Below are 56,064 nucleotides of genomic sequence, written 5' to 3'. Positions count from 1 at the left end.
CCGTTCGTTGGATCAGCGTGGGATACTGACAATCGCCCAGGCGCTGCAATCGGTGAAGACGTCGAAAACCCTTCGCAGGCGCAAGGGCAAGAGCCTGGTCACCGACGGCCCGTTCGCCGAAACCAAGGAGCAATTGCTCGGCTTCGTCATGATCGAGGCCGACAATCTTGACCAGGCGCTGGAGATCGCCGCCGAGATTCCACTGGCCGAAATCGGCACTATCGAGGTGCGCGCGATCTACGATGTGCCGGGATCGTAGGGGCGATTCCTTCGTCGCCCGTCGTCTGGAGGGGTGGTTTCGTCGGAAGCGCCTGACGGGGGGACCGAGTTCTTCGCCCGGCGCAACTCTTGCATGTTGAAGCACCGCAAGAGTTCTCCTATCGTTGACGGGATTTTGGGGGGTGTCGGCATGCCGTTCTTAATTGCTGTCCTTGGCGTGCTGGGCGCGGCGGCGTTCTGGTGGTACCGGATGAAGGCCATGAACGAGGCTGCGCGTGACGTTGCCGATGTCATCGGCCGGGTCCAGGGTTCGGTGCGCCGCAAGAAGCTGCGCAAGCAGGCGGCCCTGTCGCCACTGACCGCGATTGACGATCCGGTGGTGGCCGCCGCGACGCTGATCACCGCCATCGTCTCCGAGGAAGGGCCGGTCCTGCCGCGACGCGAGGCTGTCATTCGCTTGGTGATCTCCGAGATCGCCGACAAGAAGAAGACGGACGAAGCGGTGATCTACGCCAAATGGGCGGCAGCACAGATCGACGACACCACTGTTGTCATCGACAAGCTGGCGCCGTTCCTGCGCGAACGCCTCGATGTCGCCGAGCGCAACGACCTGCTGCAGATGGTCAACCGCGCCGCCCAAGGCGGCGAGAAACGCCTCGAGATATCCGACCAGCGCATACTGCGGCTGCGGCAGAAGCTGGGTTTCGAAGTCAATTGAGCGACAGCGTTCAGATCGCCTCGCCCTTCAACAATCGAGGCGTGCTAGCGGACAGTCCCGACGCCTGGCGGATGAAGAACTCCTTCAGGCGCGGCATGCGTTCGACCAAGCCGAGGCCGATGTCGCGGACGGCGCGCAGCGGGCCGATGTCGTTGGAAAACAGCCGGTTCAGCACATCCGTCGTGATGCCCATCTGCACCGTGTCGAAGCGGCGCCATTGCTGGTAGCGTTCGAGCACGTCGAGCGCGCCGATATCCTGGCCGATCCGGTCGGCCTCGACGATCACCTCGGCAAGTGCGGCGACATCCTTGAAGCCGAGATTGAGGCCCTGTCCGGCGATCGGATGGATGCCGTGGGCGGCGTCGCCGGCGAGCGCGATGCGCGGAGCGACGAAGGCGCGGGCGATGGTGAGGCCGAGCGGCCAGGCGCGCGGCTTGTCGGCAACGCGGATTTCGCCGAGCTTCAGACTAAAGCGCTGTTCGAGTTCATGCTCGAAGACGAGGTCGTCGCCGGCCACCAGCTTCTCGGCATCCTGCGTGCGCTCGACCCAGACGATCGACGAGCGATTGGTGCCGTCCTCGCTGGGCTTGAGCGGCAACGTCGCGAAAGGGCCGGCCGGCAGGAAATGTTCTTCGGCGCGGCCATTGTGCGGGCGTTCATGCGCGACCGTGCAGACGATGCCGGACTGGCCATATTCCCACTTCACCGTCTTGATGCCGGCCATGTCGCGCAGCTTGGAGTTGACGCCGTCGGCGGCGACCAGCAGCCGCGCCTTCAGTGTCGCACCGTCGGCGAGATGCACGGTGATGCCACCGCCGTTGGTCTCGAAACCCTGCACCGCCACGCCTTCGATGATGTCGATGCCGAGTTTCTCGGCGCGGGCCCGCAAGGCGCCGTTCAGCACTTTGTTGGCGACCATTTGTGCGAACGGCTCGCCCGGCGCCACTTCGCCGTCGAAGGTCAGGAAGACCGGACGCACCGGATCGGAAGTGCGCGAATCGGTGATGATCATCTCGGTGATCGCCTGGGCCTGCGGCGCCATTTCGGCCCACACGCCGAGCTGGTCGAGCATCCGGCAGGCGGCGGCGGCAATGGCCGAAGCGCGGCCATCCCTTTGCCAGACACCGGCCGGCGCGGCATCGACGAGAGCGACGGCAAGGCCCGGACGGGCCTGTTTCAGCGATACGGCGCTGGCCAGGCCGACATAACCGGCGCCGGCGACCAGAACATCGAGTCTAGGCTTGGTTTTCGTGTCCACCTTGCGTTGCATCAACTTCGCTCCTTGCGCGCCAGCCGCGTCTTGCGCCCTTGACTGCCTGTCCGTCCTGTCGGAAACCGCCATAACACTTCTGCTGCGAGGGCGCGAAAGATGACGGCAGCCATGGACGAGCTTCTCGGCATTCTCGACCTCGAGAAGCTGGAACACAATCTGTATCGTGGTCGCAGTCCCTTGCTCGACTGGCAGCGCGTCTTCGGCGGCCAGACCATCGCCCAGGCGCTGGTCGCGGCGCAGCGAACCGTCGACCCTGATCGTCACGTGCATTCGCTGCATGGCTATTTCATGCGGCCCGGCGACACCAAGGTGCCGATCGTCTACGAGGTCGACCGCATCCGCGACGGCGGCTCCTTCACCACGCGGCGCGTGGTGGCGATCCAGCACGGCCAGGCGATCTTTTCGCTGGAGGCCTCGTTCCAGCAGGATGAGGTCGGTCTCGAACACCAGGTGCCGATGCCGCGGGACGTTGCCGGACCCGACACGTTGCTGTCGCAGCGCGAGTTGCTGGGCAAGTTCGGCGAGGCGGTGCCCGAAGGCATCAAACGCTATTGGGAGCGCGACCGGCCGATCGAGATGAAGCCGGTGATGCTGAAGCATTACACGAGCCGCGAAAAGCTGGAGCCGAAGCAGAATATCTGGATCCGCACCACCGGTCCGGTTCCGGCGGATCGCGCCATCCAGGCGGCGGTGCTCGCCTATCTCTCCGACATGACGCTGCTCGACACCTCGACCTTTGCGCACGGCCGCGCCATTTTCGACCGCGATATCCAGGCGGCGAGCCTCGACCATGCCATGTGGTTCCACCGCAGCCATGCGCTCGACGATTGGATGCTCTACACGCAGGACAGCCCGTCGACCCAGGGCTCGCGCGGCTTCACGCGCGGGTCGCTGTTTGCCCGCGACGGCACGTTGATTGCCTCGGTTGCGCAAGAAGGGCTGATCCGGCTCAAGCGACCGCCTACAGAGTAGGCATTTTTCGAAAATTGCATAGTTTTTAAGCAGATGCTTTGCCGTTGTTGCGGGCACCTCACGGCTTTGGCCGCCTTCATTCCTTTGTTTACAACGGGTTAACACCCTGCTTCGGCACTTGGCACGGAGCTTGAATCCACGTGGGCACTCTCCGGCTCTTTAGGATCGGTGAAGTCGTGCAAACGCGGGGGACCGCAACAGCAAAGGGTGCAACCTTATGAAAATCGTGATGGCAATCATCAAGCCGTTCAAGCTCGACGAGGTCCGCGAAGCGCTTACCGCCGTCGGCATCCAGGGCCTGACCGTCACCGAAGTCAAAGGCTACGGGCGTCAGAAAGGGCACACGGAAATCTATCGCGGGGCGGAATACGCGGTCAGCTTCCTGCCGAAGATCAAGATCGAAGTCGCGGTCAGTGCCGACATGGTCGACAAGGCCGTCGAAGCCATCACCTCAGCCGCCAAGACCGGCCAGATCGGCGACGGCAAGATCTTCGTTTTCGGCATCGATCAGGCGGTGCGCATCCGCACCGGCGAAACAGACACCGACGCGCTCTGAGCGGCGATCACGTATTCCAATGGAGAGTTCAATGAATATTCCTTCTACCTTGAAGACGACGGGACGGGCCGCCCTTTTGGGTTCGCTCGCTCTCGCAGCATTGGGCACGGTCGCCGCCTTCGCGCAGGAAGCGGCTCCTGCCGCGGCAGCGGCTGCACCGGCTGCCCCAACCCCGGTGCTCGACACCGGCAATACCGCCTGGATGCTGACCTCGACGGCGCTCGTGCTGATGATGACCATCCCGGGTCTGGCGCTGTTTTACGGCGGCATGGTGCGCAAGAAGAACGTGCTCGCCACCATCATGCAGAGCTTTGCCATCACCTGCCTGGTGACGGTGCTGTGGTTCATGTTCGGCTATTCGCTGGCCTTTTCCGACGGCGGCGGCATGAACAGCTATCTCGGCGGCACCTCGAAATTCTTCCATCACGGCATCACCACTGCCTCGCTGTGGCTGCCGGGCGTCGCGAATATTCCTGAATTCGTGTTCTCGATGTTCCAGATGACCTTCGCCATCATCACTCCGGCGCTGATTGCCGGCGCCTTCGCCGAACGCTTCAAGTTCTCGGCGCTGCTGATCTTCATGGCGCTGTGGCTGCTGGTCATCTACGTGCCGATCGCGCATTGGGTCTGGGGTGGCGGCTTCCTCGGCACGGCCGGCGTGCTCGACTTTGCCGGCGGCACGGTCGTCCACATCAACGCCGGTGTCGCGGGTCTCGTCTGCGCGCTGGTTCTCGGCAAGCGTGAAGGCTACGGCGCCACCAACATGGCGCCGCACAACTTGGTCTATTCGGTGATCGGCGCTTCGCTGCTGTGGGTCGGCTGGTTCGGCTTCAACGCCGGTTCGGAACTGGCCGCCGACGGCCTCGCCGGCGCTGCCATGCTCAACACCCAGGTTGCGACCGCAGCCGCGGCACTCGCCTGGATGTTCGCCGAATGGATCGTCGCCAAGAAGCCTTCGGTGCTCGGCATTATCTCCGGCGCCGTCGCCGGCCTGGTCGCGGTGACACCTGCCTCCGGCTTCGTCAACCCGACCGGCGCCTTCATCGTCGGCATCGTTGCGGGCGTCGTCTGCTACCTCTCGGCGGTCAAGGTCAAGCACATGTTCGGCTATGACGACTCGCTTGATGCCTTCGGCGTGCATGGCGTCGGCGGTGTCATCGGCGCTCTGCTCACCGGTGTTCTCGCCGATCCGGCGATCAACAGCCTCGGTGCAGGCGCTTCGCTCGGCAAGCAGATCTACGGCGTCGCCGTCACCATCGTGTGGACGGGGATTGCAACCTTCGTGATCCTCTACATCGTCAAGGCGCTGGTCGGCCTGCGTCCGACGACCCAGGAAGAGGTCGAAGGCCTCGACATCTCCCAGCATGGCGAAGTGGTGCCGTAAGGCCAGCTCCGCCTCACGGGGCCGGTGGAACCTCCTCCCGCCGGCCCCCCAAACCATCCCGTCGTGACACTCTCGAAAGGAGTTCACGCATTGAGGCCCGGATAATTTCCGGGCCTCTTTTTTGCCAGGATGCGGCGATGAGCAAGCCGCACGCCGAATTCTGCGCAAACCTGCAGGCGCTCGGTGGCGCCAACTGACCTGCCGGGCCCCAGCCCGATCTTTTGTTGCCAAAAACGGACAATGGCGGGCACGCAGGCCCGCTATTGTCTCGTTCCGCGGCAGGTCTATCTGCCAGCTCCGTCGTCCATCATGGTGTTTGCCAGCGCCTCAAAGGCACTGCTGCATGCATTCCAAGCGGCTCAACCGGTGGTAACGAGGTTTGATCACCTCAACCCCTTATAGTTAATGCGCCTTTAACCTTCCCACCGATAGTCTGAGACCCGAATCTGCCGGAGTGCGCCACGCACCTGGCGAGTCCATGACAGACGGGGAAGAGCATGCGTTCAGGGGCCTCAGCACCGCTCGCGCTGGCCGATACGGGGCACGGCATCCAAGCCTTCGCGCGGCGTCAGGTCGGGCGGATGGTCGGCGCTGGGCTGTTCGCGCTCACCGCCTTTGGCGTCGCCAGCCTTGCCACCTGGAACGTCGCCGATCCGAGCTTCTCCCACGCGACGAACAACACCGTCACCAACGCCATGGGCTATGCGGGTGCCGTGTTCTCCGATCTGGCCATGCAGTTCTTCGGCCTCGCCGCCGTCGCAGCGCTGGTTCCGACGGTGATCTGGGGGTTCCTGCTGTTTTCCGCGCGCGGCATCGACAGGCTGCCCAAGCGCGGGCTGTCCTGGTTCGGCTTCGCGCTGTTGGCCGCGGCAATGGCCGGTTGTGTGGTGCCGCCCAAGACCTGGCCGCTCCCTACCGGCCTCGGCGGCGTGTTTGGCGACATGGTGCTGAAGATCCCCAGCGTCGTCATCGGCGGCTATCCGACCGGGCTTATCGCCAGCATCATCGCCATCCTGCTGGCCGCACCCGCGCTGTGGCTCTTTGCCCATGGGTCGGCGCTGATCGGACGCAAGAACGGCTTTGCGGTCATGGAGGACGAGCCCGCTACAGATCCGCGCGAGGACGACCTTTTGTTCGACAATGATGAGGACGAAGGCGACGAGGGTATCCTGGCGCTCGGGGCAATTACTCATTGGTGGCTCTCGTTCCGCGCGTGGATGCACCGCCGCGCCGCGCGCCGAAGGCAGGAGCGTGACGAGTACGAGCCGGAGATGGAACAGCGCTCCACCGCCTGGCGGCGCGCCGCCGAACGGGTCGAATCGGCTGAGTTCGCTGAAACGCGGATGAGCCAGGATGGCCGCGCCCGCGTCGAGCCCGAATTCTTCGCCGCCATGGTCAATGACCGTAGCGTCTCGCTCGACCCCGACGATGCCGATATTTTCGAAGCCGACGACGATCTGGATTTCGAGCCGGAACAGGAGCCCGTCAGGCGCGGCACCGCCAAGGTCCAACCGTTCCGCTCCGATGCCGCCACCCGCGTCGAGGCACCGGCACCGCGTCCGGCTCCCGGCGCCCGTGTCCAGCGTGAGGCGCAGACATCGCTGATCGGCTCGGAAAAATTCGAAATGCCATCGCTGCACTTCCTGTCGGAACCGAAGAACGTGGTGCGCGACGCTAGCCTTTCCAAGGACGCGCTGGAGCAGAATGCGCGCCTGCTCGAAGGCGTGCTGGAGGATTTCGGCGTCAAGGGCGAGATCATCGCCGTCCGTCCCGGTCCAGTGGTCACCCTCTATGAACTCGAACCGGCGCCTGGCATCAAATCGTCGCGGGTTATCGGCCTGTCCGACGACATCGCCCGCTCGATGAGCGCCATCGCCTGCCGCGTCGCCGTGGTGCCCGGCCGCAACGCCATCGGCATCGAACTGCCGAACGCCAAGCGCGAGACCGTCTATCTCAGGGAGATTCTAGCCAGCCGTGATTTCGAGACGACGAAAGCCAAGCTGGCGCTGGCGCTGGGCAAGACCATCAATGGCGAAGCGGTCATCGTCGACATCGCCAAGATGCCGCACGTGCTGGTCGCCGGCACCACCGGCTCTGGCAAATCGGTCGCCATCAACACCATGATCCTGTCGCTGCTCTACCGGCTGACGCCGCAGGATTGCCGGCTGATCATGATCGATCCGAAGATGCTGGAACTCTCGGTCTATGACGGCATCCCGCATCTTCTGACGCCGGTCGTCACCGATCCGAAAAAGGCTGTGGTGGCGCTGAAATGGACCGTGCGCGAGATGGAGGACCGCTACCGCAAGATGTCCAAGGTCGGCGTGCGCAACATCGACGGTTTCAATGCCCGCGTCAGCCAGGCGGACAAGAAGGGCGAAAAGATCTCGCGCACCGTGCAGACCGGCTTCGACCGCCAGACCGGCGAGGCGATCTACGAGACCGAGAATCTCGATCTCGAACCGATGCCCTATATCGTCGTCATCATCGACGAGATGGCCGACCTGATGATGGTCGCCGGCAAGGACATCGAGGGTGCCGTGCAGCGCCTGGCGCAGATGGCGCGCGCCGCGGGCATCCATGTCATCATGGCAACGCAGCGTCCGTCGGTCGACGTCATCACCGGCACCATCAAGGCCAATTTCCCGACCCGCATCTCCTTCCAGGTGACGTCGAAGATCGACAGCCGCACCATCCTGGGCGAACAAGGCGCCGAGCAACTGCTCGGCATGGGCGACATGCTCTACATGGCCGGCGGCGGCCGTATCCAGCGCGTGCACGGCCCGTTCGTCGCCGACGAAGAGGTCGAGAAGATCGTCGCGCATCTGAAGCTGCAGGGCGTGCCGGAATATCTCGACGCCATCACCGAGGACGACGGCGAGGACGACGACGAGCTGTCCGGCAAGGGTGGTTCAGGCGGTGGTGGCGGCAACGGCAATTTCGAGGATTCCGACGATCCTTACGATCAGGCGGTTTCCGTTGTGCTGCGCGACGGCAAGGCCTCGACCAGCTATATCCAGCGCCGGCTGGGCATCGGCTACAACCGCGCCGCCTCGATCATCGAGAAGATGGAGAAGGAGGGCATCGTCGGCCCGGCCAACCATGCCGGCAAGCGCGAGATCCTGGTGCCGACCGAAGACGACAAGTTCTGACGAGAAGGCCTGACCCTTGTCACAGCCGGTCCGGCAACCTTGAACGTTTCAAGGCGTTGAAGCGGCTGAGGGACGCCTGACCCGCCAAATTTCGGCCCAACTGGCGGTCCAAGCACAGAACAACTCAGGAATCAGATGAGAGTGACCGACATGAAAAATGATCCTTCAGTGCCCGGCAAAGTTGCTCCCTCACGGCGTCAGTTGCTAGGCCTCGGCCTGGCGATTGCAGGGGCGGCAGCCTTCAACGCGGTGCCCGGCTTCCAGGTGCTGGCCTCGGCGCAGGCGGCCGTGCCGGCCGCGGCACAGAAGATCGCCGACCATTTTTCCTCGGTCAAATCGATGAGCGGAGAATTCGTGCAGTTCGGCCCCAAGGGCGAGCAGACCGGCGGCAAGTTCTTCCTCGAACGGCCGGGCAAGATCCGCTTCAACTATGATGGCTCTTCAAACTTCCGGGTGATTTCAGACGGCAAGTCGGTGGTCATCCTGAACAAGAAGCTCAACACGTCAGATCTCTATCCGCTGTCGAAGACGCCTTTGAAGCTGCTGCTCGACGACAGGATCGACCTCTCCGGCGACCGGGTCAAAAGCGTCAAGCAGGAGGATGACCTCACCACCATCCAGCTCGCCGACAAATCGGTGTTCGGCAATTCGAAGATCACCATGATGTTCGATCCGAAAACCTTCGATTTGCGACAGTGGACGATCACCGACGCGCAGGGCAAGGATACGACGGTGATGATCTTCAACACCAAGGAAGGCGTCAGCTTCGCGCCTGACACTTTTGCCATCGACTACACGGCGAACCGCGAGCTCAACACCAACAGGCCGCGCTAAGCCTGTCGTTATAGCTGTGGAAAGCAGCGGGCCGCGCCTCGTCGGGCGTTGCCCGGCTTGTCTTTGCCGCCCGCGGCTGGCAATTTCCCGGGCTGACTCCGTCAAAAGGCGTCTTCCCCGCCGGGACCCTTCGGTTCTGGCCGGTTACACGCTGTCCTGGATTGCCAATGCCCTTCTCCATCGCCACCTGGAACATCAACTCCGTTCGGCTGCGCATGCCGATCGTCGAACGCCTGCTCGTCGAGCATGCGCCTGACGTGCTCTGCCTGCAGGAAACCAAGGTTCCGGACGAGCTGTTTCCCGAAAAAGCCTTCCGCAAGCTCGGCTACGAGCACATCGCCTTCCATGGCCAGAAGGGGTATCACGGCGTCGCGACGGTGGCGCGGCGGCCGATCGAGGTGGTCGAGAAGCGGCGTTTCTGCGAAATCGAGGACAGCCGGCACCTCTCGGTGACGGTGCGAGCCGGCGGAAAGGCGATCCTGCTGCACAATTTCTACGTTCCGGCCGGTGGCGACGAACCGGATCCCGTCATCAACAGGAAGTTCAAGCACAAACTCGATTTCGTCGCCGAGATGAATGCCATCCGGGCAGAACATGACGAGGTGTCCGGCTCGGTACTGGTCGGCGACCTCAACATAGCGCCGCTCGAACACGACGTCTGGTCGCACAAGCAACTGCTCAACGTCGTCAGCCACACGCCGGTCGAGACGGAAAATTTCGAAGCGATGCGCCTCGCCGGCAACTGGACCGACCTGATGCGGCTCAACGTGCCGCCTGAGCAGAAGCTCTACACTTGGTGGAGCTACCGAGCGCAGGATTGGGAAGCGTCTAACCGTGGCCGGCGGCTCGACCATGTCTGGTCGTCGCCAAATCTGGTGCCCAGCTTTTCCGGCTACGAGATCCTGCGCCTGGCGCGCGGCTGGGAGCGCCCGTCGGACCATGTGCCTGTCATCGCGCGGTTCGATCTGGATTAGGTGTGTCTATATTCAAGTGAGGCCGCCGGACTGCAAATGACGGCCTCCTGTACAACCGGTGCTTTCACTCGGAACCCGCCCTTTTCGACGCGGCCTGATCTGAATCTCAAACACACCCCAAAGCGCGCCAGACGGATTCAAACGACGCGCTTCAAGTCTTTGTCCTTGCGCGTGTCGTTGTCCCGAAATTGCGGCGCTGATACGCCTGCCGCGTGATCCAGCAGGTAGGGGTGGTCGCGGCGGCGCGTCGCCAGCATCCGCTGGGCCGCCTCGATGATTTTCGGCGCCGGGACATTGGCGACCAGGCCGGATGGACTCGCATGCCGAGACTCGATCACGTCCACGCAGTTGGAAAGCGGCCGCCAACGGGCCATGTTGGCGCCGCCACTGACGATGACCATCGGCGTCATCACCGTCGCCATGAGATGTGCCGTGCCGCCTTCGGCGCCAATGTAGAGATCGGCAAACTCTCCGAGCGCCAGCAGAACATCGCTGACATCGACACCCTCGACCGTGCCGGAATCGACAAGTTGCAGCTTCGGCACGCGTTGGGCCAGTTCTGTCACATCAGGGCCGTCCCCCGGGGTTTTCACATAGAGAAGATTTGCCCCGTCGGCGATCAAGCTGTCGGAGATAGCGACAACCTGATCCGCCGTCATGCGTTTGCCGCCGTCGCCATGCGCCGCGACAACGATCAAGGGAGCATGCTTACCCTCCGCCAGGCCCCTAGCCGCCGCCCGCGCGGCCGGGGTGGGCTCCAGCCGATGGTCGAAAGGCAACCGTTTCCCCGCAAGTCGCTCGATGAGGCGGTGGTAACGCCATGCATTGTGCTCGGGTCGTGCTTCCGACCTTTGGCCAGGGCGCCAGGAAAGAGCGAAACCCGGAAAGTTCGCTTCATAGGCGATCCCGCGGCCGAGCAGCGACGCCGAGGCCTGGAGCAGCCAACGCGCCGAGATGCGAAAATCGACAACGGCCAATCTCCCCGGACCCTTGCGGTGGCTGGCGACCAGATGCGCCAGAGGTGTCCGTACATTGATCGCATCGACCAAGTGGCCGGCATGGCGATCGAGGACATGTTCAAGGGACGACGAGCCGGTGGTTCCGTAGACGATAAAACTATCGGGGAACGCGGTTCTGGCGGCGCGCAAAGCCGGAATCCGGATCAATCCGTCGCCGAACGCGTCGTTGCGGGCATACAGGATGATCGTCTCATACCGAGCTGGCAGCATGCCTCGCTCCCCCAGGAGCCTGGTGGTGGCGGTGCCTGTTAGGCCGCCCGCCTTCGAGGGGTTCTGTAGGATTTCACCTGTTGCCTGTCAACGGAACCCTCAGGTCAGGGCGGCGGTACGGTCAGCCCGTATATCTGCGCTCCAACTCACCCGGTGAAGCGTGGCGCCAGCTCTTCGATGCGGCGGATCATCGCCTGGAAATCCTCCAGGATTCGCTGGTGCAACTGCACCGCGACCTCGGGGTATTCCTCCAGGATGCGGCGGAACATCTTGCGGCTGAGCCGGATCACTTCGGAATCGATTTCGGCCGATGCGCTGGTCAGCCGATTGGTGTCGGCGATCAAGGCCAGTTCGCTCAGGATCGTGCCGGGGCCGGCGGTGCCGATCGGGATGCGTTCGCCATCCTGCTCCCGATAGAGGACGATACGCCCGCTGACCACGATATAGGCCGAATCGGCCTCGTCGTCCTCGCGGTAAAGCTTGTGGTTGGCAAGCAGCCTGGTGTTCTCGGCGCCAAAGGCGAGCAGGCGCAATTGTTCCTGCGTGAAGCCCTCGAAGAGCCTCACGGCGGACAGGATGCGGATGTCGTCATCCAGCGCCATCTAGCTGTGTCCCCGAACGGTCAGTCCAATCCCTCCTTCACGAGTCGATCCTTGAATCCCCCTCCGACAGGATCGCACCCGACAGCAGTCCCGCCCAGACCGCTCATTGGATAATGAAATGTTTAAGGAACCAGCTTGTAGCCACCGCTTTCTGTCACAAGAATTTCCGCATTGGAAGGATCGCGCTCGATCTTCTGGCGTAGCCGGTAGACATGAGTTTCCAGCGTGTGCGTGGTGACGCCGGAATTGTAGCCCCACACTTCCTCGAGCAGCACGTCGCGCGTCACCACCTTCTGGTCGGCGCGATAGAGATATTTGATGATCGAAGCCTCTTTCTCCGTCAGCCGCACCTTGCCGCCGCGCGGGTCGATCAGCAGTTTCTGGCTGGGCTTGAAGGTGTAAGGCCCAACCGAGAAAGTGGCGTCCTCGCTCTGCTCATGCTGGCGCAATTGCGCGCGAATGCGCGCGAGCAGCACAGCGAAACGGAACGGCTTCGTCACATAGTCGTTGGCGCCGGCTTCGAGGCCAAGGATCGTGTCCGAATCGGTGTCGTGGCCGGTGAGCATGATGATGGGCGCCTTGTAGCCGCCCTTGCGCAGGATCTTTACCGCTTCGCGGCCATCCATGTCGGGCAGCCCGACATCCATGATGAGCAGATCGATGAGGCCGCCGCGGGCAGTTGCGACACCTTTTGCCGCAGTCGATTCCTGCAGCACGTCGAATTCCTCGTAAAGGGACAATTGCTCGACCAGGGTGCCGCGCAGGTCGTCATCGTCATCGACGATTAGAATGGTGCGTGAAGTCATGGATCAATCCGTTGTTTTGAAAAGAAAATTCAGTTGACCGCTGCCTGTTTATGCGGAAGCTGACCGGCACAACAGCCGATCACAGTGATTTGTTCCGTGGCACGATCATACAAGAAAAAACACGATCGCAATGCAGCCGGCGCAATTTTGCGAAAAGGGCTGCGCGTGCTGACCGTGCGGGCCAGGCCCGGCCATCCAAGCCAGGGCCTGCTGCAGGCTGGCAAAACGGTGTTTGCGTGCGCGCTGGGGGGCGGCGGTATCTCGGCCGACAAGCGCGAAGGCGACGGCGCCACGCCGCTGGCCTCGATGCGGATCCTGTCGGGATATTTCCGAGGAGATCAGTTCTCCAGCGGCCGCAAGACCCGTCTGACGATGACGCCGATCGGGCCTGATCTGGGCTGGTGCGAAGTGCCTGACGACCGCAATTACAACAGGCCGGTCAAGATCCCCTATGGTGCCAGCCACGAACGCATGCGGCGCGACGACCGGCTCTACGATGCCTGCCTGGTGCTCGACTGGAACGTGGCGCCACGCCGGCGCGGCCGCGGCAGCGCTATCTTCTTCCACCTGGCGCGCCCCGGCTTCACGCCGACGCAAGGCTGCGTGGCGGTGACGGCGCGAACCATGGCGCGGCTTTTGCCGCTGCTGTCGGATCGGACGGTGGTGAGGGTGGTGAGGTAGGGAGTAGGGAGTAGGGAGTAGGGAGTAGTATGCGCGTCGGCGCCGCTTTACTCCCCTATTCCTTACTGCCTGTTTGCTTATTCCTTTGCCAGCCGATGTCGAGAAGGCCGAGGCGGCCCATTTCGCGGTCCATGGCGCGTGCAACGTCCTTGCGCCTGGCGCCGACGTCGCGCAGCTGCCGATCCGACAGGTCTTCGACGTTCTGGTGCGGGAGATTGATCGCGACCCGGGCATGGCGCAGCCAGTCAAGGGCCTCCGTCAGCCAGGCCGGACGGCGTGTCGATGAATTCAAAGCGATGATGGACATAGGGTGATCCGTTCTCTCCGGACATCAAGTCCGGCTTGATAATGCTTCGATGGCTGGATCATGCCATATTGAAATTACTGTGAGAAACGAGTAGTTTTCTCTGGATCATCAAGTTTTCTTTGAGGATAGGATGACCCGTCTGCTGCCCGGAACTCGCGCCTTGAGGACGCTGGAAGCAGCGGCCCGGCACCTCAATTTCACCCGGGCCGCCGATGAGCTGGGCCTAACGCCAGCCGCCGTCAGCCACCAGATCAAGGAAATCGAGGATCAGCTCGGACTGGTGCTCTTTACACGCACCAGCCGCACCATCCGGCTAACCGAGGCGGGCGCTGTGCTGTTCGAGGCCTCCACCGACGCGCTCGACCTGCTAGGCCGGGCCATTTCGCGGGCGCACAAGCTGACGCGCGGCACGGCCCTTTTGAAGGTGACGCTCGACGCACAGTTCGCGTCAAAATGGCTGATGCGTCGCGTCGACGATTTTCGCAAGCTTCAGCCCCATATCGAGCTGAGATTCGACATCGCCTATGAACTGCGGGATTTCGAACTTGATGACATCGATGTCGGCATCCGCTTTGGTGCCGGCAAATACCCGGGACTTCGCGCCCACCGGCTGTTCGACAACATCCTCATTCCGGTGTGCAGCCCGAGCCTGTTGACCTCCGGTCCGCCGCTGCGCGAGCCGCGCGATCTCTTCAATCACACGCTTGCCCATATCGAATGGTCGCGACAAGGCGTGACATGGCCGAACTGGCGGATGTGGATGGCGGCCGCCGGTGTCAACGATTTCGACGACAGCCGAACCGTCGTGTTCAAAAACTCGACAGATGCCGTTCAGGCGGCGCTCGACGGCAATGCCGTCGCACTCGCCGATTTCGCCATGGTGGCGAACGACCTTTCCCAGGGAAGGCTGGTGCAACCTTTTGAACTCGGCCTGCGGGTAGCGCCCGAGTTCGCGTATTTCCTGGTCTATCCCGAGAGTACCGCCGACGATCCGCGTATCGTCGCCTTTCGCGATTGGATTCTCGAGGAAGTCGCCAAGGCGCGGACCTGAGATTGCGGCAGGCTGTCAAGCTGCCGCGGCGCCGAACCAGCCGATCACGGCGCCGATGATCAGCAGCACGCCGAGCCAATGGCCGCCGTCGATGAGGGTCAGATCCCAGCCGAAATTCTCGTAGCGATGGTTGACCGAGAGCGTTGTGGCGACAAAGCCCAGCCAAAGCACGAAGCCGAAGATCAGCCCGGCGAGCAATGTCGGCTCGCCGCCCGTTATCGCGCCGACGACAAGCGCCAATATGTACGCCATGACCAGTTCGGCGATGAAGCTGATCACGAAGGGCAGAGGCGATTTTTTCATAGTGGCCGGGTCAAGTTTGGCGGCTTTCAGCCATGGCTTGCTCAGGCCCATGTACCAGGCGGCGCCGAACAGCCATGCCACGATTGCGGCGGCGATCACCGCCAGCCAGTTCACTGCTGAAAAATCCATGAGTCCCCCTCCAGATGCGGATATGATGGAACGCCTGTTCGGCGATGGCGTCAAGCAAAGCGCCAGACCGTCGTGCGCTTGACCAGCGCATCCTCCAGAGCCCGTGTGACGGCCACTTCATAGACCGCCAAGGGTTCCAGCCCGGACTTCGGCATATACGACCGGCCGGGGTCGCCGACAAGAATCTCGGCGCCGCGCGCCACTAGGGTTGAGAACCACGGCATCAGCCGGTCGGCGAAGGACCTGTCGTAGAAAACGTCGCCGGCCAGGATCATGTCCCATCCCGCATCAGTGCCGATGCAATCCGTGCCGAGGAATTCGATTTTGACGTCGTTGGCCTCGGCATTGAGACAAATCGCGGTTGCACAGAACGGATCGATGTCGGCTGCGATCACCTTGGCAGCGCGGGCCTTGGCGGCGGCGATGGCGACAAGGCCGGAGCCGGAGGCGAAGTCGAGGACGCGCTTGCCCCGCACGGCGCCGGGATTGTCCAGGATATAGCGGGCAAGGCCTTGGCCGCCGGCCCAGGCAAAGGCCCAGAAGGGCGGCGGCAGGCCGATCTCGACCAACTCGTCCTCAGTCCGCTGCCACAATTCATGTGCTTCATCAGCAAGATGAAGCAGGATTTCCGGCGCGTGCGGCGGCGCCATCAGCGCCGTGTTGTCGAGAATGAATTGTTTGGCGCTGTTCGGCGTCAGCGCCGTCACGGAGCCGGAGTCAAGCCGCCCATGCGGCAGACTTCCTTCCATTCGGCCGGCGTCACCGGCTGCACGGAAAGCCGCCCGAGCCGCACCAGAGCCATGTCCGCAAGCTTTGGATTGGCCTTGATCTCTTCCAGCGTCGGCGGGTTCGGCACATCCCTGACGGCGCGGATGTCGACGCATTCCCAGCGCGGATCATCCGACGTGGTGTCGGGATGGGCCAGCGCGCAGACCTCGGCGATGCCGACCACGTTCAACCCATCGTTGGAATGATAGAAGAAGCCGAGATCGCCGATCTGCATCGCCTTCATGTTGTTGCGTGCGGCGTAGTTGCGCACGCCATCCCATTGCGTACCGGCCTTGCCCTTGGCCTTCAACGCCTCGAAGGAGAAGACCGAAGGTTCGGATTTGAACAGCCAGTAGTTCATGTCTTTTCTCCTCCTAGGGGTCGCTCGCCGGCGATCGGAATTAACTAGCCGCCGGCTTGTTGAACGTCCAGTTCCAGGGGCGAATTTCGACGCTCTCGAACAGGCCGGCCTTGGCGTAGGGGTCGGCGGCTGAAAGGGCCTGTGCACCCGCCATGTCGGGCGCTTCGATGGCGACGAGGCTGCCATTGGGCTTGCCTTCGGCGTCAAGGAACGGACCGGCAAAAGCCAGTTTCTTGTCGCCATTCAGGCCTTCCAGGAAGGCGATATGCTCGGGCCGCGTGTCAAGGCGCACCTGCAGACTTCCCGGCTTGTCCTTGCAAATCACAGCAAACAGCATGGTCTCTCTCCTGGTCGTTGGATCGATGTCGTGGGATCAATCGTTGGTTTCGGTCTTCAGCGGCCGGGTCATCAAGGCCGTCACAGCCTGCCGGATGGTGATAGCGCCGTCCAGTATGGCAGCGACCGCGGCAATGATCGGCGCGTCGATATTGTGCTCTATGGCGATGCGGGCAGCGATCGCCGCCGTCGGCACGCCTTCGGCCAGCGGCAATCCGGCAAGAGGCTTGCCTTGCCCGAGCGCCAGCCCATAGGCGAAATTGCGCGACTGGGTGGATGAGCAGGTGAGCAGCAGGTCGCCAAGGCCGGAAAGCCCCATCAAGGTTTCGGGCCTGGCGCCGAAGGCGGCGCCGATGCGGCGCAGTTCGACAAAGCCGCGCGTCACCATGGCGGCCTGGGCGCTGGCGCCGAGCCCGGCGCCGGTGACAGCACCCGCGGCGATGGCAAAGACGTTCTTCAAGGCGCCGCCGATTTCGACGCCGATCAAGTCGTCATTCGAATAACAGCGCAGGTTCTCGGCCGAAAAGCGGGCTGCGAGATCGGCGGCGAGAGCCTCGTCGCGGGCGGCGACGACCACGGCCGTCGGCAGGCCGCGGGCGACATCGGTGGCGAAGCTTGGGCCCGACAGGGCCGCGACCGGATTTTGCGGCAGGATTTCTTCGACGATTGCCGACAGCAAGGCGCCTGTATCGCCCTCGATGCCCTTGGCGCAGAGAACGAGCGGGATGCCGGCCGGCATATGGTCCTTCGCTGCCGCCAGCGTAGCCCGCAGCGACTGCGCCGGTGTCACCGCCAGCACGCAATCGGCGCCGTCGAGCGCGGCTTGGATGTTGCTCGTCGCCACGATGCCGGCCTGGAGCATAATGCCCGGCAGATAGCGTGGATTTTCGCCGCGGTCGATCGCGGCGACGGTCTCCGGGTCGCGCGCGTAAAGGCGGACGAAATGACCGGCGCGAAGCATGGCCAGCGCCAAGGCAGTGCCCCAAGCCCCGCCGCCGAGCACGGCAACGCGCCAGCCGGTTGGCGCTGTGTCGTTGCCGCTCATTGCCCCCTCGGTCATGCCTTGGCTCCGCGCCGGCCGGCGCCGACCATCGGCGTCGAGATGCTATCCAGTGGCCAGCGCGAGCGCGGCACGAAATCGAAGCCGTTCTCCTGCGCCATGTCTTGGCGCAGCCGCTCGATGCCGGCCCAGGCGATCATCGCCGCATTGTCGGTGCAAAGCTTTAGCGGCGGCGCAATGAAGGTGAAGCCGGATTCGGCGCAGAGCCGCTCAAGCATGACCTTGATCGTACGGTTGGCGGCGACGCCGCCGGCAACGACCAGCGCCGGAGTCTTGGTGGCGGGAAATGTTTCTCGAAAGCGGGCCAGCGCGCGAGAAACGCGGTCGGCCAGCGCATCGGCGACCGCCGCCTGGAACGAGGCACAGATGTCGGCGACATCCTGGTCGCTCAAGGGCTCAATCGCCGTCGCCGCCTGGCGCACGGCGGTCTTCAATCCGGAGAAGGAGAAATCGGGCTGTGCCGAGCCCTTCATCGGACGCGGAAAGACAAAGCGTGAGGCATTGCCGGTCTGTGCCGCCTTCTCGACATTCGGTCCGCCGGGATAGGGCAGGCCGAGCATCTTGGCCGTCTTGTCGAAGGCCTCGCCGAGCGCGTCGTCGATGGTGGTTGCCCAGCGCTGATAGTCACCGACGCCGCGCACGGCGAGAATCTGCGTATGGCCGCCGGAGACCAGCAGCAGCAGATAGGGAAAATCGAGCCCGTCGGTCAGCCGTGCCGTCAAGGCATGACCTTCGAGATGGTTGATGGCGATCAGCGGCTTGTTGGCCGCGGCGGCGATCGCCTTGGCCGTCATCAGCCCGACGATCAGCCCGCCGACCAGGCCAGGACCGGCGGTCGCGGCGATCGCATCGATGTCAGCGAGCGAGACGCCCGAATCGGCAAGCGCCGCCTCGATGATGCCGTCCAGCGCCTCGACATGGGCGCGAGCCGCGATCTCCGGCACCACGCCGCCGAATGCGGCATGTTCCTCGATCTGGCTAAGTACAATATTGGACAGGATTTTTGGCGCGGCGTCGCCGTCTACCGCCACGACGCTGGCTGCGGTTTCGTCGCAACTCGTCTCTATGCCAAGAATGCGGATCAATTCGTCGCTATCCCAAGAGATTGTCTGTCAGGCCTTTCCCCGCTAGGAGAAGGGCCTGAAAAGGCCTCGGTTACTTTAGCCGCATTTCTGCGACGCCAAGTGGCTTCACTTGGCTGCAAAATGCTCAGGCCGGGGGTATCACGGACCGCGCGCCATGCAAACAACCTTGAGAATCGGAACACGCGGCAGTCCGCTGGCGCTGGCACAGGCGCATGAAACGCAGGCGCGGCTGATGGCCGCGCACGGCATGCCGGCAGAGGCGTTCGAAATCGTCGTCATCTCGACCAGCGGCGACCGCATCCAGGATCGGCCGCTGTCGGAAGCCGGCGGCAAGGGCTTGTTCACCAAGGAGATCGAGGAGGCGCTGCTGGCGGGCCGGATCGACATCGCCGTGCACTCGTCGAAGGACATGCCGACTCAGCTGCCCGACGGTCTCGAATTGTCCGCCTTCCTGCCGCGCGAGGACGCGCGCGACGCCTTTGTCGGCAAGGCGGCGAAGACGATCGCCGAACTGCCGCAGGGAGCGAAAGTCGGCTCGTCGTCGCTGCGGCGGCAGGCGCTGATCCGCCGCATGCGGCCCGATCTCGACGTGGTGATGTTCCGCGGCAACGTGCAGACGCGGCTGCGCAAGCTCGACGAAGGCGTCGCCGCCGGCACCATCCTCGCCTATGCAGGGTTGAAGCGGCTTGGGCTCGAGCATGTCGTCACCGACCTGATACCGCTCGACATCTTCCCGCCGGCGCCGGGGCAAGGCGCGATCTGCATCGAGACCCGTATCGGCGACCGCGACGTCGAAAAGATGCTGGCGGCTATCCATGATGTGCCGACCGGTCAGGCGCTGGCCTGCGAACGCGCCTTCCTGGCGGCGCTCGACGGTTCCTGCCGCACGCCGATCGCTGGTTATGCGACGATCGAGGCCGGAAAACTGTCGTTCGCCGGACTGATCATCTCGCCCGACGGCGCGCAGTCGCACACGGTCGAGCTGCAGGGACCGGCGCAGGACGCCGCCCGCATCGGCGATGAAGCCGCGCGGACGGTGCGGGCCAAAGCCGGCGAAAAGTTCTTCGACGGCTGGCTCTGAAATGCGTCGCGTCCTGGTGACGAGACCGGAACCAGGCGCCTCGCGCACCGCGCGGCAACTTAAGGAGACAGGGTTCCAGCCAATCCTGTTGCCCTTGACCGAAACGGTGGCTTTGGCGGTCGATGGCGGAGTGGTTCCAGACGATGCCGTCGCCGTGGCCGTCACCAGCGCCAATGCCGTGCGCCATGCGCCGAAGGAAATCATCGCGGCGTTCGCCGCGTTGCCTTGCCATGCCGTCGGCAAAAGGACGGCGCAAGCCGCGCGCGAAGCGGGGTTTTTGTCTGTCAGTGAAGGCCCAGGTAATGCCGAAGGTCTCGCCGACAGACTTGCTGGCGACCACTCAGGCAAGACGATTGCCTATCTCTGCGGGCGCGTGCGCTTTCCGGCATTCGAACAGAGGCTGCAGACGGCGGGCGTTCAAGTCCACGCTGTCGAGACTTATGACACACCAGCGGTGGGTTACTCGGACGAAGCCATCCTTGAGCGTTTGTCTGGCCAACCTGTCGACGCGGTGCTGCTCTATTCAACCAAGGCGGCCGCCGCGATGCAGGTGCTGGCCAGGCAGCCCGCTCTGCAAGGGCTATTTGAAAAGACGTGGTTTTTTGCTCTTTCCGCCCGCATCGCGGCAGCGCTCGACGATGTCGCCGGCGAAAGAACGCGCGTTGCCGCGCAGCCTGACGAGGAAGCCCTGCTGGCTCTTTTGCAGGCGCGGCTCTGAGCCGCGTCATCACACCGCCCCTTTTCACCGCTTGGTGATGTGCTAGACCCCTTTTCTGAACCATCGTGCGCCGCAAGGCGTTGAGACGAAGCGAATTGTGCGGAGCCAGGCATGGTCAAGACGCCGAAGATGCGACACTCGAAAAGCCGCCGCGAGCCGGTGACCATCGATCTGGAGCCAGGCGCCGTTTCACGCGTCGTCGACGAGGATGCAGCCAGGGCTCAGACAGACGAGGCGAAGGCTGAGGAAGCAGAGAACGCTTCGCAGGCTGAGGGCCCCGATGAGCCGGTGCATGCCGACCAAACCGACCTCGAGCCTTGGGAGCATGCCGACGCCCACGCCGAATCGGAGCAGCCAGCGGCGGCGGGCAAGGGCAGTAGTGAGGCTGAGCTCCCCTATCCCGGATCATTCGACGGTCCCGAATCGTCCAACGATCCCGGATCGTCCGACGCGCCGGCCGGCAAAACCAAAGCCTTCGACTACAATTTCGAGGACGCATCGGCGAAGCGCACGCAGACCGACGGCAACAAAGCCAAAACCGAGGCGCGGGACGAGGAAATGGTACCGCCCCCGGCAAGGCGTGGCGGCTTCAACGGCATCGCTGCCGGTGTCATCGGCGGTGTCATTGCGCTGGTCGGCGCGGGCGGGCTGCAGTTTGCAGGCCTGCTCGGTGCGCCGGGCTCCAATGCCGGTGTCTCGCTCGAGGGCGTCAATGTCGAGATCGCTTCGCTGAAGAGCGAAATCGCCGGCTTGAAGGAAGCTGGCGGCAACAGCGATGCAGCAGCCAAGATAGTCGGGCTGTCTTCAGGCTTGGAGCAGGTCAGGGCCGATGTCGCGGCGCTGAAATCGGCGGTCGAATCCGGCGGAGCTGGCGACACTGCCGGGCTCGCCGCACTGGGCGACAGGATCAAGCAGATTGAATCGGAGGTCGCAGCACTTGGCAAGGCAGGCGGCACGGCGCCGGTCGATCTCGGCCCGCTCAACGAAAAACTGGCCGGCCTCGATACACTGGTGAAGTCGACAGGCGCGGCGATGACAGCGCAAGATGGCAGGCTCACCGCATTGGAGCAGTCGGTGTCGCAACTTTCCGGCAAGGTAGAAGCGACGGCCGGACAGCCGAAGATCGCGCTCGCCATCGCCGCGTCGGCATTGAAGGCGGCGCTCGAGCGTGGCGGGCCGTTTGCGGCCGAACTCGAAACCCTCGCCGCGATTTCACCGGACGCGCCGCAGCTTGCGACCTTGCGCCCCTATGCTGAAAAGGGCGTCTCCACCCGCACCGAGATCGCCTCGCAGACAGATGCCGCCGCCACTGCCATGGTCGCCGCGGCAACCCCTGTCGATGAGAATGCCGGCTTCCTGCAGAACCTTTTGTCGAGCGCCGAATCGCTGGTGAAGGTCAGGCCGATCGGCGCTGTCGAAGGTGCTGGTGCGCCCGAGATCGTCGCGCGGATGGAAGCGGCGGTCAAACAGGGCGACTACGCCAAGGCACTCAGTGAATATGACACGCTGCCGCAAGCCGCCAAGGCTGCCGGCGCCGACTTTGCCGGCAAACTGAAGGCACGCATCGAAGTCGAAACGCAGGTCGACGCACTGATCTCCGGCGCGATGAAGGCATGAGGGCAACAGAATGATCCGCCTGCTGGGCTTCCTCATCGTCGTTTTCGCGCTCGGACTGGGCTTTGCCTGGCTGGCCGACCGTCCGGGCGACATGGTCGTCACCTTCAGCGGCTATCAATACCAGGTCAGCCTGATGGTGGCGGCGGTGGCTGTCGTCGCGGTCGTCGCCGCGGTGATGATCCTGTGGTGGCTGCTCAAGTCGCTGTGGAACAGCCCCTACACCATCTCGCGCTATTTCCGCGTCCGCCGTCGCGATCGCGGCTATCAGGCGCTGTCGACCGGCATGATCGCCGCCGGCGCCGGTGACGGGGCGCTGGCCCGCAAGAAGACCAAGGAAGCGGCCAAGCTGATCCGTTCCGACCAGGAACCGCTGATCCATCTGCTGGAGGCGCAGGCGTCGCTGCTCGAAGGCGATCATGAAGGAGCGCGGCAGAAATTCGAGAGCATGCTCGACGATCCCGAAATGCGGCTGCTTGGCCTGCGCGGGCTCTATCTCGAAGCTGAACGGCTCGGCGACCGCAACGCCGCCAGACACTACGCCGGCCGCGCCGCGGCGGTGGCGCCGCAGCTGGCCTGGGCCGCCGAATCGACGCTGGAAGAGTTGACGGCGCGCGGCGACTGGGACGGTGCCTTGAAACTGGTCGACGCGCAGAAGGCGACACGGCAGATCGAGCGCGAAGCCGCCAATCGCCGCCGCGCCGTGCTGTTGACCGCCAAGGCGCAGGCGCTCGCCGACAGCGATCCCGCTGCCGCCAGAACCGCGGCGATCGAGGCCAACCGGCTTCGGCCGGACTTCGCGCCCGCCGCCGTTGCCGCCGCCGCGGCATTGTTCAAGCAGAACGACGTGCGCAAGGGCTCAAAGATCCTCGAGGCGGCGTGGAAGGCCGAGCCGCACCCTGAGGTCGCCGAGCTCTATACACATGCAAGGCCGGGTGACGCCGTGCTCGACCGCCTCAACCGGGCGAAGAAGCTGCAGGAGATGAAGAAGAACCACGCCGAATCGTCGATGACGGTGGCGCGCGCCGCACTCGACGCGCAGGACTTCTCGACCGCCCGCCGCGAGGCCGAGGCCGCGATCCGGATGGACCGCCGCGAGGGCGCCTATCTGCTGCTCGCGGACATCGAGGAGGCCGAGACCGGCGACCAGGGTAAGGTGCGGCAGCTGCTGTCGAGGGCGGTACGGGCGCCGCGCGATCCGGCCTGGGTCGCCGACGGCGTGGTGTCGGAACGCTGGGCGCCGGTATCGCCGATCACGGGTCGGCTAGATGCCTTCGAGTGGCGCGCCCCGATGGAGCGTCTCGGCCAGTTGATCGACAGCCATGACGATGCACCGGCCAGTGCGGCGCCGGTCGTTGAAGCACTGGCAAAGCCGACGAGCGAGAAGAGGCCGGTCGAGGTGATCGATGAAATCCGTCCGGCCGGGAGCGCGGATAAGGACACAGAGAGCCAAGAGGATCATGTCAGGCCGATCACGGCGGCGGCCTTCGCCGCGGTGCCGACCGATGCCGAGGGCGTCGAGCCGGCCGAGGAACATACGCGGCTGCCGGACGATCCCGGCGTCGATCCGGACGAGGAAGCGGAAAAATCGCCACGCCGGTTTCGGTTGTTTTGAATTGGGCCGGCCGCCAGGCCCCTCTGACTCAAGGAAAAAGAGCATGATGTCTGGACAAACGGGTCCCGTTTGTCCGAGAAAACCGCTTCACACTTTTCGGCATCATGCTCTGAGGAATGGATCTATGTTTGAACGCGTTCTGTCATTTCTCAGGGATTTGCCGTCCGGCGCTGGCGCGCATTCCAGTACGGACGATCCCCGCGTTGCGGCTTCGGCGCTGCTCTACCATGTGATGAACGCCGATGGCGTGCGCCAGGATGTCGAATGGGAGCGATTCAAGGCGGTGCTGGCGCAGAGCTACTCGATCAGCGGCGCCGAACTCGAAGCGCTTGTCGCCGCCGGCGAGCGGGCCGACAATGAGGCGATCGACCTCTATGCCTTCACCAGTGTCTTGAAGCGCCATCTCGATGCCGATGCGCGCAAGGCCTTCATCGGCCTGATGTGGGAGATCGTCTATGCCGATGGCGAGTTGCACGAGCTGGAGGACAACACTGTCTGGCGCGTCGCCGAGCTGATCGGCGTCGAACGCCGCGACCGTGTCGAGGCGCGCCGCAAGGCGGCCGCACTTGCACCTGGCGCCACCGGAACATCGAGCGACGAATAGGATTTTCGCCTTCCCATGCCGCGCCGGACGAGTTCGAAGCCGAAGATACTGATCGTGCTGCATCAGGAGAATTCGAGCCCCGGGCGCGTCGGCCATATGCTGCTGGAAGAGGGTTTCGATCTCGACGTCCGACGTCCGCCGCTGGGCGACATTTTGCCGGACACGCTGGACGGTCATGCCGGCACGGTGGTGTTCGGCGGTCCGATGAGTGCCAATGACGAAGATGAATTCGTCCGCCGCGAGACCAGTTGGCTGGAAATACCGCTGAGGGAGAACCGGCCGTGCCTCGGCATCTGCCTTGGCGCACAGATGCTGGTCAACCATCTCGGCGGCAAGGTCGAGGGTCACGGCGAAGGGCTGGTCGAGATCGGCTGGTATCCGCTGAAGGCGACCGAAGCCGGCAAGCAACTGATGCATTGGCCTGAGATGGCCTATCAGTTCCACCGCGAGGGCTTTTCGCTACCCAGGGACGCAACGCTGCTGGCGACGGCCGAGACCTATCCCAATCAGGCCTTCCGCTATGGTGACAATGCCTGGGGCATCCAGTTCCATGGCGAGCTGACCAGGGTGATGATGCAGCGCTGGGTGGTGCGCGGCGCGCATCGCTTCGAGCTGCCCGGCGCGCAGCCCGGCCGCGATCATCTCGGCGGCCGGCTGATCTGGGACATGCATCTCAAGCGATGGCTGGACGAGTTCCTGCGTCTGATCTTCGGCAAGCCGGCCGCTCGATAGAGCGCGTCAATTGCGCCCGCTGAGATGGCGCACCCTGCGTAGTTGAGGGAACAACACCACCCACAATCCGGCGACGACGATCGCGCCGACGCCGCCGACCACGACGGCCGGCACCGTGCCGATCAACGCTGCCATCGTACCGGCCCGGAATTCGCCGACCTCGTTGGAAGCTCCGACGAAGACCTGGTTGACGGCGTTGACGCGGCCGCGCACCTCATCGGGCGTCCACAGCTGGATCAGGGTTTCCCTGATATAGACGCTGAACATGTCGGTGGCGCCAAGGAAGGCAAGGGCTGCGATCGACAGCCAGGTGATGGTCGAAAGGCCGAACAGCACGGTGAAGGCGCCGAATGACGCGGCGGAAGCCAGCATGATCATGCCGGCGTGGTTGCGGAGCGGATGCCCGGCCAGCCAGATAGCGACGCAGATGGCGCCGACGCTTGGCGCCGAGCGCAGCAGGCCGAGCCCCCAAGGACCGAGCTGGAGGATGTCGCGCGCGTAGACCGGCAGCAGCGCCGAGGCGCCGGACAGGAGCACCGCGAACAGATCGAGCGAGATGGCGCCCAGCACGATCTTCTCGCTCCAGATATAGCTGAACCCGCCGAACAGATGCTCCATCGTCGGCTTTTCCGTCTCGGTGCGCTGCGACGGTTTCGGGATGGTGAAGATCAGCAGCCCGGACACAAGCATCAGGACAGCGGCGGTGCCGTAGGCCACTTCCGGCGACACGCCGTAGAGCAGGCCGCCAGCGACCGGACCGACGATGGTCGCCGTCTGCCAGGCCGACGAATTCCAGGCGATGGCGTTGGCGAAATCCTCAGGCGGCACCAGATTGGCGAACAGCGAGGCGGAGGCCGGGCCGAAGAAGGCGCGGGCGACGCCGAACATGGCGAGCACGGCGAAGATCGGCAGTGGTCCGCTGATGCCGCGCAACGTCAGAAGCAGCAGCGTCAGCGCGCAGCCCGCCTCCACCACCACCGCCAGCGCCATGATCAGCCGACGCCCGAAGCGGTCGGCGACGACACCGGTGACCAGCACCAGAAGCAGCGACGGCAGGAACTGGACGATGCCGACTAGGCCGAGGTCGAGCGGGTCGCGGGTCAAATCGTACATCTGCCAGCCGACCGCCACAGACACGATCATGGTGGCGAATGTGGTGAGGAAACGCGCCGCCCAATAGCTCAGGAAGGAGCGATGGCGGAACGCGGCGTAGCGCTGGTCCGGCGATATCTGTTCGGCTGTCATGGATTTAAGAGGCCCCGTTGTGATGGCATCAGCTGGCGGGGCACTTCCACGTTGGGCGCTGGTCCGGCTGGCGGAACTTTTAGCTCAGTTCGCAGCGGCATGTGCGCCAAAAACGGTTCCGGATCAAGAAAATTTCGGCCTAGTCGATCGGCCGCATGGGAAATTTACCGCCGCAGCGCGACGGAGATGGCGTCGAGGCCACCCTTCAATTCGGCTTCCGTCGGCCAGCCGAAGCCGACGCGGAAGAAGCGCTTCTCCATCTCGAACCAGTGGCCGGGTCCGACATAGGTGCCGTGGTTCTCCAGCAGGTTCACATAGAACCGGTCGAGGTCGAAACCGGGACCGACATTCAGGCGCGGGAAGCCGACGACGCCACCTTCCGGCCGCACCCAGTCGACCAGCGGCTCGCGGTCGATCCAAGCCTGGACGATGTCGCGGCGCTTCGCCATTTCAGGTAGCAGCGTCGCCAGGAAGGCATCGCGGCGCTCGAGCATGCCGCGCGCAATGCCTTCGTCGATGACGCTGCCGCAAATGCCGATCTGTTCCTTGGCGGCGAGGAATTTTTCCTGAAGCTCCGCATCCTTGGTGATCAGCCAACCGATACGGATGCCGGGGATGCCGAAGGCCTTTGACAGCGACGAGACGCTGATCGCCTTCGGGCTCAGCGATGCCGCCGACGGCAGCCGCGTGCCATAGGAAAGGTCGCGGTAGGTCTCGTCGACCAGCAGATGGCAGTTGCTGCTTTCGGCGAGCGCCACCAGCGCATCGAGCGCGGTTCGGCTCATCATCGTGCCGGTCGGGTTGTGCGGGCAGGTGACGCTGATCAGCCTGGTGTTCGGCTGTATCGCCGCCTTGACGCGTTCGACATCGATGGCGAAGCCTTCCTCGAAGGCCAGGTCGACAAAGCTGATGGCGCAGCCGATCGCCCTTGGGGTTTCGATGTTGGTGGCGTAGTTGGGCCTGATGACGACGAGATGGTCGTTCGCCGACAAAAGCGAGGTCGAGATGATGAACAGCGCGCCGGCGGCACCGGCGGTGACCAGGACATCATCTGATGAAATGCCGGCATGCTGCGCCGATATCTGCGCGCGCAAAGCCTTGTCGCCGCGATGCTCACCATAGAAAAGCGTGAGATCAGGCAGCGACAGGCCGATGTCGGAGAGCTTCTGGTCGGCGATCGAGCTTTCGGAGAGATTGTAGCGGATACGGTCGTAGCCGTACTCTTCCGGCGCCTCTTTCTCGATCACCATTCTGGTGTAGTTCATGGCTCACTCCCCTCGAACCCGTTCGACCCATCCAAGCCATAAAAACATGAAGCCTGCCAAGGCGGATTCGCCGGCAGGCTTCAATCGATCTATTGGCTCAGCGCCGAAATAGGTCCTTGCCCAAGAGGGCGTTATCCCAAGCCACTGCGCACCCGGTCAAGCCCGAAGAAATGCTTTTGGGCGACATGCCTCAGGCTGAAACCTTGGCCTTCCTGCCCTTAGGTGCCTTGACGGGGGCAGCCTTGCGGCCGAGACCGATCGACTTCGCCAGCAGCGAGCGCGAGGCGGCATAGTTGGGGGCCACCATCGGATAGTCCGACGGCAAGCCCCATTTGGCGCGGTAGGCGTCCGGCGTCAGGCCGAAATGCACACCGAGGTGACGCTTCAGCGATTTGAACTTCTTGCCGTCTTCGAGGCAGATGATGTAATCGGGCGTCACCGACTTCTTGGGGTTGACCGCCGGAACCAGCGGAGCAGCCAATGGGGCCACCGGCTTGCCGAGCCCGCTTATCGAGGCGCTGACGCTGGCGATGAGGTCAGGCAGTCCGGAGACGGGCAAACGGTTCTTCTCGACGTAAGCGGACACGATGTGAGCGGTCAGCTCGAGCAGGTCGATGTCTTTACGGGCGCTGTTGCTATCGTCGATCACTCTATTTCTCCGTCTAAAAGCGAATGACCTGAAAATCGGATTCGATTCCCCGAAGGATCATGCGCAAAATCAAAATGCTAAAGCGTCCTTTGTGCATCCACGGGACGGGCGGCGTTGTTGTGGCGCGGAATTCCTAATCGGCAAATCTGCGCACTGCAATGACTTGTATCATATCACACGTTATTTTGAACAACTATATTAAACAATAACAATATCAGACTATCAGCGCCTTGTCGCGCCACAAACGAAATCCGCCTTCGAAGGCGCGTGTGTTGTCGCCGCGCCTGGAGTCGGCCGGCAATTCATCGAGCTTGTCGACATTGCCGCCGCCAATGACGACATAGTCAGGCAGCATCGCGGCACGGAGCCGTTCGACCACGTCGAAGACATATCTGCGCCATTTCTTCTTGCCGCGCTTTACCAGGCCGCGTTCGCCGACATAGTCCTCGAAGCTCTTGCCGTTCTTATAGGGCAGGTGGGCGAGTTCCATCGGCTGGGCGACATTGTCCGCAATCATCGCCGCGCCCAGACCGGTGCCGAGCCCGAGGAACAGCATGCGCCCGCCTTCGTAGCTGCCAATGGCCTGCATCAGTGCGTCGTTGACCACCTTCACCGGTTTGCCGAACGCACCCGCGAAGTCAAATCCAGCCCAACCCTTGCCAAGATTGGCGGGGTCGGTGAGCGGTCTGTTATGATTGACCGGGCCGGGATAGCCCATCGAAATGACATCATAGGACAGGCCCTCGGCGAGCTTCTTCACCGCGTCGATCATCTGCTGCGGCGTCAGGCCCGGTCCGGAGTCCGCCCTGCGTTCCGCACCGCCGGCGCTGGTCAGGATCTTGACGTGCGAGCCGCCAATATCAATCGAAAGCACGATCTTTTCAGTGCCTGATTTCTCGGAGCCCGATACCGATTGCTTCACCGCCTTGGCCATTGTGTCACCCTTTCACTTTTCCGGATCGATCCAGCCGTTGGGCGGCCCGAAGCCGCCCATAACGTCCGCCGGACCCCATGTCCCCGGCTCGTAGAGATGCGGCGGCGTGGTGTCGCCGAGCACCGGGCCGACGATGCGCCAGGCCAGCTCGCTGGCATCCTGGCGGGTAAACAGCTGACCGTTGCCGTTCATGGCGTCGCCGATCAACCGCTCATAGGGCGGCATGTCGCCCTTGCTGTCGTCGAGCGCCTTCAGTTCGACCTGTTCGCCGATCATGTCGTCGCCCGGTGCCTTGCGTTGCGCGCCGATGGCGATCGCCACCTGCGGGTCGATACGGAAGCGGACGTAGTTCTGGTCGGCGGGCTTGATCGGATCGAAGACGTCGAGCGGCGGCCGCTTCAGCCGCACAACCACTTCGGTGACATGCACCGGCATGTTCTTGCCGGCGCGGATGAAGAACGGCACGTCCTGCCAGCGCCAGGTGTCGACGAAGAAGCGCACCGCCGCGAAGGTCTCGACCGGCGAGTTCGGGGCCACGCCCGGTTCAGTGAGATAGCCAGTGAATTGGCCGCGCACGACATCGTCCTTGGTCAGCGTGCGGATGGCGCGCAGCACCTGCACCTTCTCGTCGATCAGGTCGTCGGCGGAACGGCCGACGGGTGGCTCCATGGCAAGCAGCAACAGGATGTTGAGCAGATGGTTCTCGATGACATCCCTGATGCAGCCGACATCGTCATAGAAGCGGCCACGACCCTCGATGCCGAAATCCTCGGCCATGGTGATCTGCACGCTCTCGACGAAATTGCGGTTCCAGATCGGCTCGAGAAAGGAATTGGCGAAGCGGAAATAGAGCAGGTTCTGGATCGCTTCCTTGCCGAGATAGTGGTCGATGCGGAAGATCGACTGTTCGTCGAACACCAGATGCAGAACCCGGTTCAGCCAGCGTGCCGATTGCAGATCGTGGCCGAAAGGTTTTTCCACCATCAGCCGCGCGCCCTGGGCCGTGCCCGATTGCTCCAGCCCCTGGACGACGGTCTCGAACATGGTCGGCGGCACCGCCATGTAATGCATCGGCCGCTGTGCGGTGCCAAGCGCGCCTTTCAGCTTCTCGAAGGTCGCTCCGTCGCGGTAGTCGCCGCTGACATAGCGCAGTTGCGAGGCGAACTGTGCGAACACCTTCTCGTCGATTTTGCCCAGCGCATTGACGATGCCGTCGCGGGCGCGGGCCTGCAATTGCTTGATGTCCCAAGCGTCGAAGGCAACGCCGATCACCGGTTCGGTCAGCGTGCCCTTGGCGACCATCTGGTAAAGCGCTGGAAATATCTTCTTGTGGGCGAGGTCGCCGGTCGCTCCGAAGAGCACCAGCGTGTCGGAGCGTTCCTGGCTCATGCGCGCGTCTCCCCTGCCGCCGTCACTTGCCGGCCTTTTCGACATGGCCGCCAAAGGCATAGCGCATGGCGGACAACAGCTTGTCGGCGAATTCGGATTCGCCTTGCGAGGAGAAGCGGTCGAACAGCGCCGAGGACAAGACCGGCGCCGGCACGCCGGTGTCGATCGCCGCCTTCAACGTCCAGCGGCCTTCGCCGGAATCCGAGACGCGGCCGCCGAAATTCGCCAGGCCCGGATCGCCTTTCAATGCGCCGGCCGTCAGGTCGAGCAGCCAAGAGCCGATGACGCTGCCATGCCGCCAGACCTCGGCCACTTGGGGAAGGTCGATGTCGAACTGATAGTATTGCGGGTTTTCCAACGGGCTGGTCTCGGCGTCCGCCGTTCGTTGGCGCTTGCCGGCATTGGCCGACTTCAGAATGTTCATGCCTTCGGCATAGGCGGCCATGACGCCATATTCGATGCCGTTGTGCACCATCTTGACGAAGTGGCCGGCGCCGCTAGGTCCGCAATGCAGATAGCCATAGGGCGCGGTTCCGGCATCCCTAAGCGGATTGGAGCCGGCGTCGGCGCCCGGCGCCAGCGTGGCAAAGATCGAGTCGAGGTGTTGCACCGCCACATCGGGCCCGCCGATCATCAGGCAATAGCCACGCTCCAGCCCCCAGACACCGCCACTGGTGCCGACATCGACGAGATGGATACCCTTGGCGGCCAGTTTCGCGGCCTGGTCGACGGCGTCGTGATAGTAGGAATTGCCGCCGTCGATAACGATGTCGCCCGGCTCCATCAGGGGCGCGACCTGATCGATGATCCTGCCGGTGATGGCCGCCGGCAGCATCAGCCAGACACAACGCGGCTTGGCCAGCTTGCCGACGAATTCTTCCATTGAAGCCGCCCCTAGCGCCCCGTCGGTCACCAGAGCCGCGACGCTGGCGGGGTTGATGTCGTAGACGACGCATTCATGGCCGTCACGCATCAGGCGCCGAACCATGTTGGCGCCCATCCGGCCCAGTCCCATCATTCCGATCTGCATGGTTTCGTCCCTGTTTCCGAAGAGATTTGCGGGGTTTATCGAGGAAGGATCGCCTGGCTATCCTGGGCGCGCGATAGAACGGAGAAGCCGACATTCTCCCAATCGCCGGCCCCGGGCCAGAAAAAAGTGAAGATCAGCGTGCTTCCCTGTGGGAGGCCGGCCAAGCGACGTTTCGACACTCTTGGCGCTCGGCGTCCATCGTGCCGGAATTCCCGGGGCGCCCGGAGCAATGGTTGGCGTCGGCGTCACTGGCATTCTGCGTCGGTCTCCTGACTCGCCTCCCTAGACCAGGACGCGAAGCGTTTTCAATCACCGCACCGCAAGTTGATCGGCCCCGTCAACCGAGCTGTCGTTGACAGCGGTGCCAGCCTGCGTCCACTATTTCCCGGCACGGGAGGATCGTGAAAACCATGCCGGAGGTGTCCCTGGTCCTGATCGACCGGCTGCTGGCGATTTCGCGGGCGCTTGCCGGCCATATCGATCCCGGCACGGCGTTCCGCGCGACAGCCATCGAGATCGGCTCGCTCATTCCGCACGACCACATGGATCTGGCGGTGCTGTCGCATGACGGCCGCCGCCACGCCTGTTATGAAGCCGGCTTCCACACCAGCTGGAGCGAGCTTGCCCAGCATCCGCTGCCAACCGAAGTCAGCCCGATACGCTCGGTGCTGTGGGGCGAAGTACCCTATCTGCTCGCCGACGATGCGCTGCGCGACGAGCGCTTCCATTTCGCCACCGCCATCGATGGGCCGATCTTCGCCGCACGGCTGCGCAGCCGCATCGTCGTACCGCTCAGGGCACGTGGCGGCATCATCGGCGCGCTCAACATCAGCCGGCACGAGGTCGATTGCTACACGCTTGCCGATGTCGGTGTCGCCCAGCAATGCGCGGATCTGATCGCGCCCTACATCTTCGCGCTGATCCAGACCGAGGAGGCACGCCGCGCCATGCTGGCGGAGAGCGAGGCGCGCAACCGGGTCGAACTGCTGCGGGTCGGCGCCTCACAATTGACAGAAGGCATGGAGCGCGAACGCCGGCGCATGGCCATGGACCTGCACGACCAGACGCTCGCCGACCTCGCCCGCATCGCGCGCCAACTCTCGGCGTTGCGTGGCCAGGGCGTGGCGCGGGCAGCGCAGCTTGCCGATCTCGAGCAGGAGGTTGCCGGTTGTCTCACCGAACTGCGCCACATCGTCGACGACATGCGGCCGAGCGTGCTCGAACTGTTCGGCCTGCGCGACGCGGTCGAGGCGCACCTCAACCGCAGCGTCGCCAGGGCCAAGCCGCCTATCGCCGTGCGCATCGCCGATACCAGCGACGGCGGCGCCGACAGCTTGCCCGAGCCTGTCCGAACCGCGCTCTACCGGATCGTGCAGGAAGCGATCAACAATGCCGTTCGCCACGCCGCGCCGCACCACATCGATGTCTTGCTGGCATCGACGGCGAGTGTGCTGCGGGTGATCATCACCGACGACGGCCAAGGATGCGGCGTCGTGGACCCGGCGGCGCATGGCGGCATTGGTCACATGCACACACGGGCCGCCCTTATCGGGGCGCGGCTGCGCATCGGCCAAGCCGGTCGCAAGAGCGGCGGGACGCGCGTCGTCGTCGAGATCGACCGGGAGCCATTTCGGGAATTGCTGGTCGCGGCGGCTGCAGCAGCACCCGGCGAGTTCGCCGTGTCGGAGGCCATGTGATGCTTGTGATGATCGCCGAGAACGATGGACTGCATCGCACCTTCGCGCGGCGGACGGTGGAGCAATTGTGGCCCGGCGATGTCGAGGTGATCGAGGCGAGCGATGGCGAGGACGCCATCAATCTGGCGGCCGAGCGAGAGCCGCCGCATGTCGTGCTCGACCTGCAGATGCCGAAGGCGACAGGGATCGAGGTTGCCAGGGCGATCTGGAACCGCCACGCCGGCACGCACATCCTGTTCTGGTCGAATTTCGCCGATGAGGCCTATGTGCGCGGCGTCGCGCGGATCGTGCCGCCCGGCTCGGTCTATGGCTATGTGCTCAAATCGGCGACGCAGGAAGGCATGCGCTCGGCCTTGCGCGGCGTTTTCCGCGAAGGCCACTGCATCATCGACCGCGAGATCCGTGGCATCCAGCACCGCGTCCAGGACAAATTCGAAGGCATCACCGACGGCGAATATGAAAGCCTGATCGACATTGCGCTCGGCCTGACCGACCGTGCGATCGCGGCACGCCGGGGCCTGTCGATCCGCGGCGCGCAGAGCCGCATCAAGCATGTCTACGACAAGCTTGGCATCGTGCCGGCGGAGGACGGCGCCAGCGATGCTTCCGTGTTCAATTCTCGGACGCGGGCGATCTATCTTGCGATGGCGCGCGGACTGATCAACGTCGATGCGCTGCGCCGCGAGCAGGACCGGCTCGATGCCTGGCTGGCGGGGCAAGAGTAGGCCTTCCCCTACACGCCTCACCTCACGGCTGGGCAGATTCCGATCCAATTCCTGAAACCAGTGGCGCGGCCAGGCGGAACATCGGAACGCTTGGCGCATTGCTAATGAACGGCGTTCCAATTTGCTGCCTGCGGACCCAAAGTGCGACCCTCAATCACAGATTCATGGCACTTGGTGCGTGAAAGCGTAGCCGGCTTCATCGACGATAATGCTCTTAGTCATGGTGCCGCGATGGCTTTTTATGCCGCCACCTCGCTGGCGCCGATCTTGCTGATTGTGGTCGCTGTTGCTGGTCTCGTCTTCGGTCATGATGCAGCACAATTGGCTTTGTCTGCCCAGATCTCCGGGCTGATGGGGCCGGAAAGTGCTGATCTCCTCCAGACCGCGCTGGAAAGCGTATCCAGCAAGCTGTACGGGACCTGGGCCGCGATCATTGGGCTCGTCACCTTGTTGGTGGCCGCCTCTGGCGTCTTCGGCGAAATGCAGCAGTCGTTGAACACGATTTGGAAGGTCGAACCGCAGGGCAACTCCTTGTCTCGTCTGGTGCGGGCACGAGCCGCCAGTCTGGGATTGGTGGCCGCGCTCGGTTTCCTGCTGCTGGTCTCTCTGATTGCAAGCGCTGCGATTTCGGCACTGGGCGATTTTATCAACGCCCATCTGCCGTTCGGAACGATCATACTCAGCGTGATCAACGGCGTCGTTTCGTTTGTCCTGATCTCCCTGATGTTCGCCGCCATCTACAAAGTTTTGCCCGACCGAAGCCTGGAATGGCGCGATGTCGGGATCGGTGCTGTCGTGACGGCTGCCCTGTTCACGTTGGGAAAATCGCTTATCGGCTGGTATATCGGCACCAGCGCGATTGCGTCCTCGTATGGCGCCGCCGGTGGACTGCTCGTCATATTGCTCTGGGTCTACTACTCGTCGGAAATTTTCCTTCTCGGTGCCGAGTTCACGCGCGCCTATTCAGTTCGACACGGTAGCAGGCCCGATCTGGAGATCTTGGTTCGCAGTCCTATGCCTGCGCGGCACGGTTCATTTCGCGCAGGGCAAAAGTCCAACTCTGCCGGCGTGATCGCGCTCGTAGCGGTAGCGTGCGCGAGTGCGACATTGACCATGCTTTTGCTGAGTGTTCGCCGACCCTAGTCCGACGCCGCGATGCGACAGGGTGTTCGCCAATATATTATAGACTATCGCCGCTCCTACGGCCGACTGTGCAAACGCACAGTCGGCCGTGCGCTTTGACCCGTATCGCCATGCCGGCGCCGCAACTACGCTCGACACATAAAAAGACCATATCGGGAGAGCGCTTATGTCATTCGTTACCATGCCGGTTCGCGCAACTGTCGGCGCCGCCGCGAGCCAGTGATGTCAGTTTCGGCGCGCGCCCGCCAATCCGGCTTCGACGATGTCGTTGGCGATGCAGTGATCGAAACGCTGGCGAGCGGCTTCGGCTTCCTCGAAGGGCCGGTCTGGCATCCGTACGAGAAGTGGCTGGTCTTCTCCGATATTCCCGAAAGCCGGATGTATCGCGCTAGGGCGGGCGAGATCGAGCTGTTCCGCGAGCCGAGCCACAAGGCCAATGGCAACACGCTGGACCGCCAGGGGCGGCTGATCACCTGTGAGCACGCGACGAGCCGCGTGATCCGGGCCGAGGCCAACGGCAGCGTGACCGTGCTCGCGACACATCATCAGGGCAAGCAGCTCAATAGCCCGAACGACATCGTTGTTGCCACCGGCGGATCGATCTACTTCACCGATCCTGGCTGCGGCAGGGTGGAATTCTATGGCGTTGCCCGTCCTCAGGAGCTGCGGTTCCAGGGTGTCTACCGCATCGATGGCGACGGCGCACGACTGACCTTGCTGGCCGACGATTTCGTGCAGCCGAACGGACTTTGCTTTTCGCTGGACGAGTCGCGGCTGTTCATCAACGACACCGAACGCGGACATATCAGAGTGTTCGGCGTCGAAGCGAATGGCGATCTCAACGGCGGCGCGGTCTGGGCGGTGACCGAGGGCGAAGGCCTGGGAGCGCCCGACGGCATGAAGATCGATAGCCGCGGCAATCTTTACTGCACCGGCCCCGGTGGTATCCATGTTTTCGACGCGTCGGGCGCCATTCTGGGCGTTATCCGGACGCCCGAAGATTGCGCGAATTTTACGTTCGGCGACGACGACCTGCAAAGCCTCTACATTACCGCGTCGACGTCGCTGTACCGGCTCAGGGTGCGCGTGCCGGGATTGAGACTGTTTTGAGTCCGCGACAATCCGTGCTCAAATCAGAGTTGGGAGTGAGGCCGGGCCAAAGCCGGCGGGAATTGCATCAGTCAACACATCTGGGAGGAGTATGACATGAAGAAACTGTTCGTTCTGGGCGCTCTGGCGGCAATGCTTGCCTCGGGCACGGCGCTGGCCGACACCAGTGGCAAGAAGATCGCCTTTTCCAACAACTATGCCGGCAATTCCTGGCGGCAGGCCATGCTCGACAGCTATGGCATCGTCACCAAGAAGGCGGTCGCCGACAAGATCGTCGGCGCGGCCGACATCTTCACCACTGCCGACAAGGAAGTGCCGACGCAGGCGGCGCAGGTGCAGAACCTTATCCTGCAGGGTTATGACGCGATCGTCATCAACGCCGCCTCGCCGGATGCGCTCAATGGCGCCATCAAGCAGGCTTGCGATGCCGGCATCGTCGTTGTTTCCTTCGACGGCACCGTGACCGAGCCCTGCGCCTACCGCGTCGTCGTCGACTTCAAGGACATGGGCAAGCAGGAAGTCGAGCAGATGGCCAAGTTCCAGCCCAAGGGCGGCAACCTGCTGGAAATCCGTGGCCTTGCCGGCACCTCGATCGACGATGCCATCCATGCCGGCATCCTTGAAGGCGTTGCCGCCCATCCGGAGTTCAAGATCGTCGGTTCGGTGACCGGCGACTGGGACCAGACGACGGCACAGAAGGCGGTGGCGACCATCCTGCCTTCGCTGCCGGATGTCGTCGGCATCGTCGACCAGGGCGGTGACGGCTATGGCGCGGCACAGGCCTTCGCCGCCGCCGGCAAGCCGCGCCCGACCATCATCATGGGCAACCGCCAGGACGAGCTGCAGTGGTGGAAGGAACAGAAGGACAAGGATGGCTACAAGACCTGGTCGGCATCGATCGCGCCCGGCGTCTCGTCGCTCGCCTTCTGGGTGGCGCAGCAGGTGCTCGATGGCCGCAAGGATATTCCGCACGATCTGCTGGTGCCGTATCTGGCGTTCACCCAAGACGATTTCGAGGCCGAGCTGCCGAAGATCCCCAAGGGTGGCGTTGCCAGCCACGAATACACGCAGGAAGACGCGATCGCGGCCATCAAGGCCAACATCAAGTGAGCATCACGGCAGCGTTGCCGTCCGTATCGCCGAGCGGATATCGTTGAGCATGCCTGAAGGGAACGCTGACATCATCAGACTGAACGGCGCCGAAAAACATTTCGGCGCCGTTCGCGCACTGGGCGGCGTCGACTTTCATGTCGGGCCCGGTGAATGCGTGGGTCTCGTCGGTCACAATGGCGCAGGCAAGTCGACACTGATGCATATGGTGGCGGGCACGTTGACGCCCGACAGCGGGCAGATCGGCGTGCATGGCGGCATTGAGGCGAACTACTCGGTGTCGCGGGCGCAGCAGCTCGGCATACGCTGCGTGTTCCAGGAACTGTCGCTGTGCCCCAATCTCAGCGTCGCCGAGAATACGCGCATCAACCATGCTTCGCTGCGCGGCTTCGGCTGGCGACGCAAGGCGGCCGATCTGATCGCCGCCAAGCTTGACGAGATATTTCCGGGCCACAGCATCTCGCCCTCGGACATCGTCGGCGACCTGTCGATCGGCCGGCGCCAGATGGTGGAGGTGGCGCGCGCATTCACGGTGATCCAGGATCGGCTCGACCTCGTCATCCTCGACGAGCCGACATCGTCGCTCGACTCCCATACGGCTGGCCAGTTGCTGGCTTTCGTGCGCCGCTTCGTTGCCGGCGGCAAAAGCTGCATCCTGATTTCGCACGTACTGGGCGAGGTGCTGCGCAATGCCGACCGCATCGTGGTGATGCGCGACGGCAAAGTGGTTGTCGCTGATGCTGCCAGCGCCTTCGACCGCGACCGGCTGGTGACGGCGATGGGCGGAGCGGAAGCGCGCCAGAGGATCGCCGCCGAAATCGCTGCCGCCAAGCCCGGAGCCAGTCCGCTGCGGGTCCGGGCGCGTCCCGCCGCACAGAAGGACGGCACCGACCTCGTCGCCTGCGCCGGCGAGATCATTGGCCTTGCCGGACTGGCGGGACATGGCCAGACCGACCTGCTGCTGGCGATCTTCGCCGCAGCATCGCACGCCCGGACCGGCATCCAAGTGACCGCGCCGGTGGCGCTGGTGGCCGGCGACCGCCAGGCGGACGGCATCTTTCCGCAATGGTCGATCACTGAGAACATCGGCATCCGCTCGCTTACGCGCCTGCGCAACGGGCTGCTGATCTCGCCGGAGCGCGAGGCCGAGCTTGCTCAGTTCTGGCAGAAGAAGATCGGCATCCGCACGCCAAACATGAACAATAACATCTTTTCGCTTTCGGGCGGCAACCAGCAGAAGGCGCTGTTTGCCCGCGCCCTGGGGTCCGATGCTGAGATCGTGCTGATGGACGATCCGATGCGCGGCGTCGATATCGGCACCAAGCTGGAGGTCTACGACCTCGTGCGCGAAGAGGCCAGCCGCGGTCGCACCTTTCTCTGGTACACCACGGAAACCGAAGAGCTCGACAATTGCGACCATGTCTATGTCTTCAAGAACGGCCGCATCGTCGCCAATCTGCGCCGCGACGAGTTGACCGAAGAGAAGATCATCCAATCCTCGTTTGGCGATGCGGCCTGAGATGACGGCCACCAGTCTCGAAACCGCTGCCAGGACTTCCGCCGAGCGTGGTGCGCTTGCCCGCGCCCGCCTGTTGCGCGGGCTGCTGCCGGCGCTGTCGCTGGCGTTGGTGCTGCTTGCCATCGCCTGGCTCAACCCGCGCGCCATCAGCTATTTCGGCTTCAGCTTGATGCTCAATTTGGCGATCCCAATCGCGCTGGCGACAATCGCGCAGATGTTCGTCATATCAGGCAATGAACTCGACCTGTCGATCGGCACCTTCGTCGGCTTTGTCGGCTGTGTCACCGCGACATGGCTGAAGGACGCGCCGGTCATCGGCGTCGTGATCCTGCTCGGATCGATCGGCGTCTATGCTCTGCTCGGCGCGCTGATCCATCTGCGCAATTTGCCGTCGATCGTGGTGACGCTCGGCATGAGTTTTGTGTGGCAGGGGCTCGCCATTCTCGTGCTGCCCAAACCCGGCGGCAAGGCACCGGACTGGCTGCTTGGGCTGATGGCGTTCAAGCCGCCTTTGGTGCCGTTCCCGATCATTGCCGCGCTGCTGATCGGTTTCATCGTCCATTTCGGCCTGATGCGCACCTCCTATGGCGTCATCCTGCGCGGCTCGGGCGGCAATCCGGCGGCGCTCGGGCGTGCTGGCTGGTCGCTGCTCAAGACCAAGATCGTGCTGTTTGCGTTAGCCGGCCTGTTCGGCGTGCTGTCGGGCATGGCGCTGATCGGCATCACTACTTCGGCCGACGCCAATATCGGCAATGGCTACACGCTGCTGGCGATCGCCGGCGTCATCCTGGGCGGCGGCGAGTTCGTCGGTGGGCGGGTGTCGCCGATCGGCGCGGTGATCGGCGCGCTGACGCTGGCGCTGGCGGCCTCGCCGCTGCTCACCTTCATGCACATTCCACCCGACTGGCAGGTGGCCGCCAACGGCGCCATCCTGATCATCGTGCTGGCGGCGCGGGTGCTGATCAGCCGCAAGGAGAGGTGAGCGATGACCTCAGTGAAATCGCTGCTGACCAAACCCTGGATCTGGTCTTTTCTCGGCGCCCTGCTGGTGTGGCTGGCGACGATCGCCTTCACCGGTGGCTATGGCGCCGGCGGCATGCTCACCGCCGCTCTGTCGCTTGCGGTGTTCACGGTCATCGTCGGCATCGGCCAGATGTTCGTCATCACGCTTGGTCCGGGCAATGTGGACCTGTCGCTGCCCGCCAATATCGGCCTCGCCAGCGCCGTCGCCATGAAGGTGATGGACGGCAACGATTCGATGATCGCGGTCGGGCTGCTGGCGGCGCTTGCCTGCGGGGCGGCGATCGGCGCCGCCAACTATCTGCTGATCTGGGCACTGCGCATTCCGCCGATCATCGCAACGCTGTCGGCCAGCTTCATCATCCAGTCGATCGATATCAGCTATGGGCGCGGCTTGCAGATCAAGCCGCCGCCGGGCTTCGCCGATTTCGCGAACTGGCAGGTGCTGGGCATTCCGGCGCTGGCGATCCTCACCGTGCTGTTCACCGTCGGGGCTGCCGTCGCGCTGCAGCGCATGATCTATGGCCGCTCGGTGCTAGCGATCGGCCAGAACATCCGTGCCGCGTGGCTGGCCGGCGTCAATGTCGGCCGCATCCGCTTCCTCACCTACACGCTGTCGGGCGCGCTTGGCGGCATAGACGGTGCGCTGCTCGCCGGCTATTTCCGCGGCGCCAATGTCGACATCGGCAACGAATACCTGCTGGCCTCGATCGCCGTCGTCGTCATCGGCGGCACGTCGGTGGCCGGCGGTAAGGCCAATGTCCCCGGCGTCTGGGGCGCGGCGCTGTTCCTGGTGCTTTTGCTGACCATGCTCAACACGTTCGGCGTCAGCGCCGGCGTGCGATTGCTGCTGACGGGGCTGATCATCGTTGGCGTCATCACTGCGGCGGGCGGACAGAAGGCGCTGCGCTGAACTGACCATGTAACTGCGCCGCTTGTAATGTAGAATGTCGATGCTGGCAGGACAGCACCCCCCTCTGTCCTGCCGGACATCTCCCCCGCAAGGAGGGAGATCGGCCATTATCGCGGCTTTCGCCAATATCCAACATTGCTAAGTGAGCGAGACGCAGAAGCTGCTAATCTCCCCCTTGCGGGGGAGATGCCCGGCAGGGCAGAGGGGGGTGTGAAGGATCGCTACTTCGGAGATGATGGCGGCCAGGCACCTCGAACGGCTAATCATTATGCCAGCCGGGCAGCCGGTTCCCATCCGCGTCGTGGCGCTGTAAATCCCGATCGCGCGGCCGCAAGCTGCTCGCCATTGCTGGGAGGTTTGTGTGTCCGATTTCATCAGGGTCAACCGGGATGGCGACGTCGCTATCGTCACCATCGACAACCCACCAGTCAACGCGCTGAGCTTTCATGTCCGTGAGCCGCTGATGCAGGCGCTGGTTGCCTTGCGCGACGATCCGTCGGTCGCGGCCATCGTCATCGCTTGCGCCGGCCGGACCTTTGTCGCCGGCGCCGACATCACCGAATTCGGCAAACCGATGCAGCAACCCGATCTGCGCGCCATCGTGGCAACGCTGGAAACCATCGCCAAGCCGACCGTCGCCGCCATTCAGGGCACCGCGCTCGGCGGCGGCCTGGAATTGGCGCTCGGCTGCCATTTCCGCGTTGCCGACGCCGGCGCCAAGCTCGGCCTGCCCGAGGTCAAGCTCGGCCTGTTGCCGGGCGGCGGCGGCACGGTGCGGCTGCCGCGCCTGGTAGGCGCGATGAAGGCGTTGAAGATGATCGTCTCAGGCGCGCCGATCGGCACGGCCGAGGCGCATGAAGCCGGCCTGATCGATGCTGTCTTCGAAGGCGATCTGACCACGCATGCCGTGAACTTCGCCAGGGAAATAGCCCGAAAGGGTGGTCCCTTCACCCCGGTGCGCGATCGCGATGACGAGCTCAAGGAGACCGACCTCGCGGCTCTCGACGCCGAGGCCGCGGACCTCGCCAGGAAGGCGCGCGGCCTCGAGGCGCCGGTCGCCTGTGCGCTGTCGGTGCGCAATGCCGCTACGCTGCCCTTCGACGCGGCGCTGGCTGCGGAGCGTGCGCTGTTCGTGAAACTGGTCGGCAGCGATCAGTCGCGGGCGCAGCGCCATCTGTTCTTCGCCGAACGCGAGGCGGCAAAGATTTCGGCGAAGGACATCGTCAAGCGCAGGATCGCCCGCGTCGGAGTCATCGGCGCCGGCACGATGGGCGGCGGCATCGCCATGGCTTTCGTCAATGGCGGCTACCCCGTCACCCTCCTGGAAACCAGCCAGGAAGCCCTGCAGCATGGGCTGGCAACCATCGACAAGAACTATTCGGTGTCCGTCACGCGCGGTTCGCTAAGCGAAGATGGCAAGCGCCAGCGGCTCGCCCAGTTCAAGGGCTCCACCGACTATGCCGATCTCGCCGATTGCGACTGATCGTCGAGGCGGTGTTCGAGGACATGGCGGTCAAGAAGGAAGTCTTCGGCAAGCTCGATGCGGTGGCGAAGCCCGGTGCGATCCTCGCCACCAACACCTCCTATCTCGACATCAACGAAATCGCCACCTCGACCTCGCGCCCGCAGGATGTGGTCGGCCTGCACTTCTTCTCGCCTGCCAATGTCATGAAGCTGCTGGAGATCGTGCGGGCGCAGAAGACCGCGCCCGATGCACTGGCGACCGTCGTCGACCTGGCGCGGCGGATCGGCAAGGTGGCTGTCGTCGTCGGCGTCTGCCATGGCTTCGTCGGCAACCGCATGCTGGCGGCGCGTGGTTCGGAATCCGAAGCGCTTCTTTTGGAAGGCGCTACCCCACGTCAGATCGACCGGGCATTTGCCGATTTCGGCTGGCCGATGGGGCCTTTCCAGATGAGCGATCTCGCCGGACTCGACATTGGCTGGCGCAACCGCAAGGCGCGCGGCCTGACAGCCGTCATCGCCGATACGCTCTGCGAGCAAGGACGGTTCGGCCAGAAGACCGGCAAGGGGTTCTATCTCTACGAGAACGGTTCGCGCACACCGGTTCCGGACCCGAAAGTCGAGGCGCTGATCCGCGCCAAGGCGGACGAAAAGGGCATCGCTCCGCGCGCGATCAGTGCGGAAGAAATCACTGAGCGCACGCTCTATCCCCTGATCAACGAAGGCGCGAAGATCCTGGAGGAAGGGATCGCGGCCCGCGCGTCCGACATCGATGTCGTCTGGGTCAACGGCTATGGATTTCCCGTCGGCAAGGGCGGCCCCATGTTCTGGGCCGATCTCGAAGGTGCGGCCAGGATCGTCGAGCGGCTCGAGTACTGGCATCAGCGGACTGGCAAGGACGTGTTCCGCGTGGCCCCGTTGCTCAGGCGAATGGCCGAGACCGGTTCCTGGGAAGCCGAGGGATAGCGGACTTAGCGGATACGCGCGTCGATGATCTCGACGAAGCGTGCGAACAGGCCGGCCTGCGATTTGCGGTGAGAGCATCGGCCGAGACCATGATTTGGGCGCCAGCCTCTTTGTTTCAGCGCCTTTGCGATAGACTGCCCCACGACTTTTCCGTGCTGCCGGTCGGTAGCCAAGACTATGGTCCGATCGGCATGGGACTTCAGTGCCACGGCGGCCCATGGTCGAACATTCCTTTGAAATATCAGATGGTTACGCATGCCGGCGATTCCAGATCGCGTATTGAGACGGCATTTGTCTAAAGTTTACTCTGTACAATTAGGAATTCCTCATACGACGGTCGCTAGCGGTTGGGCGAAGAGTGGCGATTCCCCGAGGAGATATCATGACAAACCGAAAAACTCTGTTCGCGGCGCTTGCCGCGTTGGCGCTCCTGGCGTCTCCGGCGATCGCCGGAGCCGGCGGCAACGGGCACGGTAACGGCGGCGGCAATGGGGGTGGAAATGGCCACGGTGGCGGCAATGGCAACGGCCATGGCAACAGCGGCGCTTCGCACGGCAAGTCGTCCGCTCCTGGACAGGTGGCCAAGGCCGAAGCGGACGACACCACGCTCGACACGACCACAAAGGTCTCGTCCGTGCCCAAGGAGAAGAACATCCATGCCAAGCTTGGCCGGCTGAATTCGCTGCAGCGTAACATCAATGCTTACATGAACTCCAAGAGCAAGAAGTTCGCTGCCATCCAGGCTTTCGTGACGCAGTCCGCGAAAGCCAAGGTCGCCCAGGCCGCGGCTGAAGCGGCCCAAGCCAAGCTGGATGCGCTGAATGCGCAGTTGACTGCGCTGACGTCGCTGAAGCCCGAGCAGATTGCCGCGCTGTCGACCGAAGACCAGGCGGCCTTGCCTGGGAAGATAACGGATCTGCAAGCCGAAATCACTGCCCAGGAGGCAGAGGTCACCGCCGCCAATGACGAGGCGACGGCGGCAGCGGTCGGCACCGACGATGTATCGCTCGACGCGGCGCTGACGGACATGGCCAACAAGCCGGTCGACGACGAGGTCACGGCCTGGGCCCAGGGCGTCCTTGCCGATAAGATCGACCAGACGGCGGCCGCGATTGAAGCGGAAACGACGCCGTAGCGAATCGTCGCCGAAACGGCGGTAGCCAGTTAATAAAGATGCCGCCGGGCCTCGCCCGGCGGCATTGCTGTTTCCCGGCCATGATTGGGCTGGTTTCCCGGTCCGGCCGTCTTCAACCAGTCTGCGAAGGTGATCATTGCCCGCGAGTTCTGGCGTCTGCGCCGCACCCAGAGCGAGCAGCGGCCGACATCAACCGTGACATCGTCGATGTCTTCCGGTTGCAGCAATCGCTGCGCGAACACGTGAATATACTCGACCATCTTGAAAGCCAGCAGTATGAGTTGGCTGCCGATCTGCTTCGCATTCGTCTGCGGCTCTCCGCTCCCGCGCTGTTCGGCATGATCCGCCGGCCGGATGACGAGGATTAATTGACGCGTAAAGCCAGCCCGACCATTGCGCTGTTTCCCGAAGCGAGTTTCGGACCTGCATTGAATTGCGTCGGCTTCGCGCAGGCACTGCGTGTAAGAGGCGCCCGGTCCGGGGACGGGCACGCCATGGCCCGCCGTGCGGGCGAGACTGGCGTCGGCAAGCATATCGGCCGCGATGCCTGGACCGAAGGAGTACTGAGAGAGCGATTCTCGGCCTGCTGGCCGACGACGCCATGCGTGCCTGCCTCAGAGACAATGCAGCCCAAATGACGCTGCGACCTGGAGCGGATGTAGCCGCGCAAGCCATACTCTCTCGGATACGGACATGAACGAAATGCCTGACCAAATCACGAATATCTCGCTCTCCAGCCGCAACGATCCCAAAGCCTGGTTGGCCCAGCACGGCATCAACGAGGTCGAGTGCCTGGTGCCCGACATGAATGGCGTCCTGCGCGGCAAGGCCCTACCGACGGCCAAGTTCCTCCAGGCGCTGGAAGACCGCGCGCTCTATCTGCCGAGCAGCGCCTTCCTGGTCAGCATCGATGGCCGCTATTCCGGCTCGATCGACGAGGGTTTTGCCTATTCCGACCCAGACATGCGCATGGTGCCGGACCTTTCGACGCTCTGCCTGGCGCCCGGCGCCGGTGCCGGCAAGGCCTATGTCTTTGCCGATGCTTTCCACATGAACGGCAGGCCATGGATGGCCTCGCCGCGCCATGTGCTGCGGGCCGTGCTCGATCTCTACAAGCAACGCGGCTGGCGGGCGGTGGTGGCGCCGGAGCTCGAATTCTATCTGACCGCGCCCAATCCCGATCCCGGCCAGCCGCTGATCGCACCAGTCGGCAGCAATGGCCGCGCTGAAACCGTACAGCATCCCTATGACATGGCGGCGCTCGAGGAATTCGAGCCGGTGATCCGCCGCATCTATGATTATGCGGCGGCGGCCGGGCTGCCGCTCGACACGCTGATCCACGAGTCAGGCACGGCACAGTTGGAAATCAATTTCCTGCATGGCGATGCGCTGCCGCTGGCCGATAAGGTGCTGCTGTTCAAGCGATTGACGCGCCAGGCCGCGCGGCAAAGCGGCATGTATGCCACGTTCATGGCCAAGCCGATCGCGGCTCAGGCCGGCAGCTCGATGCACCTGCACATGTCGGTCATCGACGAGGCTGGCAGGACGCTGTTTGCCAACACTGATGATGGCGATACCGAGATGTTCGGCCATTTCATCGGCGGCCTGCAGAAATATGTCCCCGAAATCATGCTGCTGTTCGCGCCCAATGTGAACTCGTTCCGCCGCATAAGGCCAAATCATAGCGCGCCGGCCAACATCGAATGGTCGCATGACAATCGCTCCTGCGGCCTACGCGTGCCGGCTGGCGGCCGTGCCGCTCGGCGGGTGGAGAACCGGCTTCCGGGAGCTGATTCCAATCCCTACCTGGCAATCGCCGGCTCGCTGCTTGCCGGCTATCTCGGCGTCGAGCAAAAGCTCGCACGGTCGGCCGAGGCGTCGGGCAATGCCTACAAGATCAAAAGCACGCTGCCGAAGACCATGGAGGAGGCGCTTGACCGTTTCGCTGCTTGCGACCCGGTGCGGGAACTGCTCGGCGAGGATTTCTTCCAGACCTATCTGCGCGTCAAGAGCGTCGAACTTGACCTGTTCCAGGGCGTGGTGACGAGCTGGGAACGCGACCACCTGCTGCTCAAGGTGTGATGATGGGCTTCAATTCCGAGGGCTTCAATTCCGGTTTGGATATCGGCAAATCCTACTATGTCGCGACGGCAAATCCGTCACCTGACCACGCCGCCCTGCAGGGAGATGCCGACGCCGATTTGGTGGTGGTCGGCGGCGGCTGCACCGGCCTGTCCGCCGCCCTTCACGCTGCCGAGCGCGGCTTGAAGGTGGTGCTGCTCGAAGGCGGAAAGATCGGCTGGGGCGCCTCCGGGCGCAATGGCGGCCAGATGATCCCCGGCCTGCGCAAGGGCGCCAAGGGCCTGGTTAAGCTCTATGGGCCCGAGCGGGCAAAGGCGCTGTTCGATCTTGCGTTCGAGGCGCGCAGGCTGGTGCTCGATATCATCGAACGCCACGCGATTGATTGCGACCTGCGGCTGACTGGCCACATGGTCGGCGCGGTCAATGGCTCCGATCTCAGGGATCTTGAAGAAGAGGCCGAGTGCCTGGCCACGGTGATGAAGTTCCCGCATGCCGAAATCCTCTCGGCGGCGGACGCCCGCGGCAGGGTCCACACGCCCTATCATGGCGCGATGTACGAGCCGCTCGGCGGCCACATGCATCCGCTGAACTATACGCTCGGCCTCGCCCACGCCGCGGTCGCTGCCGGTGTCACCATCCACGAGAATTCGGTGGCCGCGCGGCTGGAGCGCGAGCCTTCGATCCGGGTCTCGACATCGAAAGGTTCGGTTCGGGCAAAACACGTCGTGCTGGCGGGCGATGCACTGCTCAACGGACTGGAGCCGCGCGTCAACAGTCGCATCATGCCGGTGGGCAACTACATCGTCGCCACCGAGCCGCTGGATGGCAAACGCAATGTCATCCCGGCCAATGTCGCGGTGTCCGACACGCGCTTCGTTGTCAATTACTACCGGATGTCGGCGGATGAACGCCTGCTGTTCGGCGGCGGCGAGCGCTACACGCCGTCGCCGCCGGCAGACATTGCCGGCTTCGTGCGCCCGCATATGGAAGCCACTTTCCCGCAGTTGAAGGGTTGCCGCATCGATCACGCCTGGGGCGGGCTGGTGTCGGTGACGACATCGCGGCTGCCGCATGTCGGGCACTATGGCGAGGTCTATTTCGCGCATGGCTATTCCGGCAAGGGCGTCATCCTGTCGACGCTGTCCGGCAAGCTCCTGGCCGAAGCGATCACCGGCGACGCCTCGCGGCTCGACCTGTTCTCGACGCTGACCCCAATGCCGTTCCCGGGCGGCACGGCGCTGCGCGGTCCGCTCTATGTGCTGGGGATGCTGTGGTACGCAATGCGTGATCGGATTAAGCATTGAAGGTCGGCGGTGTCATCGTCGCTCGAGGATGACGGACCTGATGTAGTAGATGCCAACTGCACATACGAAACACGTGTTCGCAATACGACCTTTTTGAATCCGGAGCCGATGCGATGGTCAAGTTCCTGCCGCTCAAACAGGCCGTTGCGGAGAATTTGAACCATGGCGACACCGCTGCCTTCGAGGGTTTCACCCATCTGATCCCGACGGCGGCGGCGCATGAGGCGATCCGCCAGGGGTTTCGCGACCTGACATTGATCCGCATGACGCCGGACCTGATCTACGACCAGATGATCGGCATGGGCATGGCGAAGAAAATCGTCTTCTCCTATCTCGGCAATCCCGGCGTTGGCCTGCTGCGGCGCGCCCGCGATGCCATCGAGAACGGTTATCCGCGCGCGCTCGAGGTCGAGGAGCACAGCCATGCCGGCATGGCCAACGCCTATGAGGCAGGTGCTGCCGGCCTGCCTTGCGCGGTGTTTCGCGGCTATCGCGGCACTGGGCTGGCGACGGTCAATCCGAGCATCAAATCGGTCTCTTGTCCGTTCACCGGCGAGGTGCTGGCGGCCGTTCCTTCGATCCGGCCAGACGTCACCTTCGTTCATGCGCAGAAGGCCGACAGGAAGGGCAATGTACTGGTCGAGGGCATCATCGGCATCCAGAAGGAAGCTGTGCTGGCTGCCAAACGTGCTGTGGTGACGGTCGAGGAAGTGGTCGACAATTTCGACGATCTGCACCCCAATTTGACCGTGCTGCCGCACTGGACGATCGCGGCGATATCCGTCGTGCCCGGCGGCTCGCACCCGTCCTACGCGCATGGCTACTATGCGCGCGACAATGCCGCCTATCTCGAATGGGACGAGATCGCCGCCGACCGGGAGAAATTCCAGGCGTGGATGCAGGCCAACGTCATCGAGAAGAGCGCCGACGACTTCGCCGGGCGGGTCGAACATCTGAGGAAACCGACATGAGCGAGCTGTCGTTCAGCCCCAACGAGATGATGACCATCGCGGCCAGCCGGGCGCTGCGGAATGACGATGTCTGCTTCGTCGGCATCGGCGCGCCGTCCGCTGCCTGCAACGTGGCGCGGCTGACACACGCGCCTGACATCACCTTGATCTACGAGAGCGGCACGATCGGCACCGCGCCCGACGTGCTGCCGCTGTCGATCGGCGACGGCGAATTGTGCGAGACTGCGGTCACCACCGTCGCGGTGCCGGAGATGTTCCGCTACTGGCTGCAGGGCGGCCGTATCTCGATCGGCTTCCTCGGTGCAGCGCAGCTCGACAAGTTCGGCAACATCAACACCACGGTCATCGGCGACTACTTCCACCCCAAGACCAGGCTGCCCGGCGGCGGCGGCGCGCCGGAGATCGCGACCTCGTCGAAGGAAATCTACATCACCATGGCGCAGACCAAGCGCGGCATGGTCGAGAAGATCGACTTCTTCACCTCCTTTGGCCATGGCGAGGGGGGCGATCATCGCCAACGCCTTGGCATCGACACCGCTGGCCCGACCTTGCTGATCACCGATCTCGCCATCTGGAAACCGGATCCCGTGACCAAGGAATTCACGGTCGTGTCGCTGCATCCGGGCGTCACACGCGAACAGGTGCGGGAGAGCTGTGGCTGGGTGGTTAAGTTCGCCGAGGCGCTTGACGAAACACCGGCGCCAAGCGAACTCGAACTCACTACATTGCGCGACCTGCAGGCCCGCACCAAGGCGGCGCATGAGGGAACCGGAAAAGCAAAGGCTGCATGACATGGCCGAGGCCTATATCTGCGACTACATCCGCACGCCGGTCGGCCGTTTCGGCGGTTCGCTGTCGTCGGTGCGTACCGACGACCTCGGCGCCATACCCCTAAGAGCGCTGGTCGAGCGCAATCCCGGCATCGACTGGCAGGCGGTCGACGATGTCGTCTATGGCTGTGCCAACCAGGCCGGCGAGGACAACCGCAACGTGGCGCGCATGGCGCTGTTGCTGGCCGGACTGCCGAACGAGATTCCGGGTTCGACCGTCAATCGCCTGTGCGGTTCGGGCATGGATGCGCTGATCATTGCCGCGCGCGCCATCAAGGCCGGCGAGGCGGAATTGGTGATCGCTGGCGGCGTCGAATCGATGAGCCGCGCGCCCTTCGTCATGCCCAAGGCCGATGCTGCGTTTTCGCGCAATGCCGAGATTTACGACACCACCATCGGCTGGCGCTTCGTCAATCCGCTGATGAAGAGCCAGTATGGCGTCGATTCGATGCCGGAGACTGGCGAGAACGTCGCGGAAGAGTTCGCCATCTCCCGCGCGGACCAGGATGCCTTTGCTGCGCGCAGCCAGGACAGGGCAGTCGTCGCGCAAGCCAATGGAAGGCTGGCCAAGGAGATCACCCCCGTGACGATCCCGCAGCGCAAAGGGGATGCGGTTGTCGTCGCCAAGGATGAGCATCCTCGTGCCGGCACCACCGTCGAGGCGCTGGCCAAGCTGCCGACGCCGTTCCGGCAGGGCGGCACGGTGACGGCCGGCAACGCGTCGGGCGTCAATGACGGGGCGGCGGCGCTGATCGTTGCCTCGGAGGCTGCCATCAAGAAATATGGTCTGACGCCGATCGCTCGCATCCTTGGCGGTGCCGCCGCAGGCGTGGCGCCGCGCATCATGGGGATCGGCCCGGCGCCGGCGACGCAAAAACTTTGCGCCCGGCTCGGGCTGACGCCAAGTCAGTTCGACGTCATCGAGCTCAACGAGGCCTTTGCCTCGCAAGGCATCGCCGTGCTGCGCCAGCTCGGCATCGCCGAGGATGCCGGGCACGTCAATCCGAATGGCGGCGCCATCGCGCTCGGCCACCCGCTGGGTATGTCGGGCGCACGCATATCCGGAACGGCTGCGCTGGAACTTCGCGAGCGTGGCGACCGTTTTGCGCTGGCAACCATGTGCATCGGCGTCGGCCAGGGTATCGCGATCGCGCTCGAACGGGTTTGATCACAGGCCTTGCCAAATTTGACCGCGTGGACAAAAGTTCAGCGTCGTTCCATAGTTCCCCGTCTGAATATTTTCACGAACAGCCGGCTCGACACGGCTGTCGAACAGAGGGGAATGCAATGGAAAATCGAAAGAATAGATTCCAGGTAAAACGCGAAGGGATTTCGCGGCGCAACGTGCTGGAACTCGGCGCGCTTGGCCTGGCCGCAGGCATGCTGCCGGGCGCTGCCTTCGGCAAGGACAAGAAGCTGAAGGTCGCGGCGATCTTCGCCACGCCGATCGAGGAGCCATGGGACAACCAGATCCATGTCGCCCTGCAGAAGGCCGAGAAGGAACTCGGCATCGAATACAAATGGTCGGAAAAGGTACAGACCGCCGATTTCAGCCGCGTCATGCGCGAATATGCGCAAGGCGGCTATCAGCTGGTGTTGGGCGATGCCTTCGCCGCCGAGCGCGAGTCGCGCCGCACCGCCAAGCAGTTCCCGAAGACCGCTTTCCTGTTCGGCTCGGGTGCCGGGCCTGCGGAACCCAATTTCGGCGTTTTCGACAATTGGATCCACGAGCCGGCCTATCTCGCCGGCATGATCGCCGGCAAGATGTCGAAGTCGGGCACGATCGGCGCGGTCGCGGCGATGGGCATTCCGGAAGTGAACCGGCTGGTCAACGCCTTCTTCGCCGGCGCCAAGGAAGTCAATCCCAACATCAAGAAGAAGGTCGCCTTCATCGGTTCCTTCTTCGATCCGCCAAAGGCCAAGGAAGCGGCGGTCGCGCAGATCGACGCCGGCGCCGACGTCATCTACGCCGAGCGATTCGGCGTCATCGAAGCGGCTGTGGACAAGAAGATCCTCGCCATCTCCAACATGTCCGACCAGTCGAGCCTCGGCCCGGACACGGTGATCACCGGTCCCGTTTGGGACATGTATCCGACGGTCGAGCAGGCGATCAAACTGGTCAAGGCCGGCGTCTTCACCGCGCAGGATTATGGCGATTTCTCGCGCATGGCCAAGGGCGGCTCGTTCCTCGCGCCCTACCACAAGTTCGACAAGACGCTGCCGGCGGACGTCAAGGAGTTGGTCGAGAAGAAGAAGGCCGAGATTCTCGAAGGCAATTTCCGCGTCGACGTGGATGAGAATACGCCGGTTTCGGATTGATGGCCGGCCTTTAGGGGTGGTGCTAGGCGCCCCCCTCTGTCCTGCCGGACATCTCCCCCTCAAGGGGGGAGATTGGCAGCTTCGTTGACGGTGCTGTTCCTCCGGCCGCAAATTGGCGAAAGCCGAAGTGACATCCGATCTCCCCCCTTGAGGGGGAGATGGCCGGCAGGCCAGAGGGGGGTGCAGCGCCGCCCCATCCGTCGATTCCAATTCCGATCAGGAGCATCCTTGCCCTTGTCCGCCCCCCTTATCGAAATGCGCGGCATCACCAAGAGCTTTGGCGCGGTCAAGGCCAACGAGGCTGTCGATCTTAGCGTCGCTCCCGGCGAAATCCTCGGACTGCTGGGCGAGAACGGCGCCGGCAAGACGACGCTGATGAATGTGCTGTTCGGCGCGTATGCGCCCGACGCGGGTGAGATTCTCATCCAGGGCCAACCGGTGCGGATCACCAGTTCGGCCGACGCGCTGGCCGCCGGCATCGGCATGGTACACCAGCATTTTCACCTCGCGCCGCGGCTCACTGTGCTGGAAAACCTTCTGATCGGCATTCCCGGCAAGACAGGGCGGATCGACCGCGCCGGTGGGCTGGCACGGCTGGCAGAGATCGGCCGCCAACATGCCCTCACACTTGACCCGGACCTGCCGGTCTCGGCGCTGTCGGTCGGCGAACAGCAGCGGCTGGAAATCGTCAAGGCGCTGTTTCGCGGCGCCAGGCTGCTGATCCTCGACGAACCGACGGCGGTACTGGCGCCGAGCGAGGTCGACGGGCTGTTTTCGGCATTGCGCTCGATGGCGGCGCAAGGCCTCGGCATCATCTTCATCTCGCATAAGCTCAACGAGGTGCGGGCGCTGACGCATCGCTGCACGGTGCTGCGGCATGGCCGCGTTGCGGGTCGTGTCGACGATCCCGCCAACACGACATCGGCTGCCATGGCGCAACTGATGTGCGGACACGAGATCGTGCCGCCGGCGCGGGGACCGTCGACGCCCGGTACCGATGTGCTCACCCTCGACGGCATTTCAACCTCACATCATTCGGGGACGCCGCTGCGCGACGTGTCGCTTGCCGTTCGTGCCGGTGAGATCCTCGGCATTGCCGGCGTGTCGGGCAACGGCCAGCGTGCCTTGGCGGAGGTGATTTCCGGGACGCGTGTGCCTGACGCCGGCCAGATGACGATCGCCGGCAGCAAGGTCACACGCTTCTCGCCGCGCGAGGTGCAGGCGCTTGGCCTTGGCCGCATCCCGGAAGACCGCATGACCACCGGGCTGGTCACCAACCTGCCGCTCGCCGATTCGATGGTGCTGCCACGCATCGGCACCGCCGCTTTCAGCAGCAGGGGCCTGCTCAAGCCGGATGCGATCCGCGCCTTCACTGAAGAGCAGATCAAGGCCTATGATATCAGGTGCCCTGGGCCGATGACCCGGGCTGGGGCACTGTCCGGCGGCAATCTGCAGAAAGCGCTGCTGGCGCGTGAACTCGCCTTCGATCCGAAGGTGCTTGTTGTCTCGCAGCCGACGCGCGGCCTCGATATCGGAGCCGCCCGCTTCATCCACGAGAAATTCCTCGACATGCGGGCGAAGGGCTGCGGCATCGTCGTCATCGGCGAGGATCTCGAAGAGCTGCTGGTGCTCTGCGACCGCATCGCGGTGATGTATGAGGGCCGCATCGTCGGCACGCTCGACAGCGCCGATGCGACGATCGCGCGGCTCGGCCTAATGATGACCGGGGCGGGGGGAGAGTCTAGATGAACCTTCTGGCGGCGCTGACCCCCACCCCTAACCCCTCCCCACAAGGGGGAGGGGGATGCTGCCGCGCGCCGTTCACACAGCTTCCGAGCCCAAACTTCAGCCGTTTTGTCGTGGTCAGCGCCTCCGAGAGTTCCCCTCCTTGTGGGGAGGGGCTAGGGGTGGGGGTTCCTCTTCGTCAGAATCCTTGTTCGACAGACCGAACAGAGGGTGCCGCCTAATGTTCCGCCTGGAAGTCCGCGCAAGCACTCCTGCCTGGTTCAATCTGGCTTTGCCGCTGCTGGCGATCGGCGCCACGCTTGTCCTGTGCAGCGGGCTCATCGCGCTAGCCGGCGCCGGCGTACTCGAATCCTATGGCGTGATGTTCACGGCATCTCTCGGCGATAGCTATGCCATTACCGAAACCATGGTGCGCGCAGCACCGATGATCTTCACCGGACTGGCGGTCGCGGTCGCCTTCCGGGCCAAATTCTGGAACATCGGCGCCGAGGGGCAATTGCTGGCCGGTGCGGTTGCCAGCTGCTTTGTCGGCGCGATCCCCATGCCGGGGCCGCTCGCCATGTTCTTGATGGCGGTGGCCGGGGCTGCGGCCGGCGCTGCGGTAGCACTTGTTCCCGCCACGCTGCGGGTGAAATTCAAGGTCGACGATGTCGTCAGTTCGCTGCTGCTCAACTCGGTCATCTATTATGCGCTGATGGCGCTGATCGAGGGGCCGTGGAAGGACACGTTCAGCGGCTATCCGATCTCACCGCCGATTGAGGATTCGGCGAACTTTCCGGTGCTGCTCGAGGGCACAAGGCTGCATCTCGGCGTCCTCGTGGCGCTGATCGCGGCGCCGCTGATCTGGTTCCTGATCGTGCGCACGACACTCGGTTTCAGGATCAGGGTCACCGGCGAAAACCAGGAAGCGGCCAGATATGGCGGCATCCATGTCGAGCGCGTGCTGATCTCGACCGCTCTGCTGTCCGGCGCGCTGGCCGGGCTGGCCGGCGTTGGCGAGGTCGGCGGCGTGCATTTCCAGGTGATGAGCGACATCTCGCCGGGCTACGGCTATTCTGGCATCGTCGTTGCCATGCTGGCGCGGCTCAATCCGCTCGGTGTCGTGCCGGCGGCGATCTTCCTGGCCGCCGTCATGACCGGCGCCGAGGCGATGTCGCGAGCAACCGGCGTGCCGGCGTTCCTCAGCGACGTCATCCAGGGCACCGCATTGCTCGCCATGCTGGTGGCGCTGCTGTTCACCGCCTATCGCATCCGTCGCGTCGGGGCTGCCCGATGAGCGCGGTGTTCGAACAAATCCTTCAGGTAGGCTTCCTCGCCGCCATCATCCGCATCGCCACGCCGCTGGCGTTTGCGACGCTCGGCGAAATGTTCTCCGAGCGCGCCGGCGTGCTCAATCTCGGCATCGAAGGCATCATGCTTTTGTCGGCGATGACCGGTTTCACCGCCGCCAGCCTCAGCGGCAGCCTGTGGCTCGGCGTGCTGGCGGCGGTACTGACCGGCATGCTGATGGGTGCGCTGCATGCGCTGTTTACGGTGGTGCTGGGCTTGAGCCAGCATGTCTGCGGCATCGGCGTGACGCTGTTCTCGTCAGGCCTCGCCTACTTCCTTTACCGGCTAATCTTTGGCCAGCAGTCGGTGCCGCCCAGCATCAAGGGTTTTCAGACGCTGCCGATCCCGATCCTCTCGAACATTCCGGTGCTCGGCCCGGCGGTGTTCAACCAGTTTGCGCTGGTCTATATGGCGATCCTTGCGATACCACTGGCCGCCTTCGTGCTCTACCGTACGCCATGGGGCCTGTCGGTGCGTATGGTCGGTGAAAATCCGCGCGCTGCCGATTCGGCCGGCGTCAGCGTCATCGCCACGCGCTTCCAGGCGGTCATTCTCGGTGGGGCGCTGATGGGGCTGGCCGGCGCCTTCCTGTCGATGGCGCAGTTCAACGCCTTCACCTTCGGCGTGGTGTCCGGACGCGGCTGGGTGGCGATCGCACTGGTCGTCTTCGGCCGCTGGGATCCGTGGCGCTCGGCGGGTGCCGCGCTGCTGTTCGCCTTTGTCGATGCCTTGCAGCTGCGCATGCAGGCCAGCGGGCTCGGGCACATCCCCTACGAAACGTTCCTGATGCTGCCGTTCATTTTCACCATCGTCGCCATGGCGGTGATGTCGCGCAATGCTGTGGCGCCCTCGGCGCTGCTCAAGCCGTTCCGGCGGGAAGAGCGGTAGACGAGCAGGACTTGGGTTCCTCGCCCCCGTCGATCGCAGGACTGTCCGGGGAAAGTTATTCATATATGAAGGCCATCTGATTGAGGCAGGATCGGTCTCTTGGTCGGTTCGGATTGACCG

At 63.7% G+C, this 56,064-nt stretch carries 53 protein-coding genes and 1 pseudogene (1 of these 54 only partly in view); 35 read left to right on the top strand and 19 right to left on the bottom strand.

The genetic code is table 11. From position 1 onward, the window contains the following. Positions 1-259: the 3' portion of a YciI family protein gene (locus NKJ01_RS14070; protein ID WP_352728713.1), read on the top strand. Its footprint begins 98 nt before the window's first position; 259 of the gene's 357 nt are visible here — the last part of the coding sequence; its start codon lies off the left edge, out of view; its stop codon occupies positions 257-259. Between the two features lie 150 nt (positions 260-409). Beyond that, positions 410-937: a hypothetical protein gene (locus tag NKJ01_RS14065; RefSeq protein ID WP_023760947.1), complete on the top strand. Its 528-nt coding sequence runs from the start codon at positions 410-412 to the stop codon at positions 935-937. A 10-nt stretch (positions 938-947) separates the two neighbouring features. Here NKJ01_RS14065 and NKJ01_RS14060 read toward each other — a convergent pair whose 3' ends face one another. After that, a complete protein-coding gene (locus NKJ01_RS14060; protein ID WP_352728711.1) occupies positions 948-2,207 on the bottom strand; it encodes a ubiquinone biosynthesis hydroxylase in 1,260 nt (419 codons plus the stop codon). Positions 2,208-2,306: 99 nt separating this feature from the next. Between NKJ01_RS14060 and tesB the strand changes: the two genes are divergently transcribed. The 6 genes from tesB (at position 2,307) to NKJ01_RS14030 (ending at position 10,082) form a co-directional block, all read left to right on the top strand. After that, positions 2,307-3,182, top strand: coding sequence for an acyl-CoA thioesterase II (gene tesB, locus NKJ01_RS14055; RefSeq protein ID WP_352728709.1), 876 nt, complete (start codon positions 2,307-2,309; stop codon positions 3,180-3,182). Positions 3,183-3,399: 217 nt separating this feature from the next. Beyond that, entirely contained in the window at positions 3,400-3,738 is a 339-nt protein-coding gene (locus tag NKJ01_RS14050; protein ID WP_023760944.1) for a P-II family nitrogen regulator, read from the top strand. Between the two features lie 31 nt (positions 3,739-3,769). Beyond that, entirely contained in the window at positions 3,770-5,122 is a 1,353-nt protein-coding gene (locus NKJ01_RS14045; RefSeq protein WP_023760943.1) for an ammonium transporter, read from the top strand. Between the two features lie 497 nt (positions 5,123-5,619). Continuing rightward, a complete protein-coding gene (locus NKJ01_RS14040; protein ID WP_352728706.1) occupies positions 5,620-8,274 on the top strand; it encodes a DNA translocase FtsK in 2,655 nt (884 codons plus the stop codon). Positions 8,275-8,424: 150 nt separating this feature from the next. Further along, positions 8,425-9,108, top strand: a complete 684-nt coding sequence (locus tag NKJ01_RS14035) for an outer-membrane lipoprotein carrier protein LolA (protein WP_352728849.1) — start codon at positions 8,425-8,427, stop codon at positions 9,106-9,108. A 167-nt stretch (positions 9,109-9,275) separates the two neighbouring features. Further along, a complete protein-coding gene (locus tag NKJ01_RS14030) occupies positions 9,276-10,082 on the top strand; it encodes an exodeoxyribonuclease III (RefSeq protein WP_352728704.1) in 807 nt (268 codons plus the stop codon). A gap of 137 nt (positions 10,083-10,219) precedes the next feature. Here NKJ01_RS14030 and NKJ01_RS14025 read toward each other — a convergent pair whose 3' ends face one another. The 3 genes from NKJ01_RS14025 to NKJ01_RS14015 all read right to left on the bottom strand — a co-directional run bounded on the left by NKJ01_RS14025 (position 10,220) and on the right by NKJ01_RS14015 (position 12,719). Further along, positions 10,220-11,311 carry a glycosyltransferase family 9 protein gene (locus tag NKJ01_RS14025; RefSeq protein ID WP_352728702.1) on the bottom strand — a complete coding sequence of 364 codons (1,092 nt, stop codon included), beginning with the start codon at positions 11,309-11,311 and terminating at the stop codon, positions 10,220-10,222. A gap of 146 nt (positions 11,312-11,457) precedes the next feature. Then, positions 11,458-11,913, bottom strand: coding sequence for a cyclic nucleotide-binding domain-containing protein (locus NKJ01_RS14020; protein ID WP_352728700.1), 456 nt, complete (start codon positions 11,911-11,913; stop codon positions 11,458-11,460). A gap of 122 nt (positions 11,914-12,035) precedes the next feature. After that, the gene (locus NKJ01_RS14015) at positions 12,036-12,719 is read right to left on the bottom strand and encodes a response regulator transcription factor (RefSeq protein WP_023760937.1); all 684 of its coding nucleotides are present in this window, start codon (positions 12,717-12,719) and stop codon (positions 12,036-12,038) included. Positions 12,720-12,863: 144 nt separating this feature from the next. Here NKJ01_RS14015 and NKJ01_RS14010 point away from each other — a divergent pair, with 144 nt between their 5' ends. Further along, positions 12,864-13,400, top strand: coding sequence for a L,D-transpeptidase family protein (locus NKJ01_RS14010; protein ID WP_198032260.1), 537 nt, complete (start codon positions 12,864-12,866; stop codon positions 13,398-13,400). Between the two features lie 55 nt (positions 13,401-13,455). Here NKJ01_RS14010 and NKJ01_RS14005 read toward each other — a convergent pair whose 3' ends face one another. After that, the gene (locus tag NKJ01_RS14005; RefSeq protein ID WP_352728698.1) at positions 13,456-13,707 is read right to left on the bottom strand and encodes a hypothetical protein; all 252 of its coding nucleotides are present in this window, start codon (positions 13,705-13,707) and stop codon (positions 13,456-13,458) included. A gap of 130 nt (positions 13,708-13,837) precedes the next feature. Between NKJ01_RS14005 and gcvA the strand changes: the two genes are divergently transcribed. After that, positions 13,838-14,758, top strand: a complete 921-nt coding sequence (gene gcvA / locus NKJ01_RS14000; protein WP_352728696.1) for a transcriptional regulator GcvA — start codon at positions 13,838-13,840, stop codon at positions 14,756-14,758. A gap of 15 nt (positions 14,759-14,773) precedes the next feature. On the opposite strand, the gene NKJ01_RS13995 is transcribed toward gcvA, so the two are convergent. From NKJ01_RS13995 to tsaD, 6 genes are read right to left on the bottom strand one after another with little or no spacing between them, the layout of a single operon-like run. After that, a complete protein-coding gene (locus tag NKJ01_RS13995) occupies positions 14,774-15,190 on the bottom strand; it encodes a DUF1761 domain-containing protein (RefSeq protein WP_352728694.1) in 417 nt (138 codons plus the stop codon). Between the two features lie 50 nt (positions 15,191-15,240). Beyond that, complete coding sequence (locus NKJ01_RS13990; RefSeq protein WP_352728847.1) at positions 15,241-15,840, bottom strand: class I SAM-dependent methyltransferase; 600 nt, start codon at positions 15,838-15,840, stop codon at positions 15,241-15,243. Positions 15,841-15,893: 53 nt separating this feature from the next. After that, a complete protein-coding gene (locus NKJ01_RS13985) occupies positions 15,894-16,319 on the bottom strand; it encodes an EVE domain-containing protein (RefSeq protein WP_023760931.1) in 426 nt (141 codons plus the stop codon). Positions 16,320-16,359: 40 nt separating this feature from the next. Beyond that, positions 16,360-16,656 (bottom strand): YciI-like protein, encoded by a 297-nt coding sequence (locus NKJ01_RS13980; protein WP_352728692.1) that lies wholly within the window; start codon positions 16,654-16,656, stop codon positions 16,360-16,362. A gap of 36 nt (positions 16,657-16,692) precedes the next feature. Continuing rightward, complete coding sequence (locus NKJ01_RS13975) at positions 16,693-17,715, bottom strand: NAD(P)H-dependent glycerol-3-phosphate dehydrogenase (RefSeq protein ID WP_352728690.1); 1,023 nt, start codon at positions 17,713-17,715, stop codon at positions 16,693-16,695. Then, complete coding sequence (gene tsaD, locus NKJ01_RS13970; RefSeq protein WP_352728845.1) at positions 17,712-18,797, bottom strand: tRNA (adenosine(37)-N6)-threonylcarbamoyltransferase complex transferase subunit TsaD; 1,086 nt, start codon at positions 18,795-18,797, stop codon at positions 17,712-17,714. Before tsaD ends, NKJ01_RS13975 begins: the two co-directional genes overlap by 4 nt. 157 nt (positions 18,798-18,954) lie before the next feature. On the opposite strand from tsaD, the gene hemC reads away from it, so the two are divergent. The 6 genes from hemC to NKJ01_RS13940 all read left to right on the top strand — a co-directional run bounded on the left by hemC (position 18,955) and on the right by NKJ01_RS13940 (position 25,164). Beyond that, a complete protein-coding gene (hemC, locus tag NKJ01_RS13965; protein WP_352728688.1) occupies positions 18,955-19,881 on the top strand; it encodes a hydroxymethylbilane synthase in 927 nt (308 codons plus the stop codon). A 1-nt stretch (position 19,882) separates the two neighbouring features. Further along, positions 19,883-20,599 (top strand): uroporphyrinogen-III synthase, encoded by a 717-nt coding sequence (locus tag NKJ01_RS13960; protein WP_352728686.1) that lies wholly within the window; start codon positions 19,883-19,885, stop codon positions 20,597-20,599. Between the two features lie 111 nt (positions 20,600-20,710). Next, positions 20,711-22,216 (top strand): COG4223 family protein, encoded by a 1,506-nt coding sequence (locus NKJ01_RS13955; protein ID WP_352728684.1) that lies wholly within the window; start codon positions 20,711-20,713, stop codon positions 22,214-22,216. Between the two features lie 10 nt (positions 22,217-22,226). Continuing rightward, a complete protein-coding gene (locus tag NKJ01_RS13950) occupies positions 22,227-23,828 on the top strand; it encodes a heme biosynthesis protein HemY (protein WP_352728682.1) in 1,602 nt (533 codons plus the stop codon). A 124-nt stretch (positions 23,829-23,952) separates the two neighbouring features. After that, positions 23,953-24,432, top strand: a complete 480-nt coding sequence (locus NKJ01_RS13945) for a tellurite resistance TerB family protein (RefSeq protein WP_352728680.1) — start codon at positions 23,953-23,955, stop codon at positions 24,430-24,432. A 15-nt stretch (positions 24,433-24,447) separates the two neighbouring features. Beyond that, positions 24,448-25,164 (top strand): glutamine amidotransferase, encoded by a 717-nt coding sequence (locus NKJ01_RS13940; RefSeq protein WP_352728678.1) that lies wholly within the window; start codon positions 24,448-24,450, stop codon positions 25,162-25,164. 6 nt (positions 25,165-25,170) lie between these two features. On the opposite strand, the gene NKJ01_RS13935 is transcribed toward NKJ01_RS13940, so the two are convergent. From NKJ01_RS13935 to gnd, 6 genes are all read right to left on the bottom strand, one after another. Next, positions 25,171-26,409 carry an MFS transporter gene (locus NKJ01_RS13935; protein ID WP_352728676.1) on the bottom strand — a complete coding sequence of 413 codons (1,239 nt, stop codon included), beginning with the start codon at positions 26,407-26,409 and terminating at the stop codon, positions 25,171-25,173. Between the two features lie 164 nt (positions 26,410-26,573). Further along, positions 26,574-27,674: an aminotransferase class I/II-fold pyridoxal phosphate-dependent enzyme gene (locus NKJ01_RS13930; protein ID WP_352728674.1), complete on the bottom strand. Its 1,101-nt coding sequence runs from the start codon at positions 27,672-27,674 to the stop codon at positions 26,574-26,576. Positions 27,675-27,864: 190 nt separating this feature from the next. Further along, on the bottom strand, positions 27,865-28,323 hold the full coding sequence (locus tag NKJ01_RS13925; protein WP_352728672.1) for a Ros/MucR family transcriptional regulator: 459 nt from the start codon (positions 28,321-28,323) through the stop codon (positions 27,865-27,867). Positions 28,324-28,537: 214 nt separating this feature from the next. After that, the gene (locus NKJ01_RS13920) at positions 28,538-29,257 is read right to left on the bottom strand and encodes an ROK family protein (protein WP_352728670.1); all 720 of its coding nucleotides are present in this window, start codon (positions 29,255-29,257) and stop codon (positions 28,538-28,540) included. A gap of 12 nt (positions 29,258-29,269) precedes the next feature. Further along, positions 29,270-30,646, bottom strand: coding sequence for a glucose-6-phosphate dehydrogenase (gene zwf, locus NKJ01_RS13915; protein WP_352728668.1), 1,377 nt, complete (start codon positions 30,644-30,646; stop codon positions 29,270-29,272). 22 nt (positions 30,647-30,668) lie between these two features. Beyond that, complete coding sequence (gene gnd, locus NKJ01_RS13910) at positions 30,669-31,676, bottom strand: phosphogluconate dehydrogenase (NAD(+)-dependent, decarboxylating) (RefSeq protein ID WP_023760917.1); 1,008 nt, start codon at positions 31,674-31,676, stop codon at positions 30,669-30,671. Positions 31,677-32,086: 410 nt separating this feature from the next. Here gnd and NKJ01_RS13905 point away from each other — a divergent pair, with 410 nt between their 5' ends. From NKJ01_RS13905 to NKJ01_RS13865, 9 genes and pseudogenes are all read left to right on the top strand, one after another. Beyond that, positions 32,087-33,373, top strand: a complete 1,287-nt coding sequence (locus NKJ01_RS13905) for a sensor histidine kinase (protein WP_352728666.1) — start codon at positions 32,087-32,089, stop codon at positions 33,371-33,373. After that, the gene (locus NKJ01_RS13900; RefSeq protein WP_352728664.1) at positions 33,373-34,098 is read left to right on the top strand and encodes a response regulator transcription factor; all 726 of its coding nucleotides are present in this window, start codon (positions 33,373-33,375) and stop codon (positions 34,096-34,098) included. Before NKJ01_RS13905 ends, NKJ01_RS13900 begins: the two co-directional genes overlap by 1 nt. Positions 34,099-34,272: 174 nt before the next feature. Next, on the top strand, positions 34,273-35,241 hold the full coding sequence (locus NKJ01_RS13895; RefSeq protein ID WP_352728843.1) for a YihY/virulence factor BrkB family protein: 969 nt from the start codon (positions 34,273-34,275) through the stop codon (positions 35,239-35,241). 279 nt (positions 35,242-35,520) lie between these two features. After that, positions 35,521-36,351: an SMP-30/gluconolactonase/LRE family protein gene (locus NKJ01_RS13890; protein ID WP_352728662.1), complete on the top strand. Its 831-nt coding sequence runs from the start codon at positions 35,521-35,523 to the stop codon at positions 36,349-36,351. A 96-nt stretch (positions 36,352-36,447) separates the two neighbouring features. Further along, positions 36,448-37,461 carry an ABC transporter substrate-binding protein gene (locus NKJ01_RS13885; RefSeq protein WP_023760912.1) on the top strand — a complete coding sequence of 338 codons (1,014 nt, stop codon included), beginning with the start codon at positions 36,448-36,450 and terminating at the stop codon, positions 37,459-37,461. A 49-nt stretch (positions 37,462-37,510) separates the two neighbouring features. Continuing rightward, positions 37,511-38,980, top strand: coding sequence for a sugar ABC transporter ATP-binding protein (locus NKJ01_RS13880; RefSeq protein WP_352728660.1), 1,470 nt, complete (start codon positions 37,511-37,513; stop codon positions 38,978-38,980). Between the two features lies 1 nt (position 38,981). After that, positions 38,982-39,962, top strand: a complete 981-nt coding sequence (locus NKJ01_RS13875) for an ABC transporter permease (RefSeq protein ID WP_352728658.1) — start codon at positions 38,982-38,984, stop codon at positions 39,960-39,962. A gap of 3 nt (positions 39,963-39,965) precedes the next feature. Then, positions 39,966-40,913 carry an ABC transporter permease gene (locus tag NKJ01_RS13870; protein WP_352728656.1) on the top strand — a complete coding sequence of 316 codons (948 nt, stop codon included), beginning with the start codon at positions 39,966-39,968 and terminating at the stop codon, positions 40,911-40,913. A 361-nt stretch (positions 40,914-41,274) separates the two neighbouring features. Beyond that, positions 41,275-43,340 (top strand): annotated as a pseudogene (locus NKJ01_RS13865) (3-hydroxyacyl-CoA dehydrogenase NAD-binding domain-containing protein). A 5-nt stretch (positions 43,341-43,345) separates the two neighbouring features. Here NKJ01_RS13865 and NKJ01_RS13860 read toward each other — a convergent pair. Next, positions 43,346-43,597, bottom strand: coding sequence for a hypothetical protein (locus NKJ01_RS13860; protein ID WP_352606893.1), 252 nt, complete (start codon positions 43,595-43,597; stop codon positions 43,346-43,348). 125 nt (positions 43,598-43,722) lie between these two features. On the opposite strand from NKJ01_RS13860, the gene NKJ01_RS13855 reads away from it, so the two are divergent. Then, on the top strand, positions 43,723-44,475 hold the full coding sequence (locus NKJ01_RS13855; RefSeq protein WP_352728654.1) for a hypothetical protein: 753 nt from the start codon (positions 43,723-43,725) through the stop codon (positions 44,473-44,475). A gap of 29 nt (positions 44,476-44,504) precedes the next feature. On the opposite strand, the gene NKJ01_RS13850 is transcribed toward NKJ01_RS13855, so the two are convergent. Then, positions 44,505-45,008 (bottom strand): hypothetical protein, encoded by a 504-nt coding sequence (locus NKJ01_RS13850; RefSeq protein WP_352728652.1) that lies wholly within the window; start codon positions 45,006-45,008, stop codon positions 44,505-44,507. A gap of 169 nt (positions 45,009-45,177) precedes the next feature. Between NKJ01_RS13850 and NKJ01_RS13845 the strand changes: the two genes are divergently transcribed. From NKJ01_RS13845 to NKJ01_RS13805, 9 genes are all read left to right on the top strand, one after another. Beyond that, positions 45,178-46,557 (top strand): glutamine synthetase family protein, encoded by a 1,380-nt coding sequence (locus NKJ01_RS13845; protein ID WP_352728650.1) that lies wholly within the window; start codon positions 45,178-45,180, stop codon positions 46,555-46,557. Then, on the top strand, positions 46,557-47,861 hold the full coding sequence (locus NKJ01_RS13840) for an NAD(P)/FAD-dependent oxidoreductase (protein ID WP_352728648.1): 1,305 nt from the start codon (positions 46,557-46,559) through the stop codon (positions 47,859-47,861). Before NKJ01_RS13845 ends, NKJ01_RS13840 begins: the two co-directional genes overlap by 1 nt. Positions 47,862-47,974: 113 nt before the next feature. Beyond that, a complete protein-coding gene (locus tag NKJ01_RS13835; protein WP_352728646.1) occupies positions 47,975-48,832 on the top strand; it encodes a CoA transferase subunit A in 858 nt (285 codons plus the stop codon). Further along, positions 48,829-49,623 carry a CoA-transferase subunit beta gene (locus NKJ01_RS13830; RefSeq protein ID WP_352728644.1) on the top strand — a complete coding sequence of 265 codons (795 nt, stop codon included), beginning with the start codon at positions 48,829-48,831 and terminating at the stop codon, positions 49,621-49,623. Before NKJ01_RS13835 ends, NKJ01_RS13830 begins: the two co-directional genes overlap by 4 nt. Position 49,624: 1 nt before the next feature. Continuing rightward, positions 49,625-50,830: a 3-oxoadipyl-CoA thiolase gene (pcaF, locus tag NKJ01_RS13825; protein ID WP_352728841.1), complete on the top strand. Its 1,206-nt coding sequence runs from the start codon at positions 49,625-49,627 to the stop codon at positions 50,828-50,830. Between the two features lie 119 nt (positions 50,831-50,949). After that, on the top strand, positions 50,950-51,981 hold the full coding sequence (locus NKJ01_RS13820; protein ID WP_352728642.1) for a BMP family protein: 1,032 nt from the start codon (positions 50,950-50,952) through the stop codon (positions 51,979-51,981). A 234-nt stretch (positions 51,982-52,215) separates the two neighbouring features. Further along, positions 52,216-53,730: an ABC transporter ATP-binding protein gene (locus NKJ01_RS13815; protein WP_352728641.1), complete on the top strand. Its 1,515-nt coding sequence runs from the start codon at positions 52,216-52,218 to the stop codon at positions 53,728-53,730. Positions 53,731-53,947: 217 nt separating this feature from the next. Continuing rightward, entirely contained in the window at positions 53,948-55,003 is a 1,056-nt protein-coding gene (locus tag NKJ01_RS13810) for an ABC transporter permease (protein ID WP_352728639.1), read from the top strand. Next, complete coding sequence (locus NKJ01_RS13805; RefSeq protein ID WP_352728637.1) at positions 55,000-55,944, top strand: ABC transporter permease; 945 nt, start codon at positions 55,000-55,002, stop codon at positions 55,942-55,944. Before NKJ01_RS13810 ends, NKJ01_RS13805 begins: the two co-directional genes overlap by 4 nt. Positions 55,945-56,064: the final 120 nt, after the last annotated feature.

The organism is Mesorhizobium sp. M0276 (assembly GCF_040321755.1).
Lineage (GTDB): Bacteria > Pseudomonadota > Alphaproteobacteria > Rhizobiales > Rhizobiaceae > Mesorhizobium.
This window is presented reverse-complemented; position numbering and strand designations above follow the sequence as displayed.

What these genes read in the sequence shown, in the direction of transcription:
- NKJ01_RS14065 (WP_023760947.1), top strand. Translation starts at nt 410, where the DNA reads ATGCCGTTCTTAATTGCTGTCCTTGGCGTGCTGGGCGCGGCGGCGTTC.
- NKJ01_RS14060 (WP_352728711.1), bottom strand. Translation starts at nt 2,207, where the DNA reads ATGCAACGCAAGGTGGACACGAAAACCAAGCCTAGACTCGATGTTCTG.
- tesB (WP_352728709.1), top strand. Translation starts at nt 2,307, where the DNA reads ATGACGGCAGCCATGGACGAGCTTCTCGGCATTCTCGACCTCGAGAAG.
- NKJ01_RS14050 (WP_023760944.1), top strand. Translation starts at nt 3,400, where the DNA reads ATGAAAATCGTGATGGCAATCATCAAGCCGTTCAAGCTCGACGAGGTC.
- NKJ01_RS14045 (WP_023760943.1), top strand. Translation starts at nt 3,770, where the DNA reads ATGAATATTCCTTCTACCTTGAAGACGACGGGACGGGCCGCCCTTTTG.
- NKJ01_RS14040 (WP_352728706.1), top strand. Translation starts at nt 5,620, where the DNA reads ATGCGTTCAGGGGCCTCAGCACCGCTCGCGCTGGCCGATACGGGGCAC.
- NKJ01_RS14035 (WP_352728849.1), top strand. Translation starts at nt 8,425, where the DNA reads ATGAAAAATGATCCTTCAGTGCCCGGCAAAGTTGCTCCCTCACGGCGT.
- NKJ01_RS14030 (WP_352728704.1), top strand. Translation starts at nt 9,276, where the DNA reads ATGCCCTTCTCCATCGCCACCTGGAACATCAACTCCGTTCGGCTGCGC.
- NKJ01_RS14025 (WP_352728702.1), bottom strand. Translation starts at nt 11,311, where the DNA reads ATGCTGCCAGCTCGGTATGAGACGATCATCCTGTATGCCCGCAACGAC.
- NKJ01_RS14020 (WP_352728700.1), bottom strand. Translation starts at nt 11,913, where the DNA reads ATGGCGCTGGATGACGACATCCGCATCCTGTCCGCCGTGAGGCTCTTC.
- NKJ01_RS14015 (WP_023760937.1), bottom strand. Translation starts at nt 12,719, where the DNA reads ATGACTTCACGCACCATTCTAATCGTCGATGACGATGACGACCTGCGC.
- NKJ01_RS14005 (WP_352728698.1), bottom strand. Translation starts at nt 13,707, where the DNA reads ATGTCCATCATCGCTTTGAATTCATCGACACGCCGTCCGGCCTGGCTG.
- gcvA (WP_352728696.1), top strand. Translation starts at nt 13,838, where the DNA reads ATGACCCGTCTGCTGCCCGGAACTCGCGCCTTGAGGACGCTGGAAGCA.
- NKJ01_RS13995 (WP_352728694.1), bottom strand. Translation starts at nt 15,190, where the DNA reads ATGGATTTTTCAGCAGTGAACTGGCTGGCGGTGATCGCCGCCGCAATC.
- NKJ01_RS13990 (WP_352728847.1), bottom strand. Translation starts at nt 15,840, where the DNA reads ATGGCGCCGCCGCACGCGCCGGAAATCCTGCTTCATCTTGCTGATGAA.
- NKJ01_RS13985 (WP_023760931.1), bottom strand. Translation starts at nt 16,319, where the DNA reads ATGAACTACTGGCTGTTCAAATCCGAACCTTCGGTCTTCTCCTTCGAG.
- NKJ01_RS13980 (WP_352728692.1), bottom strand. Translation starts at nt 16,656, where the DNA reads ATGCTGTTTGCTGTGATTTGCAAGGACAAGCCGGGAAGTCTGCAGGTG.
- NKJ01_RS13975 (WP_352728690.1), bottom strand. Translation starts at nt 17,715, where the DNA reads ATGACCGAGGGGGCAATGAGCGGCAACGACACAGCGCCAACCGGCTGG.
- hemC (WP_352728688.1), top strand. Translation starts at nt 18,955, where the DNA reads ATGCAAACAACCTTGAGAATCGGAACACGCGGCAGTCCGCTGGCGCTG.
- NKJ01_RS13960 (WP_352728686.1), top strand. Translation starts at nt 19,883, where the DNA reads ATGCGTCGCGTCCTGGTGACGAGACCGGAACCAGGCGCCTCGCGCACC.
- NKJ01_RS13955 (WP_352728684.1), top strand. Translation starts at nt 20,711, where the DNA reads ATGGTCAAGACGCCGAAGATGCGACACTCGAAAAGCCGCCGCGAGCCG.
- NKJ01_RS13950 (WP_352728682.1), top strand. Translation starts at nt 22,227, where the DNA reads ATGATCCGCCTGCTGGGCTTCCTCATCGTCGTTTTCGCGCTCGGACTG.
- NKJ01_RS13945 (WP_352728680.1), top strand. Translation starts at nt 23,953, where the DNA reads ATGTTTGAACGCGTTCTGTCATTTCTCAGGGATTTGCCGTCCGGCGCT.
- NKJ01_RS13940 (WP_352728678.1), top strand. Translation starts at nt 24,448, where the DNA reads ATGCCGCGCCGGACGAGTTCGAAGCCGAAGATACTGATCGTGCTGCAT.
- NKJ01_RS13935 (WP_352728676.1), bottom strand. Translation starts at nt 26,409, where the DNA reads ATGACAGCCGAACAGATATCGCCGGACCAGCGCTACGCCGCGTTCCGC.
- NKJ01_RS13930 (WP_352728674.1), bottom strand. Translation starts at nt 27,674, where the DNA reads ATGAACTACACCAGAATGGTGATCGAGAAAGAGGCGCCGGAAGAGTAC.
- NKJ01_RS13920 (WP_352728670.1), bottom strand. Translation starts at nt 29,257, where the DNA reads ATGGCCAAGGCGGTGAAGCAATCGGTATCGGGCTCCGAGAAATCAGGC.
- zwf (WP_352728668.1), bottom strand. Translation starts at nt 30,646, where the DNA reads ATGAGCCAGGAACGCTCCGACACGCTGGTGCTCTTCGGAGCGACCGGC.
- gnd (WP_023760917.1), bottom strand. Translation starts at nt 31,676, where the DNA reads ATGCAGATCGGAATGATGGGACTGGGCCGGATGGGCGCCAACATGGTT.
- NKJ01_RS13905 (WP_352728666.1), top strand. Translation starts at nt 32,087, where the DNA reads ATGCCGGAGGTGTCCCTGGTCCTGATCGACCGGCTGCTGGCGATTTCG.
- NKJ01_RS13900 (WP_352728664.1), top strand. Translation starts at nt 33,373, where the DNA reads ATGCTTGTGATGATCGCCGAGAACGATGGACTGCATCGCACCTTCGCG.
- NKJ01_RS13885 (WP_023760912.1), top strand. Translation starts at nt 36,448, where the DNA reads ATGAAGAAACTGTTCGTTCTGGGCGCTCTGGCGGCAATGCTTGCCTCG.
- NKJ01_RS13880 (WP_352728660.1), top strand. Translation starts at nt 37,511, where the DNA reads ATGCCTGAAGGGAACGCTGACATCATCAGACTGAACGGCGCCGAAAAA.
- NKJ01_RS13875 (WP_352728658.1), top strand. Translation starts at nt 38,982, where the DNA reads ATGACGGCCACCAGTCTCGAAACCGCTGCCAGGACTTCCGCCGAGCGT.
- NKJ01_RS13870 (WP_352728656.1), top strand. Translation starts at nt 39,966, where the DNA reads ATGACCTCAGTGAAATCGCTGCTGACCAAACCCTGGATCTGGTCTTTT.
- NKJ01_RS13860 (WP_352606893.1), bottom strand. Translation starts at nt 43,597, where the DNA reads ATGCGTAACCATCTGATATTTCAAAGGAATGTTCGACCATGGGCCGCC.
- NKJ01_RS13855 (WP_352728654.1), top strand. Translation starts at nt 43,723, where the DNA reads ATGACAAACCGAAAAACTCTGTTCGCGGCGCTTGCCGCGTTGGCGCTC.
- NKJ01_RS13850 (WP_352728652.1), bottom strand. Translation starts at nt 45,008, where the DNA reads ATGCTTGCCGACGCCAGTCTCGCCCGCACGGCGGGCCATGGCGTGCCC.
- NKJ01_RS13845 (WP_352728650.1), top strand. Translation starts at nt 45,178, where the DNA reads ATGCCTGACCAAATCACGAATATCTCGCTCTCCAGCCGCAACGATCCC.
- NKJ01_RS13840 (WP_352728648.1), top strand. Translation starts at nt 46,557, where the DNA reads ATGATGGGCTTCAATTCCGAGGGCTTCAATTCCGGTTTGGATATCGGC.
- NKJ01_RS13835 (WP_352728646.1), top strand. Translation starts at nt 47,975, where the DNA reads ATGGTCAAGTTCCTGCCGCTCAAACAGGCCGTTGCGGAGAATTTGAAC.
- NKJ01_RS13830 (WP_352728644.1), top strand. Translation starts at nt 48,829, where the DNA reads ATGAGCGAGCTGTCGTTCAGCCCCAACGAGATGATGACCATCGCGGCC.
- pcaF (WP_352728841.1), top strand. Translation starts at nt 49,625, where the DNA reads ATGGCCGAGGCCTATATCTGCGACTACATCCGCACGCCGGTCGGCCGT.
- NKJ01_RS13820 (WP_352728642.1), top strand. Translation starts at nt 50,950, where the DNA reads ATGGAAAATCGAAAGAATAGATTCCAGGTAAAACGCGAAGGGATTTCG.
- NKJ01_RS13810 (WP_352728639.1), top strand. Translation starts at nt 53,948, where the DNA reads ATGTTCCGCCTGGAAGTCCGCGCAAGCACTCCTGCCTGGTTCAATCTG.
- NKJ01_RS13805 (WP_352728637.1), top strand. Translation starts at nt 55,000, where the DNA reads ATGAGCGCGGTGTTCGAACAAATCCTTCAGGTAGGCTTCCTCGCCGCC.